The organism is Companilactobacillus jidongensis (assembly GCF_003946575.1).
In the GTDB taxonomy this organism is placed as follows: Bacteria; Bacillota; Bacilli; order Lactobacillales; family Lactobacillaceae; genus Companilactobacillus; species Companilactobacillus jidongensis.
Genome location: NZ_RHOP01000017.1, coordinates 1 through 57,671, shown reverse-complemented (window position 1 = coordinate 57,671; position 57,671 = coordinate 1). Strand labels below are relative to the sequence as shown.

The 57,671-nt window shown below is 35.9% G+C and carries 57 protein-coding genes and 1 riboswitch (1 of these 58 running past the window's edge); of the genes, 45 read left to right on the top strand and 12 right to left on the bottom strand.

The window, feature by feature from the left end; genetic code table 11:
• The 3 genes in view from EKM68_RS10540 to EKM68_RS10530 are tightly spaced (at most 15 nt apart) and all read right to left on the bottom strand, a layout consistent with a single transcriptional unit that may run on beyond the window.
• Positions 1-381 carry the 5' end (the start) of a PTS fructose transporter subunit IIABC gene (locus EKM68_RS10540; protein ID WP_125590529.1) on the bottom strand. The gene continues 1,581 nt to the left of window position 1, outside the view, so only the first 381 of its 1,962 coding nucleotides appear in the window; its start codon is at positions 379-381; its stop codon lies beyond the left edge, outside the window.
• Between the two features lie 15 nt (positions 382-396).
• Positions 397-1,320: a 1-phosphofructokinase gene (gene pfkB / locus EKM68_RS10535; protein WP_125590527.1), complete on the bottom strand. Its 924-nt coding sequence runs from the start codon at positions 1,318-1,320 to the stop codon at positions 397-399.
• Positions 1,321-2,073 (bottom strand): DeoR/GlpR family DNA-binding transcription regulator, encoded by a 753-nt coding sequence (locus tag EKM68_RS10530; protein ID WP_125590549.1) that lies wholly within the window; start codon positions 2,071-2,073, stop codon positions 1,321-1,323. It lies immediately after the preceding gene.
• Between the two features lie 212 nt (positions 2,074-2,285).
• On the opposite strand from EKM68_RS10530, the gene obgE reads away from it, so the two are divergent.
• The 7 genes from obgE to EKM68_RS10495 all read left to right on the top strand — a co-directional run bounded on the left by obgE (position 2,286) and on the right by EKM68_RS10495 (position 8,658).
• The gene (gene obgE, locus EKM68_RS10525) at positions 2,286-3,575 is read left to right on the top strand and encodes a GTPase ObgE (RefSeq protein ID WP_125590525.1); all 1,290 of its coding nucleotides are present in this window, start codon (positions 2,286-2,288) and stop codon (positions 3,573-3,575) included.
• Positions 3,576-3,590: 15 nt separating this feature from the next.
• Positions 3,591-5,513 (top strand): acyltransferase family protein, encoded by a 1,923-nt coding sequence (locus EKM68_RS10520; protein WP_125590523.1) that lies wholly within the window; start codon positions 3,591-3,593, stop codon positions 5,511-5,513.
• A gap of 14 nt (positions 5,514-5,527) precedes the next feature.
• Positions 5,528-6,457, top strand: a complete 930-nt coding sequence (gene rnz, locus EKM68_RS10515; RefSeq protein WP_125590520.1) for a ribonuclease Z — start codon at positions 5,528-5,530, stop codon at positions 6,455-6,457.
• 16 nt (positions 6,458-6,473) lie between these two features.
• Positions 6,474-7,271, top strand: coding sequence for an SDR family NAD(P)-dependent oxidoreductase (locus tag EKM68_RS10510; protein WP_125590518.1), 798 nt, complete (start codon positions 6,474-6,476; stop codon positions 7,269-7,271).
• Positions 7,272-7,283: 12 nt separating this feature from the next.
• Complete coding sequence (locus tag EKM68_RS10505) at positions 7,284-7,601, top strand: lipopolysaccharide assembly protein LapA domain-containing protein (RefSeq protein ID WP_025024356.1); 318 nt, start codon at positions 7,284-7,286, stop codon at positions 7,599-7,601.
• 87 nt (positions 7,602-7,688) lie between these two features.
• On the top strand, positions 7,689-7,871 hold the full coding sequence (rpmF, locus tag EKM68_RS10500; protein WP_125590516.1) for a 50S ribosomal protein L32: 183 nt from the start codon (positions 7,689-7,691) through the stop codon (positions 7,869-7,871).
• Positions 7,872-7,929: 58 nt separating this feature from the next.
• Positions 7,930-8,658, top strand: coding sequence for a hypothetical protein (locus EKM68_RS10495; RefSeq protein ID WP_125590514.1), 729 nt, complete (start codon positions 7,930-7,932; stop codon positions 8,656-8,658).
• A 42-nt stretch (positions 8,659-8,700) separates the two neighbouring features.
• Here EKM68_RS10495 and EKM68_RS10490 read toward each other — a convergent pair whose 3' ends face one another.
• Together EKM68_RS10490 and EKM68_RS10485 are read right to left on the bottom strand one after the other, a co-directional pair.
• Positions 8,701-9,087, bottom strand: coding sequence for a VOC family protein (locus tag EKM68_RS10490; RefSeq protein ID WP_125590512.1), 387 nt, complete (start codon positions 9,085-9,087; stop codon positions 8,701-8,703).
• A gap of 35 nt (positions 9,088-9,122) precedes the next feature.
• On the bottom strand, positions 9,123-9,314 hold the full coding sequence (locus EKM68_RS10485; RefSeq protein WP_225422997.1) for a YjzD family protein: 192 nt from the start codon (positions 9,312-9,314) through the stop codon (positions 9,123-9,125).
• 92 nt (positions 9,315-9,406) lie between these two features.
• On the opposite strand from EKM68_RS10485, the gene dnaE reads away from it, so the two are divergent.
• From dnaE to EKM68_RS10465, 4 genes are all read left to right on the top strand, one after another.
• The gene (gene dnaE, locus EKM68_RS10480; RefSeq protein WP_125590510.1) at positions 9,407-12,733 is read left to right on the top strand and encodes a DNA polymerase III subunit alpha; all 3,327 of its coding nucleotides are present in this window, start codon (positions 9,407-9,409) and stop codon (positions 12,731-12,733) included.
• 100 nt (positions 12,734-12,833) lie between these two features.
• A complete protein-coding gene (gene pfkA / locus EKM68_RS10475) occupies positions 12,834-13,793 on the top strand; it encodes a 6-phosphofructokinase (protein ID WP_025024352.1) in 960 nt (319 codons plus the stop codon).
• A gap of 46 nt (positions 13,794-13,839) precedes the next feature.
• Entirely contained in the window at positions 13,840-15,609 is a 1,770-nt protein-coding gene (gene pyk / locus EKM68_RS10470; RefSeq protein ID WP_125590508.1) for a pyruvate kinase, read from the top strand.
• A gap of 102 nt (positions 15,610-15,711) precedes the next feature.
• Entirely contained in the window at positions 15,712-16,509 is a 798-nt protein-coding gene (locus EKM68_RS10465) for a DUF4931 domain-containing protein (protein ID WP_125590506.1), read from the top strand.
• A 58-nt stretch (positions 16,510-16,567) separates the two neighbouring features.
• Here the strand turns inward: EKM68_RS10465 and EKM68_RS10460 are convergent, their stop codons facing one another.
• From EKM68_RS10460 to EKM68_RS10440, 5 genes are all read right to left on the bottom strand, one after another.
• Positions 16,568-17,173, bottom strand: coding sequence for a response regulator transcription factor (locus tag EKM68_RS10460; RefSeq protein WP_125590504.1), 606 nt, complete (start codon positions 17,171-17,173; stop codon positions 16,568-16,570).
• Between the two features lies 1 nt (position 17,174).
• Positions 17,175-18,275 (bottom strand): sensor histidine kinase, encoded by a 1,101-nt coding sequence (locus tag EKM68_RS10455; protein ID WP_125590502.1) that lies wholly within the window; start codon positions 18,273-18,275, stop codon positions 17,175-17,177.
• Positions 18,272-19,033 carry an ABC transporter permease gene (locus EKM68_RS10450; protein WP_125590500.1) on the bottom strand — a complete coding sequence of 254 codons (762 nt, stop codon included), beginning with the start codon at positions 19,031-19,033 and terminating at the stop codon, positions 18,272-18,274. The genes EKM68_RS10455 and EKM68_RS10450 overlap by 4 nt, the downstream gene beginning before the upstream one ends.
• Entirely contained in the window at positions 19,026-19,910 is an 885-nt protein-coding gene (locus tag EKM68_RS10445; RefSeq protein WP_125590498.1) for an ABC transporter ATP-binding protein, read from the bottom strand. The genes EKM68_RS10450 and EKM68_RS10445 overlap by 8 nt, the downstream gene beginning before the upstream one ends.
• A gap of 155 nt (positions 19,911-20,065) precedes the next feature.
• On the bottom strand, positions 20,066-21,187 hold the full coding sequence (locus tag EKM68_RS10440) for an NAD(P)-dependent alcohol dehydrogenase (RefSeq protein WP_125590496.1): 1,122 nt from the start codon (positions 21,185-21,187) through the stop codon (positions 20,066-20,068).
• Between the two features lie 362 nt (positions 21,188-21,549).
• Between EKM68_RS10440 and EKM68_RS10435 the strand changes: the two genes are divergently transcribed.
• From EKM68_RS10435 to EKM68_RS10355, 17 genes are all read left to right on the top strand, one after another.
• Positions 21,550-22,410 carry a CvfB family protein gene (locus EKM68_RS10435; RefSeq protein WP_125590495.1) on the top strand — a complete coding sequence of 287 codons (861 nt, stop codon included), beginning with the start codon at positions 21,550-21,552 and terminating at the stop codon, positions 22,408-22,410.
• 45 nt (positions 22,411-22,455) lie between these two features.
• On the top strand, positions 22,456-23,343 hold the full coding sequence (xerD, locus tag EKM68_RS10430) for a site-specific tyrosine recombinase XerD (RefSeq protein ID WP_125590547.1): 888 nt from the start codon (positions 22,456-22,458) through the stop codon (positions 23,341-23,343).
• A gap of 11 nt (positions 23,344-23,354) precedes the next feature.
• Complete coding sequence (locus EKM68_RS10425; RefSeq protein WP_125590493.1) at positions 23,355-23,741, top strand: RibT protein; 387 nt, start codon at positions 23,355-23,357, stop codon at positions 23,739-23,741.
• Positions 23,741-24,466, top strand: a complete 726-nt coding sequence (locus tag EKM68_RS10420; RefSeq protein ID WP_125590491.1) for a segregation and condensation protein A — start codon at positions 23,741-23,743, stop codon at positions 24,464-24,466. Before EKM68_RS10425 ends, EKM68_RS10420 begins: the two co-directional genes overlap by 1 nt.
• Positions 24,467-24,468: 2 nt before the next feature.
• Positions 24,469-25,020 carry an SMC-Scp complex subunit ScpB gene (scpB, locus tag EKM68_RS10415; protein ID WP_125590489.1) on the top strand — a complete coding sequence of 184 codons (552 nt, stop codon included), beginning with the start codon at positions 24,469-24,471 and terminating at the stop codon, positions 25,018-25,020.
• Positions 25,007-25,729, top strand: a complete 723-nt coding sequence (locus EKM68_RS10410) for a pseudouridine synthase (RefSeq protein ID WP_125590487.1) — start codon at positions 25,007-25,009, stop codon at positions 25,727-25,729. Before scpB ends, EKM68_RS10410 begins: the two co-directional genes overlap by 14 nt.
• Positions 25,730-25,760: 31 nt before the next feature.
• Positions 25,761-25,880, top strand: a riboswitch (FMN riboswitch).
• A gap of 82 nt (positions 25,881-25,962) precedes the next feature.
• Positions 25,963-26,514 carry an ECF transporter S component gene (locus EKM68_RS10405; protein ID WP_125590485.1) on the top strand — a complete coding sequence of 184 codons (552 nt, stop codon included), beginning with the start codon at positions 25,963-25,965 and terminating at the stop codon, positions 26,512-26,514.
• A gap of 110 nt (positions 26,515-26,624) precedes the next feature.
• Entirely contained in the window at positions 26,625-27,884 is a 1,260-nt protein-coding gene (locus tag EKM68_RS10400; protein ID WP_125590483.1) for a LysM peptidoglycan-binding domain-containing protein, read from the top strand.
• A gap of 69 nt (positions 27,885-27,953) precedes the next feature.
• The gene (gene cmk / locus EKM68_RS10395; RefSeq protein WP_125590481.1) at positions 27,954-28,613 is read left to right on the top strand and encodes a (d)CMP kinase; all 660 of its coding nucleotides are present in this window, start codon (positions 27,954-27,956) and stop codon (positions 28,611-28,613) included.
• A gap of 20 nt (positions 28,614-28,633) precedes the next feature.
• On the top strand, positions 28,634-29,947 hold the full coding sequence (gene der / locus EKM68_RS10390; protein ID WP_125590479.1) for a ribosome biogenesis GTPase Der: 1,314 nt from the start codon (positions 28,634-28,636) through the stop codon (positions 29,945-29,947).
• A 194-nt stretch (positions 29,948-30,141) separates the two neighbouring features.
• Positions 30,142-30,417, top strand: coding sequence for an HU family DNA-binding protein (locus EKM68_RS10385; protein ID WP_010623460.1), 276 nt, complete (start codon positions 30,142-30,144; stop codon positions 30,415-30,417).
• A 193-nt stretch (positions 30,418-30,610) separates the two neighbouring features.
• Positions 30,611-31,855, top strand: a complete 1,245-nt coding sequence (locus EKM68_RS10380; RefSeq protein WP_125590477.1) for a tetratricopeptide repeat protein — start codon at positions 30,611-30,613, stop codon at positions 31,853-31,855.
• Positions 31,856-31,872: 17 nt separating this feature from the next.
• Positions 31,873-33,072: a CCA tRNA nucleotidyltransferase gene (locus EKM68_RS10375; protein ID WP_125590475.1), complete on the top strand. Its 1,200-nt coding sequence runs from the start codon at positions 31,873-31,875 to the stop codon at positions 33,070-33,072.
• Positions 33,073-33,128: 56 nt separating this feature from the next.
• Positions 33,129-33,593, top strand: a complete 465-nt coding sequence (locus tag EKM68_RS10370; protein WP_125590473.1) for a hypothetical protein — start codon at positions 33,129-33,131, stop codon at positions 33,591-33,593.
• Between the two features lie 114 nt (positions 33,594-33,707).
• On the top strand, positions 33,708-35,609 hold the full coding sequence (locus EKM68_RS10365; protein WP_449720069.1) for an ABC-F family ATP-binding cassette domain-containing protein: 1,902 nt from the start codon (positions 33,708-33,710) through the stop codon (positions 35,607-35,609).
• Between the two features lie 17 nt (positions 35,610-35,626).
• Complete coding sequence (locus EKM68_RS10360) at positions 35,627-36,583, top strand: thymidylate synthase (protein WP_125590469.1); 957 nt, start codon at positions 35,627-35,629, stop codon at positions 36,581-36,583.
• Positions 36,584-36,594: 11 nt separating this feature from the next.
• A complete protein-coding gene (locus tag EKM68_RS10355; RefSeq protein ID WP_225422996.1) occupies positions 36,595-37,086 on the top strand; it encodes a dihydrofolate reductase in 492 nt (163 codons plus the stop codon).
• Here the strand turns inward: EKM68_RS10355 and trhA are convergent.
• Complete coding sequence (trhA, locus tag EKM68_RS10350; RefSeq protein WP_225422995.1) at positions 37,083-37,736, bottom strand: PAQR family membrane homeostasis protein TrhA; 654 nt, start codon at positions 37,734-37,736, stop codon at positions 37,083-37,085. The genes EKM68_RS10355 and trhA overlap by 4 nt on opposite strands.
• Before the next feature lie 303 nt (positions 37,737-38,039).
• Between trhA and EKM68_RS10345 the strand changes: the two genes are divergently transcribed.
• From EKM68_RS10345 to EKM68_RS10290, 12 genes are all read left to right on the top strand, one after another.
• On the top strand, positions 38,040-38,882 hold the full coding sequence (locus tag EKM68_RS10345) for a DegV family protein (RefSeq protein WP_125590465.1): 843 nt from the start codon (positions 38,040-38,042) through the stop codon (positions 38,880-38,882).
• A 44-nt stretch (positions 38,883-38,926) separates the two neighbouring features.
• Positions 38,927-39,784 carry a GDSL-type esterase/lipase family protein gene (locus EKM68_RS10340; protein WP_125590463.1) on the top strand — a complete coding sequence of 286 codons (858 nt, stop codon included), beginning with the start codon at positions 38,927-38,929 and terminating at the stop codon, positions 39,782-39,784.
• 2 nt (positions 39,785-39,786) lie between these two features.
• Positions 39,787-40,383 (top strand): YpmS family protein, encoded by a 597-nt coding sequence (locus tag EKM68_RS10335; protein ID WP_125590461.1) that lies wholly within the window; start codon positions 39,787-39,789, stop codon positions 40,381-40,383.
• Positions 40,384-40,404: 21 nt separating this feature from the next.
• Positions 40,405-40,629: a YozE family protein gene (locus EKM68_RS10330; protein ID WP_125590459.1), complete on the top strand. Its 225-nt coding sequence runs from the start codon at positions 40,405-40,407 to the stop codon at positions 40,627-40,629.
• A 9-nt stretch (positions 40,630-40,638) separates the two neighbouring features.
• On the top strand, positions 40,639-41,493 hold the full coding sequence (gene ylqF / locus EKM68_RS10325; RefSeq protein ID WP_125590457.1) for a ribosome biogenesis GTPase YlqF: 855 nt from the start codon (positions 40,639-40,641) through the stop codon (positions 41,491-41,493).
• A complete protein-coding gene (locus EKM68_RS10320) occupies positions 41,483-42,253 on the top strand; it encodes a ribonuclease HII (protein WP_125590455.1) in 771 nt (256 codons plus the stop codon). Before ylqF ends, EKM68_RS10320 begins: the two co-directional genes overlap by 11 nt.
• Before the next feature lie 40 nt (positions 42,254-42,293).
• The gene (gene dprA / locus EKM68_RS10315) at positions 42,294-43,118 is read left to right on the top strand and encodes a DNA-processing protein DprA (protein ID WP_125590453.1); all 825 of its coding nucleotides are present in this window, start codon (positions 42,294-42,296) and stop codon (positions 43,116-43,118) included.
• Between the two features lie 113 nt (positions 43,119-43,231).
• The gene (topA, locus tag EKM68_RS10310) at positions 43,232-45,316 is read left to right on the top strand and encodes a type I DNA topoisomerase (RefSeq protein ID WP_125590451.1); all 2,085 of its coding nucleotides are present in this window, start codon (positions 43,232-43,234) and stop codon (positions 45,314-45,316) included.
• Positions 45,316-46,215: a tyrosine recombinase XerC gene (gene xerC / locus EKM68_RS10305; protein WP_125590449.1), complete on the top strand. Its 900-nt coding sequence runs from the start codon at positions 45,316-45,318 to the stop codon at positions 46,213-46,215. Before topA ends, xerC begins: the two co-directional genes overlap by 1 nt.
• A 13-nt stretch (positions 46,216-46,228) precedes the next feature.
• Complete coding sequence (gene hslV, locus EKM68_RS10300) at positions 46,229-46,753, top strand: HslVU peptidase proteolytic subunit (RefSeq protein ID WP_125590447.1); 525 nt, start codon at positions 46,229-46,231, stop codon at positions 46,751-46,753.
• Positions 46,754-46,768: 15 nt separating this feature from the next.
• Positions 46,769-48,205, top strand: coding sequence for an ATP-dependent protease ATPase subunit HslU (hslU, locus tag EKM68_RS10295; RefSeq protein WP_125590445.1), 1,437 nt, complete (start codon positions 46,769-46,771; stop codon positions 48,203-48,205).
• Positions 48,206-48,216: 11 nt separating this feature from the next.
• A complete protein-coding gene (locus EKM68_RS10290) occupies positions 48,217-49,092 on the top strand; it encodes an aldose 1-epimerase family protein (protein ID WP_125590443.1) in 876 nt (291 codons plus the stop codon).
• A gap of 20 nt (positions 49,093-49,112) precedes the next feature.
• Here the strand turns inward: EKM68_RS10290 and plsY are convergent, their stop codons facing one another.
• Positions 49,113-49,733, bottom strand: a complete 621-nt coding sequence (plsY, locus tag EKM68_RS10285) for a glycerol-3-phosphate 1-O-acyltransferase PlsY (RefSeq protein WP_191987383.1) — start codon at positions 49,731-49,733, stop codon at positions 49,113-49,115.
• Between the two features lie 220 nt (positions 49,734-49,953).
• Between plsY and parE the strand changes: the two genes are divergently transcribed.
• The 5 genes from parE (at position 49,954) to rbsU (ending at position 57,494) form a co-directional block, all read left to right on the top strand.
• Positions 49,954-51,954, top strand: coding sequence for a DNA topoisomerase IV subunit B (gene parE, locus EKM68_RS10280; RefSeq protein ID WP_125590441.1), 2,001 nt, complete (start codon positions 49,954-49,956; stop codon positions 51,952-51,954).
• Positions 51,955-51,964: 10 nt separating this feature from the next.
• Complete coding sequence (parC, locus tag EKM68_RS10275; protein WP_125590439.1) at positions 51,965-54,406, top strand: DNA topoisomerase IV subunit A; 2,442 nt, start codon at positions 51,965-51,967, stop codon at positions 54,404-54,406.
• Positions 54,407-54,496: 90 nt separating this feature from the next.
• A complete protein-coding gene (locus EKM68_RS10270; protein WP_125590437.1) occupies positions 54,497-55,456 on the top strand; it encodes a LysR family transcriptional regulator in 960 nt (319 codons plus the stop codon).
• A gap of 22 nt (positions 55,457-55,478) precedes the next feature.
• The gene (locus EKM68_RS10265; protein WP_125590431.1) at positions 55,479-56,414 is read left to right on the top strand and encodes a manganese-dependent inorganic pyrophosphatase; all 936 of its coding nucleotides are present in this window, start codon (positions 55,479-55,481) and stop codon (positions 56,412-56,414) included.
• Positions 56,415-56,597: 183 nt separating this feature from the next.
• Positions 56,598-57,494 (top strand): ribose/proton symporter RbsU, encoded by an 897-nt coding sequence (rbsU, locus tag EKM68_RS10260; protein WP_125590429.1) that lies wholly within the window; start codon positions 56,598-56,600, stop codon positions 57,492-57,494.
• The last annotated feature ends 177 nt before the right edge of the window (positions 57,495-57,671 follow it).

Sequence of the window (57,671 nt, the reverse complement as noted above, 5' to 3'; positions counted from 1 at the left end):
TGGGTTGATCAATAGTGATGATAGAGCAGCAAGTGCTTGCAAATGAAGATTGTCAGCACCATCTGGAGCAGCAATCATGAAGAACAAGAATGCTGGTTGTCCGTCAAGTGAGTCAAAATTGATTCCCTTGGCACTCTTAGCGAATAATACTGTAGCACGTTGTACAGCCTTATCACGAGCATGTGGCATGGCAATCCCATCACCAATACCAGTACTTGTTTGCGCTTCACGTTTTAAAATATCTGATTTGTACAAGTCTTTGTCATTAATAACTCCAACTTGGTAATACTTGTCGACCATTTCCTCAATAGCTTCTTCTTTAGTAGTAGCTTTAAGATCCATGATCATGGCGTCTTTTAGTAATAATTGTTTTAGATCCATGAATAAGTCCCTCCCTTAACTTAATTCTGTAATATCAATTGCTTTATAAACTTTATCAATTTTTTCTTTAATAGCGATATCTTGACTGAAAGCAGTAGCAGAACCGCATGCTGCTCCAATGTGGAAGCTTTCAATTGGATCGTTAGTTTGCATGAATGTTCCTACAAAACCAGCAATCATTGAATCTCCAGCACCAACTGAATTGATAACAGTTCCCTTTGGTGCGTTAGCTTTGTACGTATGATTCTTTGTTACAAGTAGAGCACCATCGCCGGCCATTGATACCAGTACATGCTTTGCACCTTGATCCAATAATTTTTTAGCATGATCAATTATTTCTTGGTCAGAACTAAAAGTTGTTTGGAATAAATCGGCAAGTTCATGATTGTTTGGCTTAACAACTAGGGGATGCAATGACAATGTATCCAATAATGCTTGGCCAGTAGTATCAATAACGAAGTCAGCACCTTGAGCTTGAATCATTTTTGCGATGTCTAAGTAAAATGTTTCTGGTAACTTCTTTGGCAGGCTACCGGACATGATAACGACATCACCATTACCAACGGATTTTAGTTGATTGATGAAGGTGTTTTTTTCGTCAGATGAAATAGCAGGTCCCATTCCGTTGATCTCTGTTTCTTCATCTTGCTCGACAGCGTTAACTTTGACATTAATACGTGTGTCTTCTTTAACGGCTGTGAAATCTGTTTTAAGATCATGTTGTGCCAGTAAGCTTTTGAACATTTCGCCGGTAGCTCCACCTACAAAACCTAAAGCAGTTGAATCAATGTTCAATTCCTTGAGAATACGTGAGACATTGATCCCTTTGCCACCAGGAAGTTTAACATCATTAGTTGTTCTGTTAACTTCACCAGTAGTAAGAGTCTTCAATTGTAATACATAATCAATTGAAGGATTAGCTGTAATTGTATAAATCAATTAGTTTACCTCCATAACTTTTGTTTTCTTATTTAATAATCCCGATTCTTTTACTGGCAATTCGTTGGTAATTAATGTAGCATCTTTCAAGTCGGCGAATTTACTGAAGCTGACTTGGCAGTATTTTGAATTGTCAGAAAGAATAAATGTTTGATTGGATTGTTTGATTGCTAGTTTTTTGATAGCAGACTCTTCAGGATCAGGAGTTGTATATCCTGAATCAATGGAGAACCCATTTGTTCCTAAGAAGCACTTGTCAAAATGATAAGTTTCCAGTGTCTGCACCATTGTTGAACCAATCAGGGCCTTAGTGGAGGATTTTAATTTACCACCAGGTAGAAAAGTTTCAATATTGTAATCAGCTAACATTGAGGCATTATCAACGCTATTAGTTATAACCAATAGATTTTTGTTTTCAATAAGATATGGGATCATGAATTGAATAGTTGATCCAGAATCCAAGAATATCACTTCTTGATTTCGTACTTGACCAGCAGCAACTCGTCCAATAGCTTTTTTTTCGTCTAAGTGAACGGTGGCTTTTTGTGATATGGCAGGTTCCTCATGCAAAGAGATAACATTTTGAGCTCCACCGTGAATTCTTAATAACTTATGACAATTTTCTAAATCTTGTAGGTCACGTCTTAACGTTGATTCGGATGCCTCTGTTAAAGGAATCAAATCATGTAGTTTAACAATATTATGAAGTTTTAATTGTTCTAGTATAATTTGTTGTCTTTCTTCAGTAAGCACTTTCATTTCACCTCACGACAAATATAATACATCAAATTCATTCAAAATCAACCAATTTCGTTCAAATTCTTTCAAAAAACTTCAAAAACGTTTAAAATGTATTATCGTTGCGCGAATTTGAATAATTTAATTGTTTTTATTCAACGTATAATGATATCTATTTTTGTGCTAAAATTTAAAAATGATAACTATGTTTAGAAAGGGGGGTTTTAATGTTCGTAGATAACGTTAAAATCACCGTTAGATCTGGTAAAGGTGGGGACGGAGCCGTCGCCTTTCGCCATGAAAAATATGTTCCGCTAGGCGGTCCAGCCGGTGGAGATGGTGGCCGCGGTGGGGACATCATATTAAAAGCTCATGAAGGTATGAATACCTTGATGGATTTCAGATACAAACGTATCTTTAAAGCACAACCGGGCCAAAACGGTCAAATAAAGGGAATGTACGGTCACAAAGCTGATCCGGTCTACATTGCTGTGCCAGCAGGAACATCGGTATATGATGAAGATACTGGAAAATTAATCGGTGATCTTATAAAACATGACCAGGAACTAGTCGTTGCTAAAGGTGGAGACGGTGGTCGTGGAAATATTCATTTCGCTAACTCGAAGAATCGTGCACCAGAAGTTGCCGAAAATGGTGAACCAGGACAAGAAATTCACTTACGTCTTGAATTGAAATTGATTGCTGACGTTGGTCTGGTAGGATTCCCATCAGTTGGTAAGTCGACCTTATTATCTGTCGCTACATCAGCAAAGCCTAAGATTGCGGCATATCACTTTACGACACTTTCACCTAACTTAGGTATGGTTAAGCTGGATAATGGTCAAGATTTTGTTATTGCTGATCTTCCTGGTTTGATCGAAGGTGCATCAAATGGTGTCGGCCTAGGAATTCAATTCTTGCGTCACGTTGAACGTACACGTGTAATTCTTCACCTTGTGGATATGGATCCTGAAAATGGTCGTGATCCATATGAGGATTATTTATCAATCCGTGAAGAATTAGGTAATTATGATGAAAACATCTTAAAGCGTCCAGAAGTAATTGTTCCAACTAAGCTGGATATTGAAGGCTCAGAAGAAAGAATGGAAGAGTTCAAAAAACAGCTATTGGAACATTCTGATGATCACGATGTGGATGTCTTCCCAATTTCAAGTATCCAACATACTGGTGTCAAAGATTTGATGAACCATACAAGTGAGATTCTAGCAAATGTAGAACCTATTCACTTTGATGTTCAAACTGACGAAACTAAAGAATACAATTATGAGACAAAAGCTGAGAAATTTACGATTGAAAAAGATGAAGATCACAGCTTTATTGTTAAGGGACACGATGTTGAATTACTTCTTCAAAGGAGTAACTTGGATCACCAAGATGGAATTATGAGATTTGCACGTCAACTTAAGAGCATGGGAATTGAAGATGGTCTTATGAAAGCAGGAGCAGAATCTGGTGATTCTGTGACAATTCTTGATTTCACGTTTGAATTTATTTAGGGGTAAATAAGTATAATGAATAAATCACCGAAAAGAAGATATATAAGCGGATTTGACGGATTACGTACTTTAGGGGTTATAGGTGTCATAATGTATCACTTGAATCCTAACGTCTTTTCCGGTGGATATTTGGGAGTTCCAATTTTTTTCTTAATTTCTGGTTATCTAATAACTGATCACTTTTTCAATACGACCGATTACGGTCAGAAATTCGATTTAAAGGATTTTTATTGGAAACGTGTCAAACGTTTGTATCCAGGAATGTTGTTTGTGCTGCTGGCTTCAGGGGCATACATTTTCTTCTTTCTGAAGAATTTGCTGTATCATTTAGATCAAATCGTCTTAACTAATGTTCTGAATGTTTATAACTGGTGGCAAATATTCAATGGTCAATCATATTTTGAAAGATTTGCGAATAATGAATCACCATTCACCCATCTTTGGACTTTGTCAATTGAAGGCCAGTTCTATATTGTTTGGCCTTTATTATTGCTACTATTTATTAAGTTTGGTGTGAAGAAGAGTCGTATTTTTGGATTCACTATGGTTGTTTCTATTGCTTCCGCAATTTGGATGGCAATTTTATTTAAGCCGGGAGTTGATCCAAGTAGAATTTACTATGGTACTGATACGCGTTTATTCTCTATCCTTATGGGGTGTGGCTTGGCACTAGTATGGCCCGCTGAACGTCTCAAGGGTGGAATCGAAAAGAATGATAGGTTCAAACTGAATCTTATCGGTGGTATGGCCATCGCTTTGATTATCTTGATGATTTTTACTGTGAAAGATAATGATCCGTTCTTATACCGTGGTGGAATGTTTATTTTTACATTGGTTACATGTATTTTGATCGCAGTTGTTGCGCATCCGGATGCTTTTTGGAATAAGGTATTAAGTAACAAAGTATTCCATTATATTGGAAGCAGAAGTTACGGTTTATACTTATACCAATTTCCTGTAATGATTTTCTTTGAATCAAAATTCAAGAACATTGCAGATCATCCAATTCTTTATCCAGTGATTGAAGTGATTTTGATCGTCTTGGTTACTGAATTCTCGTTCAGATATGTTGAACAACCATTGGCACATGCCAATTGGGATTCAATCAAGTACTTCTTCAAACGTTCACTTGGTTATCAAAAGGTCTTGGCGGTGCTGATTGCCTTGATCACTATAACTGGTTGTTATAGTGTAGTTAAAGCGGTCAGTGCACCAAATCCTAATGTTAATCACAGTCAACTGGCTGATAAGATTACCAAGAATGAAAAAGCTAACAAGAAAAAGAAACAAGCAGCTATTGATAATTTGAAGAAAAACAAGGCTAAGAAAACAACTGGTAAGATTAGTGCAGCTGATATGGCTAGATATAAAAAGGCCGCAAAGGATAATCCTGTTAACCAAGATTTTGAAAAATATGGACTAACACAGATTCAATTACAACAATTGAAAGATATACCACTTACTGCTGTCGGCGATTCAGTTATGGCCGATGGTTCAGATAATTTCTTGAAGTTGTTTGACGATAAGAAGGTTATCGTTGATGCTGCTGTCAGTCGTCAAGTCGATGCTAGTGTTGATATTTTGCAGAATTACAAAGACCAAGGTGTATTAGCACCTAATGTCATGATTGGATTAGGTACTAATGGTCCGATCAGTGCTCAACAAGTTGATCAGATCATGAGATTAGTCGGTCCAAGCAGAAATGTCTTTTGGATCAACGTTCATGTACCAACTAGACCTTGGGAAAAAACAGTTAATGGTGTTCTAAGTCAAGCTACCAGCAAGTATAAGAACTTGCATGTTATTGACTGGAATGATTATTCTAATGGGCATACAGACTGGTTCTACGATGATAATGTTCATCCAAATCCAGATGGATCAATGTACTATGCTTCATTTGTAGTAAAAGATATTTTGAAAGTATTAGATAAAAAATAGAATAGGATTTTTATATGGAATTAGAATTTTTAGGAACAGGAGCCGGCGTCCCATCTAAGGGCAGAAACGTTTCAAGTACAGCATTAAAAATGTTGGATGAACGAAACGAAGTTTGGCTTTTTGATGTAGGCGAGGCGACACAGCATCAAATTTTAAGAACAACAATTCGACCAAGAAAAATTACTAAGATATTTATTACTCATTTGCATGGTGATCATATTTTTGGCTTACCTGGTTTATTAGCCAGTAGAGCCAATCAGGGTGGTACTTCTCCATTGGAGATCTATGGTCCAGTTGGAATCAAAGAATTCGTTGAGACTTCTTTGAGAGTCACTGGTAGCAAATTAAACTACAGGATCAAGTACATCGAGTTAAAGAATGGCGGAGAAGTATTCAATGATAAGACCTTCAGCGTTTACGCTGGAAAACTGAAACATCGAATTACTTGCTATGGTTATCGTGTGGTTGAAAAACCTCGTACTGGTGAACTGTTAGTTGATGAGTTGAAAAAATATAATATTCCTAATGGTCCAATTTTTGGACAATTAAAAGCTGGTAAGACGGTCACACTTGCGGATGGCACTGAATTGAATGGTCAAGATTTTATTGGACCTGATAAGCCAAGTAAAGTTGTGACAATTATTTCAGATACACGCTACACTCCTGAGATAGACAAGTTGTCACAGGATGCAGATGTTATTGTTCATGAATCGACATTTTCGAATGATGAAAAACAATTGGCTTATAATTATTTTCATTCAACCGCAACCAATGCAGCTGAGGTAGCCAAAAAGTGTAATGCCAAGGGATTGTTGTTGACTCATATTTCGGCTAGATATACCGGTAAAGGCTCATTGATTTTACAAAAAGAAGCTCAAAAAGTTTTTAAGAATACTAAAGTAGTTAATGATTTTGATATCTACGAGGTACCATTTAAAATATAGGAGAGCAGGTAGTAGAATGAATAATTTATTGAATCAAACAGTTTTAGTAACTGGTGCTTCATCTGGTATCGGTAAAGATGTAGCAGTTAATTCTGCCAAGCTCGGTGCTAATTTAATCTTGGTAGCTAGAAGTGAGGACAAACTGATCGAGGTTAAGAATGAATGTACTCGTGTTGGTGCTGAAACAGCCCATCATGAATATATTCTGATCGATATGAGTGATCCTAAACAAATAATTGCTGGTGTCGATAAGGCATTTGAATTTTCTGATAATATTGATATATTAGTAAATGCGGCAGGATTTGGTGACTTTTCAAATTATCTAGATACTGAATTCGAAACAGTTGAAAAAATGTTCCGTGTTAATGTATTAGGATTAATGCTGATGAGTCGCTTAATTGCACAAAAGATGATTGCTAATGGTCATGGCCATATTTTCAATGTTGGTTCAATGGCTGGTAAGATAACTACGCCTAAATCGGCCGCATATTCAGCAACCAAAGCTGCGGTTATTGGATTTTCCGATGGATTACGTTTGGAACTGAAACCATTCGATGTTAAAGTTACAACTATTAATCCGGGACCAGTTGCGACAAACTTCTTTGATACAGCTGATCATGGTGGAAATTATCTAGATTCAGTGAAGTATTTTGTTTTAGATCCAGACAAATTAGCGTGGGATATCGTTAATACGTTTAATAAAAGCAAGCGTGAGATTAATCGCCCACGTTATATGGAATTGGCAGCAGTTCTTTATAAAATTGCTCCAAGCGTAGGAGATTACCTAGCGGGTACATTAGGAAATCGTAAGTAGGGGATGACTTTTATGAATAATAAACAGTCAAGATTTGTAATTGGATTGATCATTGCATTAATAGTTGTTATTTTTGCAGTGTTAAATGTTAATCCGGTCACAGTCAGTTTTGGATTCACACATGTTAAATTACCATTGATAATTTTGATTATTGTTTCTTTATTACTTGGAGCAATTATTACAATGTTACTTGCAAGTTCAGGTAAAAAGAAGGATGATAATAAATTATCACGAAGTGCTAAGAAACAAATTTCTAACGTAAAAGTGTCAAATGATAGTCAAATAGCTGACGCTTTGAAGGAAAATCAGGTAAAAAAACAAACAAAATAGTAAATTTGCTTGCTCAAACGTTTTTATGATAGTATTATATTAAACGTTAGATTTGATTAAGTAATATAAATAAAGGAGTTTTTAAATATGGCTGTTCCAAAGAGAAAAACATCAAAACAAAGAAAACGTCAAAGACGTGGACACATTAAATTAGATACACCAAATATGCAATTTGACGTTGCTAACGGTGAATATCGTTTAAGTCACCATGTATCACCATCAGGTATGTACAAGGGTGAAAAAGTTATCGAAGACAAGAAAGAAGCTTAATTAAAAGCCAAGTCAATTATGCTTGGCTTTTTTTTAATACATGGGGAATCATATGATTATGAATAGAAAAATAAAATATTTATTTTTAGTATTAGTTCCTTTGTTCTTCATACTATTGACGGGATGTTCAAAGTTGGATCTATCAACTACGAAGAGTGAATATTCTGCCGACGGTTTGGTAGCTGTTGTTAAGGGTAAGGCCACGGATTATGATAAGTTGACTTACACAGTAAGTGGAGTTACCAAAAATGTAAAGGTTACTGATGATCACTTTGCTATTTCTGTTCCAGTTGCTACTAAATCAAAAAATGTAAAGATCAAAGCTAAAAAGGGCAATGATACTAAAACCAAAATCGTCAAGGTAACAAAAGCCAATGAATTGATCGACTATACGACGTTTGCACAACAATATAATTTTATGAATTTGAAGATGGGCAAACAAACAGATCAACTGCCATTAATTGCTAAGGACGGTATTTTTACGTACACCACAAGTAATGGAACTAAGCTAAGAATGAATGTTCAAGGTGGACAATTGATGGGTATTGCAATGAATATTACATACAAATCAATGAAGTCAAAATCTGGCATGAAAGATTTTGGAACTGATTTAGTTCTGATTTCTCAATACGTTGGTGCCGACGGTAAAAAGGTTGTTAAGAAGCTCGGCGATGAAGTTAAGGATGCTGACGGTGGTACGACTACCATGAAACAAATTACGTCTAAGGGCGTAAACTACAACGTTAGTTTAGCAACTAAGGATTTCTATCTATATATTACAAAATAAAAAAATGAGACTATAATGTCAGCGTTGCTGGCTAAGATAGTCTCATTTTTGTTTGTAATTAGATAATTCAATTAAATTCATATCTGGATCGCGAATATATACGGATTCGATTTTTCCTTCGGATCCATTTTTTTCTATTGGTCCTTGTTCAATGGGAACATTATTATTTTTTAATTCTTCAATAACCTCAGTGAGATCAGTATAAGTTATTAAGCACAGATCTGCCGATCCAGGTGTGGGTCTATCAGCTTTAGGTTCGAATTCATGTCCAATTTGATGAAGATTAATTTTTTCTGAACCAAATTTTAAGGCTTTACGATTTTGTCCGAAAGTAATCACTTCCATTCCTAATATTTTGGAATAAAAATCACAGCTTACAAATATATCGTGAACGGTCAAAACTAAATGATCAATATTTTTTATTTTCATTATTCTCCTCCAAAACACAAAAAAAGCGCTTATGACTAAGCGCGATTCTTTTTATCGTTATCTAGAAGCATTGGAATAATGCTGAAGATAATTGCAAATACTACAGTAACAATCATTGTTTGTTGGGAATTAAAAGTTTGTTGGTTCAATGCACCGCCGATAAAGCCAGCTACTTGACCTAGAACAACTGCCCAAAAAATTACAGCAACATATCTCATATCTTCCATCTCACTTTCTCCAGTAGTTTAGCACAAAAAAGAGTTTAGCCCAATAAAGTTTTACTCAATTTGATATAATTTTAACTAAGGGGGGCGACAAATTGCAAACGCAACTACAAGTAATGAGCAGCTACAGCCTACTGCATAGTCCCGTTAAACTTCCAGAACTTATCGATCAGGCAAAAGAACGTGGGTATTCTTCAATTGCCTTGACTGATATTAACAATTTGTATGGTTCAATTGATTTTTATAAATATGCTAAGAAAATAGGAATCAAACCGATTATTGGATTAACGATTGAAATTGCCGGAATTCAGGATTCAGACAATTCATATCCACTAATATTATTAGCAAAGAATGATCAAGGGTATCAGAATCTTATTAAAATATCCTCAATAGTTATGTCTTCAAAACAGTTTATTAGTATTGATGACATTAAACAATTTATGAATAATATTTTTGTCATCACTCCAGCGACGGATTGCGAAATTATTATTTCAGATGACGTGCAAGACTATTTTTCTAGGATAAACTCAGTGGTTGATCCAGATTCATTTTTCTTGGGAGTCGGTTTGTATTCGCAACAGATCAACAATGTTAAACGTGTCAAAGAGATTTCTAATACTATCGAAGTACCAATGGCAGCATTAGGTGATGTTAGATACGTTAATTCTGATGATCATTTGGCATATCAGGTATTAAACAATTTGAGAACTGGACAAAAGTTCGAGAGTATCAGCCAAGTTGTTGAGGAAGGCGATCATTATTTGAGAACAGCTGATGTCTTTGATAGCGACTTTAGTCGAGTAGATATGCAAAACACTGTTCAGATTTCGAATGAAATTGCTGAAAAATGTAATGTTGAAATTGAGTTTAAAGATACAGAATTACCTGAATTCAAAACTCAGGATAACTTGTCATCAGCTGAATTCCTGTCTAGCTTGGCTAGTCGTGGATTGAATAAACGTCTTAATGGCAATATTCCTGAAAACTATTCACAGCGATTGAAGTATGAATTAAGTGTTATCGATAAGATGGGATTTTCGGATTACTTTTTGATTGTTTGGGATGTTATCAAGCATGCTCATGAAATTGGAATCAAAACTGGTCCTGGTCGTGGGTCAGCAGCTGGCTCATTGGTTTCTTACACATTAGGCATAACGCAAGTGGATCCAATTAAGTATGATTTGCTGTTTGAACGATTTTTGAATCCCCAACGTGTCAACATGCCCGATATTGATTTGGACCTCCCTGATGACCGTAGAGACGAAATGGTAATGTACATGCATGACAAGTATGGCTCTGACCATATGGCTCAAATAATTACTTTTGGTACACTCGCTGCCAAGATGGCATTGAGAGATATTTCTAGGACTTTTAGTCAAACACAGTTTCAATTAACACAATGGTCCAACGCAATTCCACGTAAGCTCAATATCACGTTGAAAGAAGCAATTGAAGAGTCGAATACGCTTCAAGGATTGGTGGACGGTACCGAAGAGAACCGATTGATCTTCAAAGTAGCTCGTAGAATAGAAGGTATCCCTAGACATTATTCGACCCATGCGGCCGGGATAGTTCTTAGTAAGAAGCCGATGACTGATATTGTTGCCGTTCAATTAGAAGATGACGGTATTAACCTGACGCAACAGACTAAGAATAATGTTGAAAGCATTGGTTTGCTGAAGATGGACTTTTTGGGATTAAGAAATCTAACTATCTTGGATCAAGCGATTAATTTGATTTCTGAGAAGTATCAAAAAGAATTCGTCCCTGAAAGAATTCCGTTGGATGATGAACCAACCTTAGAATTGTTTCAGAGAGGCGACACAGACGGTATTTTTCAATTTGAGTCTGATGGTATTAGAAGTGTCCTAAGACGTCTTAAACCGACAAGCTTTAACGATGTCGTTGCAACTAACGCGTTGTATCGTCCGGGTCCGATGCAAAACATTGATACTTTCATTGCTAGAAAGCATGGACAAGAACCGGTAACTTATCCAGATGTATCTTTGGAAAAAATCCTTAAGCCAACATATGGAATTTTGGTCTATCAGGAGCAAGTTATGCAGGCTAGTTCAGAGATGGCTGGTTTCTCACTGGCAGATGCTGATATTTTACGTCGTGCTATCAGTAAGAAGAACGAAGCTTTGATGGATGAGAATCATAAAAAGTTTGTTGAGGGGGCTGTTGCCCAAGGGCATGACAGAGATTCAGCTGAGAAGGTTTATAAGTATATCGAAACCTTTGGTAATTATGGCTTCAATAAGTCACATTCAGTTGCTTATTCGATGATTGCCTTTTGGCTGGCATACATCAAAGTTCATTTCCCAGAAATATTTTTTAACTGCTTGATGAATGCTAATTTGAATAATGAAAGTAAGATTTCGTTATATGTTCAAGGAGCCAAAGATCGGAATTTGAAGATCAAAAGTGTTGATATCAATAAGAGTGAAAGTGATTTTACGGTCGATAGTAGTGGAATTCGTTTTGGATTCTTGAGTGTTAAAGGGATGCGCCGTGATTTGGCAAAGGATATTATTGAGGAACGACAAAATAAGGGCGAGTTCACTGATCCACAGAACTTTTTGAAGCGGATTGATATTAGATTCGTCAAAGATGACTATATTGATCCACTGATTTTGTCAGGTGCATTTGATTCATTCAATCGCAATCGACATGAATTGATGCTTGACTTCAAGGATTTGATTGAAAGTATTCAACTCGCTGGCAGTAACCTTTCGTTATTCGATGTACTTGATCCTAAAAAGCATGAAGTAGATGATTACTCATTAACTGAAAAACTGAATCAAGAAAAAGAATATCTTGGAATTTATGTTTCGGGACATCCAGTCGAGAAGTATCGAGAGAGGTTATTGAACACAAATACGATTAAAATTTCAAATTTGACAAATGTTAAGAATCAAGATGTCAATGTCTTGGGGTTGATCAAGCGTCCTCGTGTTATCCGAACCAAAAAGGGACAACGGATGTGTTTTGCGACGGTTGAGGATGAGACTGGTTCAATCTCAGTTACTATTTTTCCTAATCTTTTCCAAAAACTTGAGAATACTGAATTAGAAGGAAAAATATTCTTAATTGTTGGGCGTGCAAGTGATGGACGTCGTGGCGATATTGAATTCATTGCAGATAGATTTAATGATCCAAAGCAATATACGGTACAACTTCCTGATGAAAAGTTATATTTAAAAATTATGAAAACCTTTGATAATGAAGACAATTTGTCTAAGCTTTATGAAACTATCGAAAGCTCTCCTGGGAAGATCCCGGTTATCTTGTATCGTGAAAAAGATAAGCGGGCCGTGATTCTGAAGTCTAATCGTTGGATCAATTTTTCAGATGAAGTAAGAGTTAAATTGGAAAGCTTGTTGGGCAAAAAGAACGTTTTTCTGAAAAAACATAATTAATTTTGTCATAAAACGTTTTCAGCTCTACAAAGTATCCGATAAAAATGTTATATTTTATTAGGTTTTGTTTTTGAAACAAATAAATTTGGAGTGTGAACAAATGAAGCGGATTGGTATTTTAACCAGTGGTGGAGATGCCCCTGGAATGAACGCTGCTATTAGAGCAGTCACACGTAGGGCTTTAGATAAGGGCCTTGAAGTGTTTGGTATCAATTATGGATATGCCGGATTGGTTGCGGGTGATATTTTCCCACTTACAGCCTCTGACGTTTCTGACCGTATTCAACGTGGCGGAACATTCTTGTATTCAGCAAGATATCCTGAATTCGCCAAAGTAGAAGGTCAACTTAAGGGTATTGAACAACTTAAGAAATTCGGAATTGATGCATTAGTTGTTATCGGTGGAGATGGATCATATCACGGTGCTTTGCGTTTAACAGAGCATGGATATAATGCCGTTGGCCTACCAGGTACAATTGACAACGATATTCCTTACACTGATTTCACAATTGGTTTCGACACAGCTGTAAGTACAGTTATCGAATCAATCGATAAAATCAGAGATACTGCTACATCCCATGAAAGAACTTTTGTTATCGAAGTTATGGGTAGAGGAGCTGGAGATATCGCCTTATGGTCTGGTGTCGCCGGTGGTGCTGAAGAGATTGTTGTTCCTGAACGTGACTTTGATATTGCTGATATTGCTCAACGTATCAAAGAAGGACGTGAAAAGGGCAAGAAACACATGCTTGTTGTTCTTGCTGAGGGTGTTATGCACGCTCAAGAATTTGCAGATAAGCTTAATGAATATGGTGATTTCCAAGTTCGTAGTACTGTTTTAGGACACGTACAACGTGGTGGTTCACCAACAGCCAGAGATCGTGTTTTGGCAAGTAAGATGGGTGCTTATGCCGTTGACCTTCTTGAAGAAGGAAAAGGTGGCGTTGCTATTGGTATCGAAGACAATAAGTTGACATATCACAACATGCTTGACCTATTTGATAATAAGCACAAGCCAGATCTAGACTTATATGATTTAAATCAATCACTAAGCAGATAGTTTGTTACAATAAATAATGAACAACAAAAGAAAAGGGAGATTCTCGATGAAAAGAACAAAAATCGTAAGTACACTTGGACCTGCATCTAATGATGTTGAAACAATCACAAAGTTAATTGAAGCCGGAGCTAATGTTTTCCGTTTCAATTTCTCACATGGTGATCATGAAGAACATTTAGCACGTATGAACATGGTTCATGAAGCTGAAAAGATCACAGGCAAGACAGTTGGTATCGTTTTGGATACAAAGGGTGCTGAAATCCGTACAACTGTTCAAGACGGTGGTAAGTTTGAAGCTAAGATCGGTGATGTTATCCGTATTTCAATGGACGATAAATTAACAGGTAACCCTGAAAAGATTGCTGTTACATATCCTGGCCTATACGATGATACACACGTCGGTGGTCATGTATTAATCGATGATGGTCTTGTTGATCTTAAGATCACAGAAAAAGACGACAAGAATCGTGAATTAGTTACAGTTGTTCAAAACGATGGTAAGATCGGTTCACGTAAGGGTGTTAATGCACCTGGTGTTGAAATCCGCCTACCTGGTATCACAGAAAAAGATGCTGATGATATTCGTTTTGGTTGTGACAATGATATTAACTTCATCTCTGCTTCATTTGTTCGTAAAGCACAAGATGTTCTTGATATTCGTGAAATCCTTGAAGAAAAACACATGGAACAAGTTCAAATTTTCCCTAAGATCGAATCACAAGAAGGTATCGATAATATCGATTCTATTTTGAAAGTTTCTGATGGTCTAATGGTTGCTCGTGGTGACATGGGTGTTGAAATTCCATTTGAAAACGTACCATTCGTTCAAAAGAGCTTGATCCAAAAATGTAATGCATTAGGTATGCCAGTTATTACAGCTACACAAATGCTTGATTCAATGCAAGAAAACCCACGTCCTACACGTGCTGAAGTTACCGATGTTGCTAACTCTGTTCTTGATGGTACAGATGCAACTATGCTTTCTGGTGAAAGTGCTAATGGTGATTATCCTGTTGAATCAGTTTCAGCTATGGCCGTAATTGACGAACGTACAGAAAAACAATTGGATAGCAGCAATCAATTAGCTATTCAACGATTCGAAGAATACAAAGGCTCAAACGTTACAGAATCAATCGGTGAATCTGTTGTTAGAACTGCTGAAGAATTGAACATTAAGACAATTGTTGCAGCTACTAAGTCAGGTTACACAGCTCGTATGATTTCTAAGTATCGTCCAAGTGCTGATATTCTTGCAATCACATTTGATGAAACAACACAACGTGGACTAACAGTTAACTGGGGTGTTCAACCTATCGTTGCTGACAGACCTGCTAACACAGATGAAATGTTCGACCTTGCTGCTAAGAAAGCTCAAGAACTTGGCTTTGATAAAGAGGGAGACTTAATTCTTATCGTTGCTGGTGTTCCAGTTGGTGAAAGTGGTACAACAAACGTTATGAAGGTTCAACTAATTGGTTCAAAGCTAGTTAAAGGCCAAGGTGTTGGTGAAGAATCAGTTGTTGGTAATTCAGTAGTTGCTCACTCAGCTAAAGAAGCTAATGACAAAATTAAAGAAGGAGATATTCTTGTTACAGAAATGACAGACAAGGATTATCTTCCAGCTCTTGAAAAAGCTAGTGCCGTAGTTGTTGAAAACGGTGGTTTGACTTCACACGCAGCCGTAGTTGGTATTGCTATGGGTCTACCAGTTGTTGTTGGTGCTAAGGATGCTACAAGCTTGATCAACGATGGTGAAACAATCACAGTTGATTCAAGACGTGGTGTTGTTTACAAGGGTGCTTCACGTTCACTATAATTTGTAAATAAATATTAATTAACAAGTATTAAAAATACTGAAGGGGATTCTGATCAAATTCCCTTCAGTATTTTTGTATACTCGCAATGAAGGAGTACTATTTTGGATGAAGAAGATTTATTGATTTTTCAGCTGGATGTAGCTAAGGGAAAACCTAGAGATACCAAAAAGAAAGCGGCCGTTTGTCCATTTTGTGATACTGACAGTTTGACTAATATCATTAAGCAAAAAGATGATATGATCTGGCTGGAAAATAAATTCCGAACCTTGAAGGATACATATCAAACGGTCTTAATTGAATCTAATAAACATGACGACGATATTTCAAAATATTCAGTTAAGAAGAATTCCGAAGTATTTCAGTTTATTTTTGATTGTTGGCATTCATTATTACTGACTAAGAAGTATAAGAGTGTTTTGATGTACAAGAATTTTGGACCAATGTCCGGGGGAAGTCTCAGACATCCACACTTTCAAATTGTTGGATTAGATAATGTCGATGGATACCAGTACATAAGCAAGCATAACTTTAACGGTTACGAAATTTGGAAGTCAGATAATATCGAATTTAATATTTCCAAAGAACCGATTATGGGATTCGTTGAATTTAATATTAGAATTAATGATGCTAAGTATTTAAATGATTTGGCAGAGTTTGCTAGAATTACAGTTCGTTATTTATTAAATGATTTTCATAACGGAGCCTGCGATTCATACAATATTTTTTTCTACGATGAAGATGGAGATATTATTTGTAAGATAGTACCGAGATTCGTTGCGTCACCGTATTTTGTCGGATATAAGTTGCCACAACGTGACAATAAAGATACTTTGGAAAAATTTGCCGCTGATGTTTTAAATAAATTAAAAATTGAAGCAGATTGTGATGAAATGAGATAAATAAAGGGAGCTGTATTCCACTTGTTGTAATAAAAACAAGTGGGATACAGCTCCTTTTTTAGATCCATTTATTCTTTTCAGCGATATTCAGGGCTTCGATTCTAGAGGAAGCTCCGGTTTTGCTTAGTATGGATGAAATATAATTACGAACCGTTCCATCAGATAGAAAGACGGATTTAGCAATTTCTTTGCTGTTTTTACCAATTTTTATCTCTTTTAAAACCTCTAATTCTCTTTTGGTCAAAGGATTTTTTTCGGCGGATAAAATAGTGGTCACTAATTCTGGTGAGAAGATTGTTTGCCCATCTAAAACTTCGTGAATAATTTTGACCAGTTGATCAGTTGGATTGTCTTTTAGCAAGTAGCCATTAACGTTGGCTTTGACTGCTTGTTCAAAATAGCTTGCTCTGGCAAAAGTTGTTAAAATTATTACCTTAGTTGAAAGATTAAGTATTTTTATTTGTTCAGCCACATCGAGTCCGGATAACGTTGGCATTTCAATATCTAGGATGGCAATCTTCGGTTTTTTAGAAATGATTTCAGATAAGGCAGTTTGACCATCTGTCGCTGTTCCAATTACCTCAAGGTCATCCTCGAGTCCTAGTAAAGTTGCCAAAGCTGTATTTAACATTTCTTGATCTTCTGCCAAATAAATTGTCGTCATTCTAATCTACCTTTTTTACTTTTATTTTTAAAATGGTTCCGTGATCTGAACTAATATCTATAACTCCATTAATATCAGATAGACGCTGTGACATTCCCGTTAATCCGAACGAATCTTTTCGGACTTTTTTATACCCAACGCCATCATCGCTAATATCTAAAGTATAGTAATCATTGTCTTGATCAAAATCAAATGTGGCTGTATGCGCCTTGCTGTATTTGATGATATTTGTTGATGCTTCCTTAATAATTGCTGCCAAAACATTTTGAATTTTGATCGGCCAAATAACGGATACTTTTTCGTTGTTTGATTGTTGAATTATATTTACAACTCTTAAATTGTTTTCTTCTTCAATCATTGCTTCAGCAATTGATTTCTGATTCAGGTCACTAACTATTTGCCTAACTAAACTCAAATCATCTCTAGAGGTGGCAGCGATATCTCTGATTTCTTGACGCGCTTGTTCAGCATTCTTGTCTATTAGTTTATCAGCTAATTCGGCTTTTAAAGTTATTAAAGAAAATGATTGTCCAAGATTATCGTGTAGATCTTTGGAAATTCGTTCGCGTTCGTTTTGTTTAATTATTGTTTCCAATCGTTTGTTGTTTTGTTTCAAACGATACATTCTACGATAACTGTTTCCAAGTGATCTGGCAGCAAAAGGGGAGCCTATTGCAAACACTGAAGTAATAATTATTCCGTAAATACCGTATGACTTGAAGTTAACTAATATATTTCCAGCGATACAAAGAATACTGAAAATTAAGTAAATAGCCGTATATCTGTAGAATTGTTTATTTTTAAATGGTAGTGAACCAATTTCCCAGGCTGTAAAAATAAATAATGTTCCTAAACTATATTCATAGACTAAGTAAGTTGTGATAATTAATTGACCGATTATTTGTAATGGTAATAAGCGGTTGATCTCATATCCATCTCGATATAATTTGAGAAAGATTAATAATAACAAAAATAAAATCCAGTCAAAATTATTCTTTTCGAACAATGGTTGACTGGATAAGGCAATTAAGGAGAATGCCCAAAAGTACGGCATAATACCAAATCTTTTGGGAAATAAAACATGATTCTCTAGGAATGTCATTCGATGTTTAACTCCTTATGTTTTTGATACTTAGTTATGAGTAAAGTTGTCACAACAATAATCATTAGCCAAAGGATGATTCCAAAGATGTAATGACTATTTATAATTTTACCATGAAGGATAGCTTGATCGATGTTTGATATTTGAAAAGTTGGAGTTAATTTTCCGATTGATTGTAGCCATTTTGGCATCATAGTAATTGGCCACCAAAGTCCACTGATTATTGCTAATGGGAAGACGACAATATTATTTAAAAGGTTGACCGTAGCTGGATTATTTGCAAGTGAAATTAATATTCCCATAAAGATAAGCGGAGTAGTGCCTAGGACAGATATCAAGATTATTAATGACCAGTTTGCGATTGGTAAGGTTAAATGATTTACTAATATTCCAACTAGACAAATAACAATTGCTGAAATTAAATTGAGTAACATAAAAATCAAAATTCGGGATAGGTAGTATTGCCAGCGTGGTAGGGGAGTCAATCTTGATAGAATGTCAAAATGACTGGTCTTGTCCTCAAGTAGTGTATTGGCAACAGTGATGATTGAACCTAATAGACAGCTATAAATAATCATACTGATCAAATAATTCATTTGCCATGTTTTCAGATCCGCTTGTGGAATGCCATTAACTAATACTTTTGAATATAGCAGATAGAATATTATGGGAAGCATCATGTCGAAAAGAAAAAAACGCTTGTTGCGAAGAATGATTCGTTTGAAGTTGATATTGATCTGATAAATAAGGCTATTCATGAGTAGCACCCTCTTTATTGAAATTAACAAACAATGAGTCCAACGAATTTTGTTGAACTTTTAAGTTATTGATGGCGTTTAGATATGGTGTAAGTTGACCGATAATTAATTCGGCATTCTTAGTTGTAAATTTATAATGATCACCAACTTTTTTGAAATCGATAATTTCAGGTATATCTTTGAATAAATCAGGTAAGAGGATGCTATCGAATTCAATAATACTTTCACCTTCTAATTCACGCAGTTGAGCGATTGATCCGTCAAAACTAATTGATTTATTTTGTAAGATCATAATTCTATCAGCAATCGTTTCTAGTTCTTCTAGATAGTGACTAGTAACAAAGACAGTTTTGTGTTGCTTTTTCAAGTCAGTGATTGTTTGCCAAAATTTAGTACGACTTTGACTGTCCATGACGGCAGTGGGTTCATCTAAAAAAAGTAGGTCGGGATTACCAGCAATTGCTAAGGCAAAGGAGAGGCGCCTTTTTTGTCCACCTGATAATTTGTCCATTTTGGAATCTTCTAAATCATTTAAATCAGCCAATTCAATTATCTTTTCATATGTTAATGGGCTTTGATAATAACTTTGAGTAAGCTTCAATATTTCTTTGACCGTAATACGTGTGATGGAAATGTTTTGTTGCATCATTACACCAATACGTTCTTTGAAGTCTTTTTCATTATCTAAAATATTAACTGTTCCAGAATTAGACGAAATTAAATCCAATAGAATATTTATCAGAGTGGTTTTACCAGCACCGTTTTCTCCGATTAAGGCGATTATTTGGTTTTTATTGACATTAAAATTAATGTTATGCAGAATTTCTTTTTTACCATAATTTTTATTGAGGTGTTCGACTGTGACTATGGATGTCATGATTTGTTGCCTCCTTGATTTGATAAGATAAGTTTAATTTATTTATCTAATTCAAAATAGTAAGCAATGTCATGTATTGATATGACATTTGTCATATTGTTAAGCAAAAAAAGAGCCCAATCAATTGATTGAGCTCTTAAACACTATATATATAGTTAAGCTTCTGGTTTATAATCCTTATCGATGATCAAAATAGGTTTGATAGTCTTACCACTGACTGAGTCAGCATCGGCCTCGTTGATTTGGTCGAAGTCATAAAACTTTTCAGTAAGATCGAATGGGAAGACACCCATCTTATAAAATTCTAGTAGACGAGGAATGTCCACTTGAGGGATGGAGTCACCCATGTTTACACCGACAACTTTTTTGTCGTCAACACATAGATCGTTCCATGTACTGATATCAATATTGTGTGGTGTAACGGCGATAGTAGCAGTTGTACCACCTTGTGTTAGGGCGGCAATTGAATCCGTCATAACTTTGGCAACTCCAGTAGTATCAACGGCCCAGTCAACACCTAGACCATTAGTGATCTTCTTAATTGCTTTGACAGCATCTTCATTGGCACTGTTGACAATATCAGTGGCACCCAATTTTTTGGCAAGTTCTAGACGTGATGGCACGATATCAACAGCGATAACGTGTGTACAGCCTGAAATTTTACCGGCCATCATGGCAGCTAGACCAACAGCACCTGTACCGAAGACGGCAATTGTGTCGCCAGGTCTTGGTTTCAAAGTATTGAAGACTGTACCACTACCAGTAACGTAACCGCAGCCTAGAGGTCCAAGTTTTCTTAGGTCTAAATCTTTAGAAACTTTAACAGCATTTCTCTTATTAATTACAGTATGAGTTGTAAATGATGATTGGTTAAACATATCACTGATATGTTTGCCGTTTTCTGTGAAGTGATCACTACCATCTGGGCGTGTACCAGACAAGTTTGAGGCAGCATATTTACGACATTGAGTTGGGATTCCCTTGAGACAATTGTCACATTCTCCACATGAGTAGAATGACATGATAATATGGTCACCAACTTCAAAGTTGTGAACGTTCTTACCGACTTTTTCAACGATACCTGATCCCTCATGTCCCAAGATAGCAGGTAAGTTGAATCCGGCATCACCTTTACGTAATGCTTCATCAGAATGGCAGATACCTGATGCAACAACTTTTACTTGTAGTCCGTCGTCTTGCATATCAGCCAGTTCAATATCATCTTTGATAACGAATGGATCGTTTACTTTATCAACAACAGCAGCTTTGATTTTCATAAATTAAAATCTTCTTTCTGTATTAAATAGATTTTGGAAACGTTTACCACAAAGAAAATTATTTCACAATATTAATAGCATTTCAATCTTGTATTTGAAAAAACTTGTGACTTTACACAAAAACATAAATATTCAATAAATTTATGTAAGCGAAATCCAGCATGTATGTAGGCTGAAACTGGGTGTTTAAACTGATTTAAATATTTTTTATTTTGTTCTAATAATTTATGAAAGCATGGTACAATTATTCAGCTGAAATAATTATGTAACTCTGAGTATAACTGTTAAAATGGTACTTAGTTAAAGTAAATATTAAATGTGCTTATAGTTGTTAATTATTAATTGAGGAATATGGAGAAATTATGGAATTAAAAGATATGTACGGTAAAGTTATGACTGGTACAGTTACAGATTTGAACAAAGATGAAGCTTTTGTTCAAATTGAAGGAAATACCTTTTCACTAGAATTGACAGAGCTTGAGGGAACTCCAGAACTTGGCGATACGATTGCTGGATTCGTTTATGAAAATCAAGCACATAAGAACCGCATGACTGTTGATTTACCAACTGTTATGTCTGGTGTCTGGGATTACGCCGAAGTTACGAATGTGAGAACTGACTTAGGTGTCTTCGTTGATGTTGGTTTGGTTGACAAGGATATTGTTGTATCACTTGATGACTTGCCACTAGAGCATTCAGAATGGCCTAAGAAGGGCGATCGAGTAATGGTCAAACTGGAAGTCGATCATAAAGGACGCCTCTGGGGTAAATTGGCTGATTTGAACCTTTATATGCAATTAGTTCGTAGTGCCAATGATACTTTGAAGAACAAGGATGAAGAATCCACTGTTATTGCCATCAGAGATTCAGGAACTTTTGTTATCACTGAAGACTATTATTTGGGATTCATTCACATTAACGAACAAGATGGACCAATGCACATTGGACAACACATCAAGGCTCGTGCAATCGGTTCAAGTCACCGTCGTTTGAACTTGTCAATGAGACCACGTGCTTTTGAAGAGATTACACCTGATGCTCAAATGATCATGGCTGTTTTGGAACACGCTCGTGATGGTAAAATTCCTTATACTGATAAGAGTGATCCAGATGACATCAAAGAATACTTTGGTATCAGCAAAGGTAGTTTCAAACGTGCCTTAGGTAATTTGATGAAACAAAGAAAAATCGAACAAAAAGATGGTTATACCTATCTTAAATAGAGGTGAAACTATTTGACTGAAAAGCTGGCTATTCATAATCAAGCGATGATCGATACGATTTCTGATTATGGACGTTATTTGAGGCTTGATAGAGGACTTTCGAAGAATACAATCACCTCGTATCAACAAGACTTACTTGAATTTAGTTACTACTTAGAAACAAATAAAAAGTCACAATATCCAGAAGATCATTTTGTAATCACTAATTTTTTTGCGAATCAAGATAAGCTAGGTAAGTCAAAAACAACACAGATGCGAATGTTTTCTTCGCTACGACGTTTTTATCAGTGGCTAGAATTAATGAATAAGGTTAAAATCAATCCAATGAACGAGTTGGATGCACCAAAGAAAGGGCAACATTTGCCCGTAGTATTGTCGATGAAAGAAGTTGATTCATTGATTGAATCTCCGGACGTGTCAACGCCATTAGGTGTACGTGATCGGGCAATTTTTGAAGTTATGTATGCCACGGGATTGCGTGTCAGTGAGCTAGTTAATTTAGCAATGGGTGATTTACATTTGGACTTAGGATTGATCAAGACTCTGGGTAAGGGTAACAAAGAACGTTTATTGCCTATCGGAGATACTGCTATTAAGTGGCTTCAAAAATATTTTGCGGAAACACGTGAACAATTAGTCCAACGATATGGTGAACAAAAAGAAGTCTTTTTGAATTTTCGTGGCAACAAATTAACACGACAATCTATTTGGCGCATGATAAAAAAATATATTGCTCAAGTTGGAATAAAAAAAGATGTCACACCACATACATTGCGTCATTCGTTTGCGACCAACCTGTTAGAAAACGGTGCAGATTTACGTGTGGTTCAAGAATTACTTGGTCATTCAGATATTTCGACCACCCAAATTTATACGCATATTAATAAGACGAGAATGAAGCAGGTTTATGAGAACTCACATCCTCGTGCATAGAGGAGATAATTATGCTCAATAAATATAGTGATGAAAACAAAAAAATAGCGATGGGATTTTTGTCGTATATTTCAGATTTAAAAGATATGGCCAATTTGGATCAGGAACTCAAACTTTATAAAGAAGATGAGAATCGCCAATTGTATCTTTGGAAGAGTAACATTGAAGATTATTCCGGAATTGTGGCACTGTCATTTTCTGATCATACTGTTTTTATTGAGTATATTTCACTCAGTCCTTCTTATCGGTCACAGAGTAACATTTTTAAGATTTTTGACGATATTCAACAGAGATTTCCTGAGTTAACTATTTTAGGAAATTTCAACTTGGGTAAATTGTTAAAAGATTGGCGTGATAATAAGGCGGATCAAGAGAGTGAGTTGTCGAAAAAAGAATAATGGAAAAATTGAAACTAGTTTTAACGGATTTTGAAGGTCCGATTGATTTGTTATTACATCTAATCAAAGAATCAAAAATAGATATTTATGATATTCCAATTGCTCAGATCACGCAGCAATACATCGATTATTTGAATAGTATGAAAGTTTTAGAATTAGATATTGCTGGAGACTATTTGGTCATGGCATCAACCTTGATGTCAATTAAGAGTAAGATGCTTTTGCCACAAGCACCAGATGAAATTGATGATGAGCTTGAGATGGACGATCCACGAGAACAACTAGTCTCGCAATTATTGACGTATCAAACATTTAAGCAGGTGTCTGAATATTTTGAAGAAAAAGAACAGATGCGTAAACTTTCATTTGATAAAGATATGAGTGTTCCTCAAGTTCAGTTGGAACAGTTTTTGAAGCCTGATTCAGTGGTGTTGACTGACTTGGCATCGACTTATGCTGAATTATTGCGACAAGCAAAAAATCGTCAGCCGCAAACTGAAATAATTGAGAATGAAGTTTTGTCGATCGAAGATGCTGAAGAGAATATTTTGAATAAATTATCAACTTTGAAACGAACTACTTTTAAGTCACTATTAAAATTGCAAAATGATATCGAAGAGGTCGTTACAGATTTCATGGCAATTTTGGAAATGATCAGTAAGCAACAGATTACGGCGACACAGTATGATTTAGATAGTGAATTATTTATTGAATTGAGGAATTAACATTGTATCAAGCAAAAATTATGGCACTGCTTTTTGTAGCTGGAGATCAAGGTATTAAAGAAAAAGATCTTGCTGAATTGTTAGAAATCGATAATGCTGCATTAAGACAAACCATGGAGCAACTTGCAGTCAAACTTGCAAGTGATGAAGAATCAGGAATCAAACTCGCTAATTTTAATTCAAGATATAAGTTGATCACCAAAAGCGAATACAGCGAATTACTGACGAAGTATTTCAAATCAGGTTTAGGTACAAAACTAAGTCAGGCTGCATTGGAAGTCTTATCAATTGTGGCATATCGCCAACCGATCACGAGAATTGAAATCGATGAGATCCGTGGTGTACAAAGTTCAGGAAGTATCAATACCTTACTTGCTAGAAGTTTGATTATGGAAAACGGCAAGAAAAATGTTCCTGGACATCCTAATTTATACGTTGTCACAGATGATTTCTTTGATTATTTTGGAATCAAGAGTTTGAAAGATTTACCCCCAATTGAAAAATTTGAGAATATACAAGAAGAGAACATAGGAGATTTTAATGGAGAAAGTTAGATTACAAAAATTTATGGCTGATGCGGGTATTGCATCACGTCGTGCATCAGAAAAATTAATTGCTGAAGGTCACGTTGTAGTTAATGGTAAGACCGTTACTGAGATGGGAATTAAAGTTGATCATCATGATAAGGTCGAAGTTGACGGTATGCCTTTGCAAGATGAAAAGAAGCGTTACATCTTGTTATACAAGCCACGTGGCGTCATTTCTGCAGTTAAAGATGATAAGGGTAGAAAGACAGTTACAGATTTATTAGAAGATGACGTAAGGGAGCGTGTCTACCCAATCGGACGTTTGGATTATGATACTTCTGGGTTATTGTTATTAACTAATGATGGTGATTTTGCTAATCTATTGATGCATCCTCGTTATCATGTTGAAAAAACATATATTGCCAAGGTTCGTGGATTTATGGAAGTCGAAGCAATCAAGAAGTTAGAGGGCGGCATGAAGTTGAAGGAGTTCAGTACGTCTCCTGCCAAAGTTCATGTGATGTCTAAAGACACCAAGAAAAATACTTCACTCGTGAAAATTGTGATCCATGAAGGTCATAATCATCAAGTTAAGAGAATGTTTGATGCTGTAGGACACCCGGTAGAGAAGCTATCTCGTGAAAAATATGGTTTTCTCACATTAGATGGTTTGGTATCTGGTAAATACAGAAATTTAACAAGACTTGAAGTTGCACAGTTGAAAGAAAGACATTAGTCTGATATATTAATAGTGAAAAATTTAATAAGTTGGTTTTCAGGGCAGGGTGTAATTCCCGACCGGCGGTTATAGTCCGCGACCCAGCATTGCTGGTCGAATTGGTGAAACTCCAGTACCGATAGTAAAGTCTAGATGAAAGAAAACAGAGAGGTCTGTTTTGGTGTGCCCTATTTAGGTGTATCCAACACAGACCTCTTTTCTTTTGGAAATCGACGGGAAAGGTTGATTTTATGGGAAGAAGTACGTACAAATTTCATGCTTTAGTAGGAGTAGCAATTTTTTCGGCGTTAGCATCGATCGTGATGTTTTTTGAATTTCCAGTTTTATTCTGGCTACCATTTCTCAAGATTGATTTGAGTGACGTGGTGACGATTATTGGAACATTTGCTTATGGACCAGTAGGAGGAATTTTAATTGCCTTTATCAAGGGAATCGTTCATTGGTTGATCACAGGTTCAGGTGTTGCTGGAATCATTGGCGATGGTGCAAGTATCGTTGGAGCAATCGCCTTATTGTTGCCATTTAATTATTTCTGGCAGAAGAACAAAAAAATAATGGCTGTAGTTATGGGAACTGTCTCATTGACAGTTATTATGTCATTACTTAATTATTTCGTTGTTATGCCGCTATATATGGGCGTTGTAGGGATGAAGTTGAACATGAGTTTAGCTACTTATGTGGCAACAGGTGTTGTACCATTCAATGTTGTAAAGGCATTGATCATCTCTGCCGGAGTCATTGTTGTTTACCCAAGATTAAAGGGTCATTTCTTTATTAAGTAAAAAATTGTAACAAAAGTCGTATATTTAAGTGCTTTTTATGAATCTTTAAAGAAAAATTTTAAACTTTTATGATATGCTTTAAGGGATAGAAATTAGGAGGTTGGTTTTTAATGGCCGATAATAACAAAAACAATACTTCTGGTGGTGTTCGCATCCCTAAAAGCACTGACGGTCTAGAAGGTTCCGTTAGTCCTGAAGATTTAAGAAAGTACAATTTAGTGCCGTCTGACGGTCAAGATATTCCTGTTAATAATAGTACTAACAATGTTGAAGATACTCCTGGTGAAAATGGATATTCTGAACCACAACCAGCAGAACCTTTTACAGATAACAGTACAGATAATAACGAAAATCAAGATATGCAGTATGAAGCTCCGACTCAGTCTGAACAACCTGTTGAAGATGATAATTATGATCATCTTCAATCAAGCCAAAATGGTGGGGATCATTTGAGTCAGTCTGAAGATGTAGATGATGAAAAAACAGATGCATCGACTGCAGCAGGTGTTGGAGCAGCAGCTGGTTATGTTGCTGGAAAAGCAGCATCTTCAACACAATCTTCAGATTCACAAGATAATGTTCCTGATGAGACGAGTGAGTCAACTAGTGCTGATGATGATTCCAAGTCACAAGATACTTCTGATAAAGATGTATCCGATGATGAAGCAAAGCCTTGGGAAAAGACATTTGATTCAGATGAAGACGAAGATGGTCATGTTTCACGTGCTGTAAGTAAGAGTAAGCAACGTGGTAATCACACCTTAGTTGCCACATTAGTAATTGGTTTGATCGTTATTATGTTTGCGCCAGTTGTTATCAGTGCAGTCCATGGTAGTAGTAATGGCAATTTAGGTAGCACTCAATCTGAGAACTCTACTGAGAGCAAGGATAAGACTGCTGCCAAGAAGGCAGCTGCTAAAAAGGCCGCTGCAGCAAAGAAGAAAGCCGCCGCTAAAAAAGCCGCAGACAAAAAAGCTGCTGACAAGAAGAAGGCTGATGAAGCCGCTGCCGCAGAAAAGAAAGCCGCCGCTAAAAAGGCCGCTGAAGAAAAAGCTGCCGCAAACAGTAATTCTACAAATAATTCCAATGCTAGTGATAGTACTGACAACAGTCCACAAACTACTGACAGTTCGCAGACGCAACAATCAACAGATCAAAGTAACTCTAATTCTTCATCAACTGGCACAACAACTGATAATAATTCATCAAGCAGTGCTAGCGATAACACAGCATCATCATATTACACTGTAAAATCTGGTGATAATTGGTTTAGAATTGCTTACAATCACAATTTGACGACTGCACAATTGCAGAACTTGAATGGTGGAATTTCAACATTAACACCAGGTACACAATTAAGAGTTAAATAATAATTATATTATGAAGGGTCTTAGACAGTTATGTCCTAGACCCTTTTGTTAAGCAGAGGGTAAGGAAGCATGCAAATAGCTATTGATGGGCCAGCATCAGCTGGTAAGAGTACAATTGCCAAATTGATTGCAAAAAACTTGAATTTTGTCTATTGTGATACAGGTGCAATGTATCGTACAGTTACTTTACTTGCAAAAAATCACAATGTAGATTATGGTGATAGTTCCAATATTTTAAATTTAATGAATGAACATAAAATTCATTTTATTAACAAAACTGATGGTCAACATGTGATGCTTGATGATGAAGATGTTTCGGATGCCATCAGAACTGAAGAAATCACAAATAATGTCTCACAAGTTTCGGCCATCAAAGAAGTTCGAACTGAATTGGTTGAAATGCAACGCCAAATGGCGGGAGACATTGATATTGTCATGGATGGTCGAGATATAGGTACAACAGTCTTACCAGATGCTGATGTAAAAATATTTTTGATTGCAAGCGTTGCTGTTCGTGCTGAACGGCGCTACAAAGAGAATATTGAGCGTGGAATTAACACGTCGTTAGACGTCTTAAAGGATGAAATTGCTGCGCGCGACTACAAGGATTCACACCGCAAAATTTCACCATTGAAAAAAGCTGATGATGCCATTGAGGTTGATTCTTCAAATATGAATATTGAACAAGTTGTTGAACTAATTACAAAAATTATTAATGAAAAGAAATAGGAACGTAGGGAGGTAGCTTTATGGCAATTCCAGTAGTAGCTTTAGTTGGACGTCCAAATGTTGGTAAATCAACTATTTTTAACAGAATTATTAATGAACGATTGAGTATCGTTGAAGATACACCAGGTGTTACGCGTGATCGTATTTATGCGCGTGCTAGTTGGTTAGGTAAAGAATTCCGCTTGATTGATACCGGTGGTATTGATATGAGTGGAGAACCATTGACCGTTCAAATCAAGAACCAAGCTGAAATAGCAATTGATGAAGCTGATGTTATTGTCTTTATTGTTAATGGTCAAAGCAGCGTTACTAAGGAAGATGAAGATGTTGCTAAGATTCTTTACCGTACTAAGAAACCAGTTATCCTAGCAGTTAATAAGGCTGATAATCCAGAACAAAGAGAGAATATTTATGATTTCTATACGCTAGGTTTTGGTGATCCAAATCCGATCTCTGGTTCTCAGGGTACCGGTATTGGTGATTTGCTTGATGAGATAGTTCAAGCATTCCCAGTCGAAGATACAAGTGAGGAAGATGAAACTATTAAGTTTAGTTTTATCGGGCGTCCAAATGTGGGTAAATCTTCATTAGTTAATGCAATCCTTGGAGATGAACGTGTTATTGTTTCAAATATGGAAGGAACAACACGTGATGCCATTGATACCAAGTATCATGATGATAAACTCGACAAAGACTTCACGATGATCGATACTGCAGGTATTAGAAAACGTGGTAAGGTCTATGAAAATACTGAAAAATATTCTGTTTTGAGAGCTTTGAGTGCAATTGATAAGTCAGACGTTGTCTGCGTTGTGTTGAATGCTGAAGAGGGTATTCGTGAACAAGATAAACGTGTTGCCGGGTATGCTCACAATGCAGGTAAAGGTGTTATCATCGTCGTTAACAAGTGGGATACTTTGAAAAAAGATAATCACACAATGAAGGACTTTGAAAATCAAATTAGGGATGGTTTCCAATACTTAGCCTATGCACCGATTTTATTCACATCGGCTGTTAAGGGACAAAGACTGGATCAAATTCCAGAATTAGTATCAAGGGTTTATGATAACCGTGAACGTAGAATTCAATCAGCTGTCTTAAATGACTTGTTGTTACGTGCAACTTCGATTGCACCAACACCAGTTGTTAATGGTAAGAGATTGAGAATTTATTACATGACACAAGTTGCCGTTCAACCACCAACTTTTGTTGTGTTTGTTAATGACAACGAATTATTACATTTCTCTTATGAAAGATTCCTGAAAAATCAATTGAGGGATACTTTTGACTTTGAAGGTACTCCAATTAAAATTTTACCTAGAAAACGTAAATAAGCCCCAAACGGCGGTAAAACGAACGTTTTTATAATTATAATTATAATTTATGTAAAGATTTACATTTTTATCCTAAATTAGAGCGTAAAAGCTTGCCACAACCCTACTGCTATGGTACTTTTGTTAATGGAATGATGAACACAGGTCGTCGTTCATGTGTTCTAAAATTATACAAATCTCCGGAGGTATTATGTATGGCAAATAAAGCAGAACTTATTGATAGTGTTGCAAGTAAGACAGGACTAACAAAGAAAGACGCTACTTCAGCAGTTGATGCTGTTTTTGAAAGCATCCAAGAAAACTTATCAGAAGGTAACAAAGTTCAATTGATTGGCTTTGGTAACTTTGAAGTACGTCAACGTGCAGCTCGTAAAGGCCGTAACCCACAAACTGGTGAAGAAATTAAGATTCCAGCAAGCAAGGTTCCAGCATTCAAACCTGGTAAGGCTTTGAAAGACTCAGTTAAATAGTTTTAATCTTGGGGGCGGTCGGATGACCGTCTTTTTTTATGCAGAGAGTGGAGAAAGCATGGTAGATTCTTAGCACCACCTGAAGTAGATAACGTGGCGCGAAGTGACGCATTTTCTATCCGTAGTGGGCGAAGGAATCTGTGCTTTCGCAACTCGTTTAAAAAACGTATATTAGACAAACGGAGGAAATAATTTGACTAAAGCAGACGAAGTAATGGACACAATTGATGCAGGGGATTTTACTAATGTAGATAGTTTAATTAAGCAATCACTTGAACAAGACGACGATCAAACACAATTTTCTTTGGCTGAAACATTGATGAGCCGTGGACTGTCAGTTCAGGCTAAAACAATATATGAGCACTTATTAGTATTTTATCCAGATGAAGGACAAATACTGTCAAGATTGGCTGAAATTTCCGTATCTGATGGTGATTCAGACCAAGCGTTGGATTATATTTCACAAATAGGTCCTGATTCACCTGCATATGCTGAAAATCTATTGGTATCAGCCGATATTTATCAATCTCAAGGATTATATGAAGTTAGTGAACAAAAACTTTTGACTGGTATTAGAAGTTATCCAGACGAAGATGTCTTCAAGTTTGCGATAGCAGAGCTTTATTTTGATGAGAATCTCTTCAGCAAAGCCCTAACATACTATGACATGCTTCTAGACGAGGACATTACTAATTACTCAGGTATCTCGATAACTTTGCGTAAGGCTAGTTCATTGGCCGGAGATGGTCAATATGAGGAAGCTATCTCAGAGTTTGAAAAATTAAATGTAATTGAACTAAATGAAGATGCCCAGTATCAATTAGGATTTTTGTATAACCAAGTAAAGGATTATAATAAATCTATTAGCACTTTGGAAAAGCTGCTTGAGACTAATCATGATTATCCAACTGCTTATGCAATTTTGGCGGAAGATTATTTGAATATTAAAAAGAACCAAGAGGCATTTAAGTATGCTCAATTGGGAATTAATTTGAATGAATTGGATGAAAGATTATATCAAATTGCCTTTGATGCTGGCATCTCTGAGGAGCCAGATGAAGCAATGTCAATTATTCAAAAAGGTATTATGACTGTTGAAACACCACTTCCATTGATTATTCGTTTAAGTGATTTCTATGTCACACATGGACAATATAGTAATAACTTGGACCTATTGAATGGCGTTGACATAAATGGAAATCCCAAGCTGACTTGGAACTTAGCTAAGTCATACTTTGAAACTGATGATATCGTCAAAGCACAAGAGAATATTTTATTAGTGTTAGATGAATATAGAGATAACTTAGACTACTTAACAGATGTGATCGAAATTTTGCGCAGTAGTGGTGATAAGGACGCTCTAAAAGCAGCATTGGCATTATACTTGAAACAAGATCCTGATAACGATGAAATGAAAAATTTAATGGATCAAATTTAATTTAGTGAGGTAATTTTATGCGTATTGAACAACTTCCTTCAGACTTCAAACATGCACTGCCGGTCTTAGAAGAAATCGAAAAAGCAGGATATGAAGCTTACTTTGTTGGGGGAAGTGTGCGCGATCACATTTTAGGGTTACCGATTCATGATGTTGATATTGCGACAAGTGCTTATCCTGAAGAAATAAAAACTATTTTTAAACGTACGGTAGATACTGGTATTCAACACGGAACAGTGACAGTTCTAGTCGGTGAGGATTCATATGAAATCACGACTTTTAGAACTGAGTCTGGTTATCAAGATTTTCGTCGTCCAGATCAGGTCACTTTTGTTCGTTCACTTGAAGATGATCTCAAACGCCGTGACTTTACTATAAATGCCTTGGCAGTTGATCGTAATGGTAATGTCATTGACAAGTTTGATGGATTAGGTGATTTAGACAAGCGGATCATTCGAGCTGTTGGCAAGGCCGAAGAACGGTTCCATGAAGATGCATTGCGAATGATGCGTGCAGTCAGATTTCAATCGCAGTTGGATTTTACAGTCGAAGCTGAAACAGCGGTCGCAATAAGAGATAACGCATATCTACTGGAAAAAATTGCTATTGAACGAATTCGAGAAGAATTTATAAAATTAATGTTAGGTAAGGCTTGGCAAACAGGCTTTGCAGATTTTTTAAAACTAGATTTGTCAGAATATTGTCCGTCATTTAAGAATCAATCTAATGAATTAAATAAGTTATTAAAATTAGATAATGTACCATTTTTAGATGAAGAGGCTGCTTGGACGGCCATCGGTTATGCAATGGAACTTACACCGAAGCAGTTTAACAAAATGCTACGTGATTGGAAGGTATCTAATAAATCGCGCGAAACTAGTGTTTCCACTGATAAAATGCTGAAGAATTTCCGCGATGGTAATTTTGACTTGTGGGATATATATTCTTTAGGTGTGGATAATTTTGATCGTGTAGCTAGTTTATGCAAGTTGTTCAAAATTGATTTTGATGAAAAAGTATTGACTGAAAAAGTTCGTAATATTCCCATAAAATCTAGTCGAGATTTAGCCATTACGGGTAATGATATTATCAAAATATTGAACATAAAACCGGGTCCTGAAATCGGAAAATGCATGTCTCAGATAGAGCATAAGGTCGTGGAAGGAACCGTTTACAATAATTTTGATAAATTGAAACAATATTTGTTAAGTGAATGAGGTTGCTGTGGTATCATTGTTCTAGTAAGTAATTTAGTATTCGAAAGGGTGGTAATATGACTAAACATGTTTTCAAAGAATTAAAATTCTACTTCAGAAATGATGATACTTGGACAGTGAGTCACAGTGAAATGAGCGATGTATGGATTTCTCGTGTAACAACTAGTTATGGACGTATCTCTGGTGGACGTATGCAAGAGATTCACCCATGTAAGAGATTCAGAATCGAAATTTTGCCAGATGCCGACTATATTAAGGATGCTGATGTTTCAACAGCCGCAATGACTGATGGAATGTTTAACCGTGTAATCAAATATCAAGATATTGAAAAATGTGACCTTGTGTTTGAAGATGATGAAGATAAAGAACCAATGCAAATTTATTTCCCATTCAAACAAAAGGATGCAGAAGGTTTAGATAACGTTTATCAAACAGCTGCAATCTCAAGTAAGACTGGTAATTTATATATCTCAATTAACAGTGATCATACTGTCTTCGATATTTATAACAAGGATTTATAAAATAAAGACCTCACATTGATGTGGGGTTTTTGTTTTGCCTAATTTTATGTGATAATTAACAGGACATCCTCTGTGCGATAAAAGACAGAGAAGCAACTATACTAAATTAACGTGGTGAATTATTTGAAAACTTTAAATATCACAAATGCATATAAGTCGTTTGGAGAGAGAACACTTTTTAAAGATGTGACTTTCACTATTGGTGAAGGTGACAGAATCGGATTACTTGGACTGAATGGTGCTGGTAAAACAACATTATTAGATGGAATCGTTAATCCGGAGGATTTAAACTCAATTGGCATTGAGAAACCTAAGAACTATAAAATTACATATTTGACTCAGCAGCCAGAATTAGATGAACAACTATCAGTCATCGATTCTGTTTTTGCTGGAAGTGGTGAAAAGTTTCAGTTGATCAGAAAGTATGAACGTGCGTTAACAAAATTCAATGCCGATTCGACTGATACCAATGCTCAAAATAAGTTCTTCAAGTTACAGGAACAAATGAATGCAGCTGAGGCTTGGCAAATGGAGTCAGACGTTAAGTCGATTTTAAATAAGCTTGGTATTACGGAACTAGATAAAAAAGTAGAAGATTTATCTGGTGGCCAGCAAAGACGTGTTGCACTTGCACAGACGCTAATCTCTGATTCTGATTTACTGATTTTAGATGAGCCAACTAATCATTTGGATTATGAAGCAATCGATTGGTTGGAAGGTTATTTGAATAAGTATAAGGGCTCAGTATTATTTGTTACCCATGATCGTTATTTCTTGAATACTGTTGCTACACGTATCTTTGAATTAGAAAATCTTAATGTAACTGAATATGACGGTAACTATGAAAAGTATTTGCAACAAAAAGCCGACAAAGAAGAAATTTATGCATCAGAACAACATCATAAGACACAAATGTATAAGCAAGAGCTAAATTGGATGCGCGCGGGTGTCAAAGCACGTGGGACTAAACAACAAGCTCGTATTGATCGCTTTAAAGGTCTAAAAGAAGACCTACAAGACAAACCCGATGTACAACAAGATATGTCAATTGATATTGCTCAACAACGTCTTGGGAATGATGTTTTTGATATCAGGGATGCTAATTTAAAATTTGATAATCAAGTTATTATTGATGATTTTAATTATCTAATTACCAAAGGTGATCGAATAGGTGTGACTGGTTCAAACGGATCTGGTAAAACAACCTTTTTGAATACAATCGTCAATAAGATTCCACTGGATTCCGGTGAGATCAAAACCGGTCAAACTGTAAAAATTGGATATTATACCCAATATACAGAGGATATGGACCCAGATAAGCGTGTCATTCTTTATCTAGAAGGTATTGGTCAAAATGTGCGAAACACTAATGGCGATAGAATGTCCGCATCACAATTATTAGATACATTTAAGTTTGATCACAACATGCAAAGTGCCTTTATTCGTGAATTATCTGGTGGTGAAAAACGTCGTTTGTATCTATTATCTATTTTGATGAATCAGCCTAACGTTCTGTTACTCGATGAGCCAACTAATAATTTGGATATTGAAACATTAACTATTCTTGAAAACTATTTAGAAAGTTTCAAAGGGACTGTCCTAGCTGTATCCCACGATAGATATTTCTTGGATAAAATAGCTGATAAGTTATTGATTTTTGAAGGTAATGGGAAGATCAAAGAAAGCTATGATTCTTATTCTGAGTATCTCAAAAAAATGAGTGATTTAGAACAAGCTAAGCATCATGAAGCCAAAGAAAAAAAGCAAGAAGAAGCAGTTGCTGAAAAGAAACAAGAAGAAAAAACAAAATTAACATATGCTGAAAAAATTGAATTTGATAAGTTGGAACCTCAAATTGAAAAGTTAGACGACGAAATTTCAACCTTGAAAAATCAATTGAATGATGATTCTAACGATTATCAAAAGTTAATGGATTTTCAACGTCAATTGGATGAGAAAAATACCGAAGCTGATAAATTAATGGAACGCTGGGAATATCTAGGTCAATTTGAATAGGATTTGAAGGAGAACTTATGGCAAATACTAACGAACAACAATATTTGGATCTTTTAAATTATGTATTGGAAAATGGACATAAAAAAAGTGATCGTACTGGGACCGGCACAATCAGTACTTTTGGTTATCAGATGAGATTTGACTTGTCAAAGTCATTTCCACTTTTGACGACTAAAAAAGTACCCTTTGGACTCATCAAAAGTGAACTATTGTGGTTTTTACATGGTGATACTAATATCCGCTTTTTGTTAGAACATAAGAATCATATATGGGATGAATGGGCTTTTAAGAAGTATATTGAGAGCGATGAATACACTGGTCCTGATATGACTGATTTTGGTCGTCGAAGTTTAGTAGACGCTAACTTTGCAAAAGATTACAAAATTCAAAAGAAGCAATTTGATAAGGAAATTCTTGAAAATGATGACTTTGCTAACAAATATGGAGATCTCGGATTTGTCTATGGTGCGCAATGGCGTCACTGGCAAAAACGTGATGGGGGAATTATTGATCAAATCAAAAATGTTATTGAGCAGATCAAAACGACACCGGATTCAAGAAGAATGATTGTTAGTGCGTGGAATCCTGAAGATGTGCCATCAATGGCATTGCCTCCATGTCATACGTTGTTCCAATTTTATGTGAATGATGGTAAGTTATCATGTCAGTTGTATCAAAGAAGTGGTGATTTGTTTTTGGGTGTTCCATTCAATATTGCCAGCTATGCTTTATTAACACATTTAGTTGCACGCGAAACTGGTCTTGAAGTTGGAGAGTTTGTCCACACACTTGGTGATGCGCATATTTATTTGAACCATATTGATCAAGTTAAAACACAGTTGTCTCGTGAGCCACATGAAGGACCACAATTGGAAATAAATTCTGACAAGAGTATTTTTGACTTGGAAGTATCTGACATTAAGGTTAAGGACTATAACCCAGAACCAGCAATTAAGGCACCTATCGCCGTATAAGGAGAAAATAGATGATTATTAGTTTTGTATGGGCTGAGGATCAAAATCACGTTATTGGTAAAAACGGTACATTACCATGGTCAATGCCAAATGATTTGAAACACTTTAGAGATGTAACAGCACATCACACAATCGTCATGGGTCGGAAAACCTATGAAAGTTTTCCAAATGGTCCATTACCAAATCGTTTGAATATTGTGATATCACGCAATTCAGACTATCAAGTTCCTGAATCCGTTGTCGTTTTAACGGATAAGAATAGATTATCTGACTATGTCCAAGATGACGAAGAAGTTATGGTAATTGGTGGAGCTAGTATTTTTGAGATGTTCAAAGATGAAGTAGATCGATTATACTTAACTCGCATTGATCATGAATTTGACGGTGATGTTAAGATGATTGATTTGGATTATAACAAGTTCAAATTGACCGAAAAAAAAGAAGGTGCTGTGGATGATAAGAATATCTATCCGTACACCTTCGAAACTTACGATAAAATTTAAACGTAAAAATAAACTGAAAAGTACATTAATGCTGTGCCTATCATCACAAATATATGCCAAATGACGTGGATGTACTTGAGATTCTTCATCAGATACAAGCATGCACCTAATGTGAAGGCAATACCGCCAGCAACTAACAACCAGATTCCAGTTGCACCAATTGAATGGTAGAGTGGTTTCATTGCAATGACGATTGCCCAACCCATTAGGACATAGAGTAGTGTTTCTAGGTATTTGAATTTACCAATATTGAATATTTTATAAAGAATCCCAAGAATCGCTAATATCCAAATTGCTGACAAGATTATAATTCCAAATGCTGAGCCTCTGAGAGCGACTAAGCAAAAAGGCGTGTACGTGCCAGCAATCATCAGAAAAATCGAACTGTGGTCAAATATTTGAAATACAGCCTTTGCTTTGGTGAAATATAGACTATGAAAGAGTGTTGAACTCAAATATAGGAAGAACAAAGTGAAAGCGTAGATAAAATACGCGGTAATTGCTAATGGGTCACCTTGCTTAAAACCCTTGATCAGTAAAAATACAGAGCCGATTATTGCCAAAATTATTCCGATTCCATGGGTGATAGCACTGAAAATTTCGTTTGTAATAATGTATCTTCTAGTAAATGCTTTAACTTTTTTAGCCAATCTTAAGACCAACTTTCCTGCTTCTTTACTACATTCTAACTTAATTTTGGTCATAAGTAACTGATACAGCATAACAATCGATGGGCTTTCAATTAATAAGATGAAAGCTCATTTTTATTTTCAATAATTGAAGTAAGTATAATATAATAGAAAAAGATGTTAATATTTATGAATATGCTTTTGTATTATTGAATTTTTAATAAAATCTCAAAAACGTTGATATATCAATAACATTTAATATAACGGTTCAAATCTGTTATAATTTAAGCGATAATAATGAAAACCCTATGAAAGAGGGATAAAATGAGCAAAGTAAAAATCCTTACCGATTCGTCGGTACAAATCACCAAAGAAGAAATTGAAAAGTACAATATTAGTGTTGTTCCACTTACAATTAATATTGATGGCAATACTTACATTGATGGGGTCGATATAACTCGTGAGGAATTCGTTAAAGAAATGGATTCTTCAAATGAATTACCAAAAACATCTCAACCTTCAATCGGTACTTTTATGAATGTTATTGATGAAGTTCCTGCTGACTACACTGATATTCTTTCATTGAATATGACTGAAGCAATTAGTGGAACTGTTAATGCTGCTAGACAAGTGGCTGAAATGACTGATCGTCACATGGAAGTTGTTGATACAGAATTCACTGATCGTGCCTTGGCGTTTCAAGTTATCCGTGCTGCTCAACTTGCACAAGAGGGTAAATCAATTGAAGAAATCAAACAAGCTATTGAAGTACTTCGTGATCACACATATTTGTATATGGGTGTAACAAGTATTGAAAATATCTTACGTGGTGGGCGTTTGAGTCGCTTTGCGGGCACATTGTCAACCTTACTTAATATTCATCTTGTTTTGACGTTGAAAAATAATAGTCTGGACATTGCTAAGCGTGGACGTGGTCGTAAGACAATTGAAAAGTACATGAATAATGTCATGGAAGAAATCAAAAGCTTAGAAAATATCAAGGCAATTGGTATTTCATACGTTGACAAGTTAGATTATGTTAATGAGCTCAAAGATAAACTTAAAGAAATCGTACCTGATGTTCCTTTACTTATTAGAGTAACTAGTCCAGTTATTGCAACACATGCTGGTTCAGGAGCATTCGCAATTGAATTTTATACAGAGTAAAAGCTGATGATAACATCAGCTTTTTTTGAAAGATGGATTAATATATGAAGAAAAAGAGTATTTGGATCACAGCAATTGTGATTGTTTTAGTAGTAATTGGCGGTGGACTAGGTTATTATTTTACTCAATCCAAAACTAACAACCAGACTTCTAATACCAATGAGACTGAAAAAGTCGCTAAAAAAAAGAAAAAGGTTATTCCTAAAAAAACTAAGATCAATATTGTAGCTGTTGGTGATTCTTTGACCGAAGGCATTGGAGATTCTAAGTCAGTCGGTGGTGGATATGTCACACGGTTGAGGAAAGATGTTGCTGACAAGTACAAAGTAAAAACTAATGCCTATAATTATGGTGTTTCTGGTGATACTAGTAACCAAATTATGACGCGAATTCAAAATGATGATAAAATGCACAAAGATTTACCCAATGCTGATATTATTACGGTTACTGTGGGTGGTAATGACTTCATGCACTTACTTCAACGTAAGGGAATTGATTTAACTGCTAATGATATTAGTAATGAACAGACGCAGTTTGATGAACGTTTGAAGCAATTGTTGTCTGATATCAGAAGTTATAATAAGGATGCACCAATTTATTTGATTGGTATTTATAATCCTTTTAGTATTTATTTATCAAATATTAAAGACGCGAAAACAGCATTTATCAATTGGAATAAAGGTTCAGCAGAAGTGGCTGCGACTGTAAATGATACTTACTTTATTGATATTAATAATCTTTATATGTCTAATAAGGCAATGAAGGCAGTTAAAAAGAATGGTGTAAATCCATATCTGTTTAAAGAAGATCATTTCCATCCAAATGGAAAAGGTTATGATATGATGACTGCTAAAGTTTTTGAAGAAGTAAGTAAAACATCGAAGGAATGGCTGATTAAATAGTTATGAAGAATAAAAATTATTGGAAATATGCATTTATTGCACTAGTGGCTGTTTTGGTTGTTGGATTAGGAATTTTAGGAACTAAAGTTTTGAGTTCACCAAGTGAGACATACAAAGTTTCGTCGCAAATTGAGTCACAAAATGACAAAGTCTTTACTGTAAATATGAACAAAGATGAAGCCAACAAAATGGCTCAGTATTACTTGAAGAATACCTTAAACGATGGTAAGACCGAATATCAATTAAAATTGAAAAATGATGCTGAATTAAGTGGAGCGATTGCATTTTTAGGATCAAAAATTCATTTTACATTAGTTATGCAACCATATGCCAAAACAAATGGCGATGTTCTATTAAAGGCTAAGAATATAAAAATTGGTGAACTATCATTACCGATTGCATTTGTTATGAATTACATCAATAATAGTTTCAAAATTCCTGATTGGGTCAGTGTAAACAGCAAAGACAAAACAATTTTACTTAAGTTTACTAAATATACTACCAAAGAAGGTTACGGTATTCGTGCGAAAAAGATTGATTTGAAGAATAATAAACTTCAATTTGATATTATGAATGAAAAGATTACTAGTAAACAATAATCGTTTTTATGAGGAGGAGTAATGAAACGCAGCTTTTATGAGTTTTTAATGACGTTAAGAAACGCGGACAGTACTGAGCCAGAAGCAGAATTTGCTGCAAATGCTCACCGCGATCAATCTTTTCCTAAGCAAGAAACAAATTACGAAAAAATATCCAATTATCTTGAATTGAATGCTGGTTATTTGCCAAGCATGACGATTTTTGATGAAGCATATCAAAAGTATCAAGACACAGATAGAAAATAGGTGATAAATATGGTTTTACAATGGTATCCAGGACATATGAACAAAGCAAAAAACCAAGTACAAGATCGACTGAAAATGGTTGATATCGTGCTTGAAATTGTTGATGCACGTTTGCCCTTTAGCTCTAGAAATCCAGTATTGGAACAGATTATTGATCAAAAGAAGCATATCATTATTTTGAATAAGGCTGATTTAGCTGATCCTAAGTTGACTAATGACTGGAAGTTAAACTTTGAACAAGAAGGTACTCCAGCGATTGAACTAGATGCTAAGCATAACAAGGGATTAGGCAAAATCAATTCTGTTATACATCAAGAACTTGCCGATAAAATTGCTAAGTATGAAAACAGTGGCGTCAAGAATTACCGTATTAAAGCAATGTGTATCGGAATTCCTAACGTTGGTAAATCAACTATCCTAAATCGAATAGTTGGTAAAAATGTTGCAGTAACAGGTAACAAACCTGGTGTTACCAAAAACCAAAATTGGTTAAAAACAAAGTATGATATTGATTTGTTAGATACACCAGGAATCTTGTGGCCTAAAATTGATGATCCTAAAGTTGGGATGAAATTAGCACTATCGGGTGCTATTAAGGATCAAATTTATGCACCTGATGATGTAGCTATTTATGCGTTGAACTTTCTTGAAACACATTATTTAGATCGTTTGATCGATGGTTATAATTTAGATAAGTCTGATTTGTTTAACCACACAACACCTGAACTGCTGGTGCATTTGACTGAGAAATTTGGTTATAATGAGGATTATGATCGTGCTTCTAGACGTATCATTGACGATATTCGTAAACTAAAATTGGGACGCATTACGTTAGATGTTCCAGGTGAATTTTATGAAGAATAAATTGACCATTAAGGACGTTAAGAATCTATTGGCTGGTGCTGTTGATCAAAAAGATCTTGAGTTATTAGCGGATGATAAACGGACTGGTGTTCAAAAATTACTGACGCAATATTTTAAAAGAGAACAGCAAAAAGGCGAATTGATCGAAAGGTTTCATAAAAAAGAATTTTTAGAACGGGATTATTGGAATCATGGCTTAACGGTTGCTGGTGTAGATGAAGTCGGACGTGGTCCATTGGCCGGTCCAGTTGTCACTGCAGCGGTTATTTTGCCTGCCGACAATACTTTGTATGAGGTGGATGATTCCAAGAAGCTGACTGCTAAGAAGCGTGATATGATTTATCGTCAAATTTGTGAGCAAGCAATTGATATCAGTATTGGCATTGGAAGTCCGCAATTGATTGATCAGGAAAATATTTATCATGCGACAGAATTGGTAATGAAAGATGCAATTGATCATTTATATTTGAAACCAGATCATATTTTGGTCGATGCTATGACTATTCCGGTCAATATTGGTCAAACAAAGCTGATTAAGGGCGATTCCAAGTCTTTGAGTATTGGGGCCGCTAGTATCGTTGCAAAAGTGTCCAGAGATAGATTAATGGGTGCGTATGATAAGCTCTACCCTGAGTTTGGATTTTTGAAGAATGACGGATATGGGACTAAAGAACACTTACATGCTTTGGATGAATATGGTAGAACCCCAATTCATCGTTTAAGCTTTTCGCCGGTTCGTAAAACAAATAAGTTATATTAAACACCATTTTCGTAATTTAATTATGAAGGTGGTTTTTTATATGAAAACAATTAAACTGAATGATTTATTAATTAAATGTCGTCTAACGATGATGATATCAAATCAAGAAATGCTTAAAATTATCAAAATTTCCCAAAATAGTGATAATCTGGAACAAGATGCTTTTTTGTTCTTAAAAAATAAATGGGGATTGGAAAAATTTAACCAGTTTCTTCTATTATTTAGGCAACAAAGGGTATCTGATATTTTAGCGATAAATTACCTGAGTGACGAATATCCTGATATTTTAAGAGAGATTTATAATCCTCCTGCGTTATTATTTTATCGTGGAAATATTGACTTGTTGAAGACCGATTGTATTGCAATAGTTGGAGCAAGAGAGGCTTCAGAATACAGTTATCGTTGCATCAATGGGCTCATTCCCAGAATCAAAGGAAAGTATACTGTAGTCAGTGGACTGGCCAAAGGGGTCGATGGTTGGGCACATGAAACAGCGTTGAAAAATCATACTGATACAATTGCTATAGTAGGTAATTGCCTTGATGATTATTATCCAACCAATAATAAAAAATTACAGGATGCTATTTTTAAATTTGGCCTGGTAATTAGCGAATATCCACCAGGGTGTCATATAAGAAGGTGGCATTTTCCTCAGCGAAACCGTATAATCGCAGGTGTCAGTCAAAAGGTGATCGTAACTGAAGCCAAAGAGCGCAGTGGATCATTGATAACCGCAGAAATTGCGCTTCAGGAGAATCGTGATGTCTATACGATACCTGGAAGAATTGATGATACACTCTCTCGGGGATGCAATAAATTAATCGAAGAGGGCGCAATTCCGTTAATTAATTTCAACGAATTGTAGATAACGCTTTCGCAATTAAGTAATTAAATGTATCATTTGAATTGACAATTTTAAAAAATAATATAATATATTGAACAGTTTTTAATTGCTTCATTCAGAAAGGAGCACTTTACGTGCCAGCGAAACAAAAGAACTTGGTGATTGTTGAATCACCTTCAAAAGCAAAAACAATTGAAAAGTATTTGGGACGTAATTATCACGTTGTTGCTAGTTTAGGCCATGTTCGTGACTTACCTAAGAGTCAAATGGGTGTCGATATCGATCATGACTATGAACCAAAGTATATTTCTATTCGTGGTAAGGGCCCTGTTATTAAAGATTTGAAGAAAGAGGCAAAAAAGGCCAAACGAGTTTATCTGGCAGCCGATCCGGATCGTGAGGGAGAAGCCATTGCATGGCATGTTTCCCATTTATTAGGTTTGGATGTTGATGGTAAGAATCGTGTTGTATTTAACGAAATCACCAAGGATACAGTTAAACAAGCGTTCAAGTCACCTCGTAGTATTGATATGAATTTGGTTGATGCTCAACAGGCGCGCCGTGTGCTTGATAGATTGGTTGGTTATTCCATCTCACCAATCCTTTGGGCAAAGGTTAAAAAAGGCCTGAGTGCCGGACGTGTTCAATCCATCGCGTTAAAACTAGTTATTGAACGAGAAAAAGACATTAAGAAGTTTGTACCGGAAGAGTATTGGACGATTGAATCAATGTTCCAACACGGTAAGGACAAATTTAAAGCTAATTTTTATGGAATCGATCACAAAAAATTAGAATTAAAAGATAACGATCAAGTTCAAGATATTCTTGGACGTATCAATAAAAAAGACGATTTTGATATTGAAAAAGTTACAAAGAAAGAACGCAAGAGATTCCCTGCTGCACCATTTACAACTAGTTCACTTCAACAAGAAGCTAACCGTAAGTTGAATTTTAAGACTAGAAAGACAATGATGATTGCACAACAACTTTATGAGGGAATTAATCTTGGTCGTAAAGAAGGTACTGTAGGTTTAATTACTTATATGCGTACTGACTCCAAGCGTATTTCTAAAGTTGCTCAAACAGAAGCATCTGAATTCATTCACGCTGAATATGGTGAACCATTCGCAGCAGTTAAAATGCGTAAAGATAAGAATCAAGAAGGTGCCCAAGATGCCCATGAAGCTATCCGTCCATCTTCAGTTTTACGTACACCTAAGTCACTCAAAGAAATCCTTAGTCGTGATCAATATCGTTTGTACGAATTGATTTGGTCAAGATTCGTTGCCAGTCAAATGACACCAGCTGTTTATGACACAATGACAGTTGATTTAACTCAAAATGGTGTAATGTTCCGAGCTAATGGTTCAAAAATTAAGTTTGAAGGTTATCATAAGGTTTACCAAAGCACTTCCGAATCAAACAAGAGGGACAATATCCTTCCTGAATTGAACGAAGGCGATAAAGCAAAACTTCAATCAAATGATCCAGCACAACATTTCACACAGCCACCAGCAAGATTTACTGAAGCTTCACTTGTTAAGGCATTGGAAGAGAATGGTGTTGGTCGTCCTTCAACATATGCCCCAACAATTGATACCATTCAGAGACGTTATTACGTTAAATTAAACGGTAAGAGTTTTGAACCCACAGAACTTGGTGAGATCGTTGATAACTTGATTCAAGATTATTTCCCCGATGTTGTTAATATCGACTTTACAGCTCATCTAGAAGATGAACTTGATGAAATTGAAGAGGGTAAAGAAGATTGGGTTCAAGTTGTTGATCATTACTATAAGCCATTCGCCAAAGAACTTGAATCAGCCGAGAGTAAGATTGAAAAAGTTCAGATCAAAGATGAACCAGCAGGTATGGATTGTGATATCTGTGGTGCACCAATGGTTATCAAAATGGGACGTTATGGTAAATTCTATGCTTGTTCAAGATTTCCCGATTGTCGTAATACTAAGCCGATCGTTAAGGAGATTGGTGTAATTTGTCCTAAGTGTAAAGAGGGACAAGTTATTGAAAGAAAATCTAAGAAGAATCGTATTTTTTACGGTTGTTCAAGATATCCTGATTGTGACTTTGTCTCATGGGATAAACCAATTGGTCGTGATTGTCCTAAAGATGGTCACTATCTAGTTGAAAAGAAAGTTAAGGGTGGTCGTCAAGTTATCTGTCCAAACGGCGACTATGAAGAACAGGTTCAAAAATAGTGATAGAACAAGATTTAGTTGATAAATTTATTGATTATTTGATGATCAATCATCATTATTCTGAAGATACCAAAAATTCTTATTTAGAAGATATTAATAATTTTGTGAAATTTTTGAATCAAAATGGTGGTTTCAAAGGTTTTACGATAGTTAACCGGGTCGACGTTGAAACATACTTAACTTATCTGGATGAAAAAGATTATGCTGATGAAACTGTGGCTAGGAGAATTTCTGCGTTGCGTTCGTTTTATAACTTTATGCTTCGTAATAAGTTCATCAAAACTAACCCATTTGATTTGGTTCAACTTCGTCACAAAGGGAGAAAATTACCACGTTTCTTTTATGAAAAGGAAATGAATCAGCTGTTTGAAGCTGTAAAGGGTGATGACTCTCTTTCTGAAAGAAACTCAGCTTTATTAGAGCTACTATATGCTACAGGAATGCGTGTTAGTGAATGCGCCAATTTAAAATTAGACCAATTGGACTTCACTAATGGCATTGTTCTAGTACATGGTAAAGGTGATAAGGATCGCTATGTTCCTTTCGGGAGTTATTCAAATAATGCACTAAAATGTTATATCGATGACGGCAGAAAAAAATTGATGGCCGCTGGTAAACAGGACCATCAATTTGTGTTTGTTAATAATCGTGGCAAGGGTCTGACTAGTCGTGGAATTGAATATATTTTGAATCAAGTTATCAAAAAAACTAGTTTGACTTCAGATATTCATCCCCATATGATTCGTCATACTTTTGCCACCCACATGTTGGATCATGGAGCTGATTTGAGAACTGTTCAGGAATTACTTGGACACTCTAGTCTTTCAACGACACAGATTTATACACATGTGACGATGGAACATCTACAAAAAGACTATAAAAAATATTTTCCAAGGTAAGGCAGGTAAATAAATGACTACTATTGTTGCAGTTAAACATGATGGCCATACAGCTATTGCTGGTGATGGACAAGTTACATTAAGCGAGAAATTCATTATGAAGGGCTCAGCACACAAGATCAGACGTATCTTTGATGATCAAGTTATTATTGGTTTCGCCGGTGGCGTTGCTGATGCCATTACATTGCAAGATTGGTTAGAAAAGAAATTGAAATCATATTCAGGCAACCTTAAACGTGCTGCCGTTGAATTGGCCCAAGATTGGAGAAAAGATCCAACTCTTCAAAAACTTGAAGCTATGTTGATTGCAATGGATAAGGATAACTTATTGTTGATTTCTGGTAGTGGTGAGATCATCGAACCAGATGAAGATGTCGTGTCGATCGGTTCTGGTGGCAATTTTGCTCAAGCCGCAGCGATTGCAATGCAACGACATGCAAATGACATGGATGCAGAACAAATTGCTCGTGAATCGATCAAGATTGCTTCAGGAATCGATATTTTTACAAACGATAATATTATTTCAGACAAATTTTAAATTGGAGAGTAATAAATGGACAACATTTTAACACCTAAAGAAATAGTCGCTCAATTGGATAATTATATTATTGGACAGGACGATGCTAAAAAGGCTGTTGCGATTGCATTGTACAATCGTTATCGTCGTATGCAAGTCCCAAAGAAATTACAACAAGAAATTACTCCAAAGAACTTGATGATGATTGGACCAACTGGTGTTGGTAAAACCGAAATTGCTCGACGTCTGGCTAAAGTTGTTAAGGCTCCATTCGTAAAAGTTGAAGCTACTAAATTTACTGAAGTTGGCTACGTTGGACGTGATGTTGAATCAATGGTTCGTGATTTGGTCGACGTTGCGGTTACGATGGAAGAAAAAGAAAAATTCGATGAAATTCGTCCAGAAGTTCGTCGCGATGTTGATAAAAAGTTAGTTAAGCTACTAGTTCCTGGTATCAAGAAGGAACGTCGCCAAGAAAATAACAATATGGACTTTATGTCTATGTTGAACAACCTTCAAAACTCATCAAACTTGCAAGAAGCTATGGGTGGTCAAAATAATGATGAAGACCCAGATAGTAATGCAGATGTAACTGATGAAGTACGCGATCAACGACTATCAGTCAAGGAACAGTTGGACAAGGGCTTACTTGAGGATCACGAAGTTACAATTAAGGTTGAAGAATCACGTAAAGTTAATCCTATGAACGACCAAATGGCTCAAATGGGTCTTGATATGAGTGGCATGATGGATTCTTTGATGCCTAAGAAGATGATTACTAGAACACTTACAGTTAGTGAAGCACGTGAATTATTGATTCAGCAAGAATCACAAAAACGTGTTGATCATGATGAAATTTATCAATCAGCAATCGAACGTACTCAAAATAACGGAATTATCTTTATTGACGAGTTTGATAAGATTGCGGCTGGAAGCAAGAAGACTTCTGGTGAAGTTTCTCGTGAAGGTGTTCAACGTGATATTTTACCTATTGTTGAGGGTTCGCAGATCAATACTAAGTATGGTGCTGTCAATACAGATCATATTTTGTTCATTGCTTCTGGAGCTTTTGCTGAAAGCAAACCTAGTGATTTGATTGCTGAATTACAAGGACGTTTTCCAATTCGTGTTGAATTACAAGACTTGACTGAGGCAGATTTCATTCAAATCTTAACTAAGCCTGATAATGCTTTGACGAAGCAATATGTCGCATTGACTCGTGCAGATGGAATTCATTTAACTTTTACTAAAGAATCAGTTGAAGAGATTGCAAAAATCGCTTTCAACCTTAATAATACTAATCAGAACATTGGTGCCAGAAGATTGGCAACAGTGCTAGAAAAGATTTTGGCAGATATTCTATATGAAGGTCCAGACATGCAAATGGGTGATATTACAATTACTCGTGAGTATGTCAAAGAACAAATTGGCAAGATTGCCGATGATCAGGATCTATCGCGTTATATTCTCTAGGGGGAAAGACTATGGAAATGTATGAATTAAAAAATGACTTCTTAACCGTTAAAGTCAATTCAAAGGGTGCTGAATTAAGCAGCATCAAAGATGACAAGGATATTGAGTTCATTTGGCAAGCAGATTCAAACTTCTGGGGTAGACATGCACCAATTCTATTCCCAATTGTTGGACGTTTAAAGGATGACCATTATTTTGTTGATGGCAAAGAATACAAGATGACACAACATGGATTTGCCAGAGACCAAGAGTTTGCTCTTGAGTCACAAACAGATTCAAAACTTGTCTTAACACTTACAACAAGTGAGGCAAGTCTTGCTAAATACCCATACCACTTCAAGTTGAGTGTTATTTATCAACTTGTTAAGGATACAGTACAAATTAGCTATTTAGTTGACAGTCTCGAAAAATCAGAAGATATGTACTTCAATATTGGCGCACACCCTGGTTTCTCAGTACCATTTGACAAAGATCTTAAATTTGAAGATTTCAACGTTAAAGTTGATCCAGCGGAAACAAGAACAAGTATTCCTATCGTGGAACACCAAATCGATCTTGATGCTGAACACAAAGTCGAAAATCAAAACTTTGCTATGAATCGTGATGAATTCAAGGACGATGCTGTTGTATATCGCTTGAATGATCCAGCTGTAGTATCAATTTCAAGTGATAAATCAGAACACAAATTAACTCTTGATACAGGAAATTCCAAATACTTCGGTATGTGGTCAACTTATCCTGATGCAGGTAACTTCATGTGTATCGAACCATGGTGGGGACTTGCTGATAAAAAAGACAGCGACAACAATTTCAAGACTAAGTATGGCGTAAATAAATTGGCTCCTAGTGAACAATTTGAAGCATATTTTAGTATTTCAATTAAGTAGACCAAATAAAAAACGACCAATTATTTTTGGTCGTTTTTTTGTTGCCGCTTGTAAGCTAATCCGATGGGGACAAGATTTTCTTTACCCTTAATCAAACGTTTAATATTTGGTATGTGACGAACATACACAATAATGGTTACAATCACTGCCGCCGTTGTCAGGACCCAATCGTGCAAGAAAAATGATACGATAGCGAAGAATAGAACAGTTGTTAAACTGGCTACACTGACCATACTAGTAACATAGACGATTGTTGCTAGGAAAATAAAGCAAATTACAAACAGCAATGGATTATATGCTAGTAAGATACCAGCACTAGTTGCGACGGCTTTACCACCACGGAATTTGAGAAAAATCGAAAAGACATGTCCAATTACGGCAAAAATTCCGATGAATAAGATCAAATAATGATCAAGTCCAAAGAACACGGGCATCAATGCTCCTAAGGTTCCCTTCAAGATATCAACTATTAAGACTCCTGTACCTGCGTACGGACCGAATACTCGATATGCGTTCGTTGTTCCGACGTTTCCACTACCGTAGTTAAAAATATTTTTATGGAAAAATATTTTACCAACTATGTATGCGGTTGGAAATGAGCCGACTAGGTAGGCTAAAATTGCACAAATGAGAAGTTTCATATTAAAAATCACTCTCTAAGTTTTATTTTTTGGTATATTGTAACTCTAAGGTATTTTTATTTCGAATAACAAATACCAACTTAGACATTATCTACTAAAACGACTAAAAAGTAAAAGTCTAAAAATCGAACATATGTTCAAAAAGATTCTTAGGTGGTAAAATATAGTGATATAATAGTAAAATGTCGAGCTAGTAATTAATAAAAAAGGAATGATATAAATGCCAAAATCATCTTATGATGATTCGTCAATCCAGATTTTGGAAGGCTTGGAAGCTGTTCGTAAGCGACCAGGTATGTACATTGGTTCAACTGATACTCGTGGACTGCATCACTTGGTCTATGAAATCGTTGATAACGCGGTTGACGAAGCTCTATCAGGATTTGGAAAAGAAATAAACGTTACAATCAATCACGACGGTAGTATTACTGTGGTCGATCATGGACGTGGTATGCCTACAGGAATGCACGCTAGTGGTAAACCAACAATTGAAGTTATTTTAACTGTACTTCATGCCGGTGGTAAGTTCTCTGAGAATAGTTATAAGACTTCCGGTGGACTTCACGGTGTTGGTTCGTCTGTTGTTAATGCATTATCTGAATGGATGACTGTACGTGTTGTACGTGACCATAAGGTATACGAAGAACGTTTTGAAAATGGTGGTCATCCTGTTGGAACACTCAAGAAGACTGGAACAACTAAGGAAGATAGTGGTACGACAATCAGTTTTAAACCTGATGCTAGTATCTTTCAAACAACTAAATACAATTATGATACGTTAGCCGAAAGACTACGCGAATCAGCTTTCTTACTTAAGGGTGTTAAGTTCACTATCACAGACAAACGTGGTGAGGAAGAAAAGAACGACGTTTTCCATTATGAAGACGGTATTCAATCTTTCGTTAAGTATCTAAACGAAGATAAAGATACTATCGGCGGTATTTTCTATATTGAAGGTACTAACTCAGATATGGAGATTGAATTTTCTGGTCAATACAACGACGGATATTCAGAGAATATTATTTCATTCGTAAATAATGTTAGAACCGCTGATGGTGGTACTCATGAATCTGGTATGAAGTCAGGACTTACTAAGGCATTCAATGATTATGCTAGAAAAGTTGGCTTATTGAAGGAAAATAGTAAGAATCTTGAAGGTAGTGATGTCCGTGAAGGACTCTCAGCCATTATTTCAGTACGTATTCCTGAAGAAATTCTTCAATTTGAAGGTCAGACTAAAGGTAAACTGGGAACGCCACAGGCCAGATCTGCTGTAGATCAGCTAATATACGAGCAGATGAGCTTTTATTTGATGGAGAATGGGGAACAGGCCCAAACTCTGGTAAAGAAGTCTCTGAAGGCGCGTGAGGCACGTGAAGCAGCTAGAAAAGCACGTGAAACTACTAGAAATGGCAAGAAAAATAAAAAGACCGATGGTCTGTTGTCTGGAAAGCTTACTCCAGCGCAATCGAAGAATGCTGCTAAGAATGAACTATTCTTAGTTGAGGGTGATTCAGCTGGTGGTTCTGCTAAACAAGGTCGGGATCGTAAGTTCCAAGCTATCTTGCCATTACGTGGTAAAGTTTTGAATACTCAAAAGGCAAAGCTTGAAGAGATTTACAAAAACGAAGAAATCAATACAATGATTTATACTATCGGAGCTGGTGTTGGCGCTGACTTCAAACTAGAAGATCGTAATTACGATAAGGTAATTATTATGACTGATGCCGACGATGATGGTTCTCACATCCAGATTCTGTTGCTGACATTCTTCTATCGCTATATGAGACCGTTAGTTGATGCCGGACATGTCTATATTGCCTTACCACCTTTGTACAAGTTGCAAAAGGGCAAAGGTGAAAAGACAAAAATGAAGTACTGTTGGACTCCTGATGAGTTACAAAGTGCTATCAAGGAAATGGGTAAAGGATACGAATTACAACGATTCAAGGGCCTTGGCGAAATGAATGCTGATCAGTTGTGGAATACAACAATGGATCCAGAATCAAGAATTTTAATTCGTGTCAATATCGACGATGCTGCTTTAGCTGAACGCCGGGTTACAACATTGATGGGTGATAAAGTTAAGCCTAGACGTGATTGGATTGAAAAGAATGTTCGATTCAACGGTACTGAAGAGGGCGACAATATTTTGGAAAAGGTCGATGAGACTGATCCAATTGATAACAAAATCGTTGATGATTTATTGAATAAGGAATAGGTGATATATATTGGCTAAAAATTCTCCTAAAATTCAAGACTTACCATTAGAAAAAATAATGGGAGATCGTTTTGAGAGATATTCAAAATCAATTATTCAAGAAAGAGCGTTACCTGATATTAGGGATGGTTTGAAGCCAGTACAAAGAAGAATTTTGTACTCAATGTTCGTTGATGGAAATACTTTTGATAAAGGCTTCAGAAAGTCCGCCAAGGGTGTTGGTAATGTCATGGGTAATTTCCATCCCCATGGTGACTCTTCAATTTATGAAGCAATGGTTCGTTTATCTCAAGATTGGAAATTACGTAATCCGTTGATCGAAATGCACGGTAACAATGGGTCTATGGATGGTGATCCACCGGCTGCTATGCGTTATACCGAAGCTAGACTAAGTAAGATTTCTACTGAAATGTTACGAGATATCAACAAAGCTACAGTTGATATGGAGTGGAACTTTGATGATACCGAAAAAGAACCAAAGGTATTGCCTGCTAGATTTCCTAATCTGTTGGTCAATGGTGCAACTGGTATTTCGGCTGGTTATGCTACTGAGATTCCGCCGCACAACTTAGGTGAAGTTATTGACGCAACTATCAAGTTGATCGACAAGCCTAACGCTACACTGGATGATTTAATGGAAATCGTTAAAGGACCAGACTTTCCAACTGGTGGTATTTTGCAAGGTGCAGAAGGTATTCGTGAAGCTTATCAAACCGGACGAGGCAAAGTATTTCTTCGTTCTAAAACATCGATTCAAGAAATCAGAGGACACAAGTCACAGATCGTTATCACTGAGATCCCTTATGAAGTTAATAAGGCACTCTTAGTTAAGAAGATGGATGAGACACGTGTACTTAAAAAGGTTGACGGTATCGCTGAAGTTCGAGATGAAAGTGATCGTCAAGGATTATCGATTGTTGTTGAATTGAAGCGAGATGTTGATGCACAAGGTATTTTGAACTATTTATTCAAAAATACCGATTTGCAAATTTCTTATAACTTCAATATGGTTGCTATCGCTAATATGCGACCACAACAAGTTGGCTTGGTTCAAATACTAACTGAATATGTTAAGCATCAAGAAGATGTTGTTCTAAAACGTAGTAAGTTTGACATGGAAAAAGCTAAGAAACGTTTGCACATCGTTGAAGGTCTGATCAAGGCTCTTTCTATTTTGGACAAAGTTATCCAAACCATTCGTGGTAGTAAGAATAAGTCAGATGCTAAGAATAATCTGGTTAAAGAATATCAATTCAGTGAGGATCAAGCTGAAGCTATTGTATCGTTACAACTTTATCGTTTGACTAATACTGATGTAACTGAGCTTCAAAAAGAGAATAAAGAATTAACTGATCAAATTACTTCATTGGATAAGATCATCAATGATCACGGAACTTTGATGAAAGTTATTAAAAAGGAACTTCGCCAGGTTCGTGACACTTACGCTGATGATCGTCGTACTAAGATTGAGGCTAAAATTGCTGACATTGAGGTTGACACAAGTGTTCTAGTTGCCAGTGAAGATGTGCGTTTGTTAGTTAGTCATGATGGTTACGTAAAACGTAGTAGTTTGCGTTCTTATCAAGCTTCAGATGCTGGAGATAATGGATTAAAGGATGAAGATTACCCAATTCTTGATCAAGAAGTAAATACATTAGATCATTTATTCATTTTTACTGATAAGGGTAATATGATTTATCGACAAATTTTTGAAGTCGATGACAATCGTTGGAAGGATACGGGTTCCCATTTGTCACAGGAAATTGGTTTGGCAAATAATGAATCGATTCTCAAAGCTTTCGTCTTTAAGAGCTTGGAAGAGAAGGGTACTTTCTTGATTGGTACGAGTGAGAATTACATTAAACAAGTTGCTTTTAGCGATTTATTACCTGGTAGAACTTATAAGTCACGTGCCAGCCGATACAGCAAGTTGAAGGCTGATGATGCCAAAGTTATGGATGTATATTACATTCCTGAAGATGAGAATGGTCAGATTTTTGTCTTTACTGAGCATTCATATGCATCTGCTTTTCCAATCAGTGAAGTTCCAGTGGTTGGTAGTAAAGCAGTCGGGGTTAAGTTCGTGAGTCTCAAAGATGATGACGAACTTGCAGGTTACTTCTTAACAACTGATGATAATGACAAGATTGCGTTGTTGACACAACGTGGGTCATATAAACAGATGAAATTGTCAGAGATCCCGTCAACTAGTCGTGCTAGACGAGGGGTCTTAACCTTACGTGAGTTAAAACGTGCACCACATCGAGTGGCGTTAGTAACTAATATTTCGAGTGAAATGATGTTGTCTGTAGTTACTGATACTAACCAAGAAATCTCACTAGATGAGAGTTCACATCAGAATGCCGATAGATATTCGAATGGATCGTTTGTCATGGATCCAGAAACTGACGGAAATCCAATCAGATTTGTGAAAAATGTAATAGAAAAATAATAAATACAACAAGATTATTTCTAATTTGTATAGTATGATTGTTCCATAGAATTAGAAATATCTTTTCACAATGATTAGGAGGACGTCTTATTGTTAGACGAAAAATCAAGACGCGTATTTAGTTCTAAAGCATTAAATTATTTTGACGAATTAACAAAAAACATGAGCTATACAAAAACAGCTCAATCATTGGGCATTACACAGCCAGCGTTGACTCAGCAAATTAAAAAAATTGAACGAGTTGTGGGTGTTCCGTTGTTTTATAGCATGGGTAAAAAAATTTATTTAACAGATGCTGGAACATCACTTTTGAAAGCAACACATGAGATTTTTGATGTTATCAATTCAGTAACTGACAAAATCCAACAAGAATCATCTGATAAGACTGGTACCATCAGTATTGGGTTGTTATCCACTGCAGAATCAGTAGTCATTGAAGATTTCATTGTTGAATATAATCGAATCAACCCTAATGTTGAAATTGATCTTAATCTTCTTACTCGTAAGGAAATTTGGGATCATATTGAAAACAATCGAATTGATTTAGCAATTATGTATTTGCCTGATAAGAACATCAAAAACTGGAAAATCTATAAATCAAAGAAAATCATCAATGATGATATTGTTTTAGTACACAATGATGAAAGAATTTATAAAAAAGGTACTGCTAGTTATAGAGATGCTATTGAGAAGCCCTGGGCTGCATACTTAAAGGATTACTATTTATCTGACTTGCTAAAAGAAAAATTCAGAAATGCCTTGGTAGATCAACCAACTGTTGTTGCCAGATTTTCTTCTCCATATCAATTGCTTAAATTTGCACAAGGTTCAGAGGACATTTATACTGTTTTACCTTTGAGTTTTTGTATTGCACATGCGTCAATGTTTAAACTTTATCAAACACCACTTGAACCTTCGGTATCAAGTGAATTATCATTTGTATATCGGGAAGATAAAGAGAAAATTCCTAGGATCAAGGAATTTCTCGACGAGTGGGATAATTTCTTAAATAATAAGAATTATATCGATCGTTTAAAGTCTTCAAGATAAATTAAAAAAGGGGAAATTTAGAATGACTAAGGAAAAAGAATTAGTTTTCGGACACAAAAATCCAGATACAGATGCTGTTGTTGCTGCTATTGCATACTCACATCTGCAAAACGAAAGAGGCTTCAATACTGAAGCTGTTGCATTAGGTGAACCTAATGATGAAACAAAATTTGTTTTTGACAAGTTTAATTATAAGTTCCCAAGAGTTATCTCTGCTGCTAATGGTGAAGTTAAGTCTGTAATGCTTGTTGACCATAATGAGCAACAACAAAGTTTAGATGATATTGCTGATTTAAATGTTACTCATGTTGTTGATCACCACAGAATTGCTAATTTCGAAACTGCTAATCCGTTGTACTACCGTGCAGAACCACTTGGCTGTACAAGTACTATCCTTTGGAAGATGTATGCTGAACAAGAGATTGAGATTCCTGCTAATCTTGCAGGTATGATGGCATCAGCTATTATCTCAGATACACTTCTATTGAAGTCACCTACAACTACTGACCAAGATAAGGCTGCTGTTGAAAGCTTGGCTATGACCGCAGGAATTGATTATGAATCATACGGCTTGGATATGCTAAAAGCTGGTACAAACCTTGACAGTAAGTCAACTAAAGAATTAATTGATATGGATGCCAAGAGTTTTGATATGAATGGCAACAGTGTTCGTATTGCTCAAGTAAATACAGTTGATGTTCCTGAAACATTGAAGAGAGAAGCAGAATTTACTGCTGATATCAATGCTGAAAACAAAGCAGAAGGTTACAACTTGTTTGTACTATTAATTACAAATATTTTGACAAGTGACACTACTGGTTTGATTTTGGGTGATGAAAATGCTGTATCTGTTTTCGAAAATGCTCTTAATACAAAGGTAGAAGATAACAAAGCATCATTACCTGGTGTTGTTTCACGTAAGAAGCAAATCGTTCCACCACTAAACGAAAAATTCTAAAGATAAAATTATGAAAGCGTTTCATTTATGAAAACGCAAAAATAAATTGTGAAATATGAATCTGTTTTCTTGAAAACGTTACCGTCAACAGGTATAATATTTTACATCATCAAAACTGCTGGATTATTTTTTGATCTGGCAGTTTTTTATTGGTGTTTATATTACAAAAGGGAGTTTTTTTAAATGAGTGCAGTTAACTTATTGATCGGTCTTATGCCCATGATAGGTTGGGGAGTTATGCCAATCTTGACCGGCAAATTTGGCGGTAGACCGGTTAACCAAATTCTTGGAACTACATATGGTACGTTGATTGCGGCGATTGTAGTAGCATTGATCAACCAAACACCTATGATTGGTGGTAAGGAATTTCTATTCACTTTTTTATCGGGTGCCAGTTGGTCATTAGGACAAGTTTTAGTGTTCTATGCTTTCTCAGTAATGGGAGTTTCAAGAACAATGCCTATTTCTACTGGATTTCAGTTGGTAAGTACTTCATTATGGGGAGTATTTATCCTAGGTAACTGGAGTTCAAATGTTGCTAAAATTATTGGGTTCTTATCAATAGCAATGATCATCTTTGGTGTATATTTGACAACATATAGTGAGAAAAAAACAAGTTCAACTGATGTCGCTAATGGCGATGTCACACGTGGTGTTCTTTTAGTATTAGTTGCTGCTGTAGGTTACTTAGGATATTCAGCTTTTCCTCAAGCAGTTACGGTTAATGGATTTGAAGCATTCTTGCCACAAGCATTAGGTATGGCAGTTTTCTCAACATTATTCGCTTTGATCTCAAAATCAAATCGTAAAACAAAACCATTCGCAACTAAGAGCTCTTATACTAATCTTATTAGTGGATTTTCATTTGCACTTGCTGCATTGACATACTTAATTTCTTCAAGACCAGACGTCAATGGACTGGCTACTGGATTTACACTTTCACAGATGAATGTTGTAATTGCCACTCTCGGTGGAATTTATATTCTTCATGAAAGTAAAACTAAAAAAGAAATGATAGCTGTTTTATCAGGTTTGGCGTTAGTTGTTGTTGCTGGAATTGTCACGGCCTTCATTAAGTAAAGTTATAAAAATAATTGATCACGTATCCTATTGCAGGATACGTGATTTTTTTTGTTATTTGGGCAGGATAATATCATATAACGTCATTGATATTTATATAGTAAGCACCTAATAACTGACCGTATTGAAAAATAAAAAATCATCCGTACTCTCATTTGAGAATGCGGATGATTTTGT

What these genes read in the sequence shown, in the direction of transcription:
- obgE (WP_125590525.1), top strand. Translation starts at nt 2,286, where the DNA reads ATGTTCGTAGATAACGTTAAAATCACCGTTAGATCTGGTAAAGGTGGG.
- EKM68_RS10520 (WP_125590523.1), top strand. Translation starts at nt 3,591, where the DNA reads ATGAATAAATCACCGAAAAGAAGATATATAAGCGGATTTGACGGATTA.
- rnz (WP_125590520.1), top strand. Translation starts at nt 5,528, where the DNA reads ATGGAATTAGAATTTTTAGGAACAGGAGCCGGCGTCCCATCTAAGGGC.
- EKM68_RS10510 (WP_125590518.1), top strand. Translation starts at nt 6,474, where the DNA reads ATGAATAATTTATTGAATCAAACAGTTTTAGTAACTGGTGCTTCATCT.
- EKM68_RS10505 (WP_025024356.1), top strand. Translation starts at nt 7,284, where the DNA reads ATGAATAATAAACAGTCAAGATTTGTAATTGGATTGATCATTGCATTA.
- rpmF (WP_125590516.1), top strand. Translation starts at nt 7,689, where the DNA reads ATGGCTGTTCCAAAGAGAAAAACATCAAAACAAAGAAAACGTCAAAGA.
- EKM68_RS10495 (WP_125590514.1), top strand. Translation starts at nt 7,930, where the DNA reads ATGAATAGAAAAATAAAATATTTATTTTTAGTATTAGTTCCTTTGTTC.
- EKM68_RS10490 (WP_125590512.1), bottom strand. Translation starts at nt 9,087, where the DNA reads ATGAAAATAAAAAATATTGATCATTTAGTTTTGACCGTTCACGATATA.
- EKM68_RS10485 (WP_225422997.1), bottom strand. Translation starts at nt 9,314, where the DNA reads ATGGAAGATATGAGATATGTTGCTGTAATTTTTTGGGCAGTTGTTCTA.
- pfkA (WP_025024352.1), top strand. Translation starts at nt 12,834, where the DNA reads ATGAAGCGGATTGGTATTTTAACCAGTGGTGGAGATGCCCCTGGAATG.
- pyk (WP_125590508.1), top strand. Translation starts at nt 13,840, where the DNA reads ATGAAAAGAACAAAAATCGTAAGTACACTTGGACCTGCATCTAATGAT.
- EKM68_RS10460 (WP_125590504.1), bottom strand. Translation starts at nt 17,173, where the DNA reads ATGACGACAATTTATTTGGCAGAAGATCAAGAAATGTTAAATACAGCT.
- EKM68_RS10455 (WP_125590502.1), bottom strand. Translation starts at nt 18,275, where the DNA reads ATGACATTCCTAGAGAATCATGTTTTATTTCCCAAAAGATTTGGTATT.
- EKM68_RS10450 (WP_125590500.1), bottom strand. Translation starts at nt 19,033, where the DNA reads ATGAATAGCCTTATTTATCAGATCAATATCAACTTCAAACGAATCATT.
- EKM68_RS10445 (WP_125590498.1), bottom strand. Translation starts at nt 19,910, where the DNA reads ATGACATCCATAGTCACAGTCGAACACCTCAATAAAAATTATGGTAAA.
- EKM68_RS10440 (WP_125590496.1), bottom strand. Translation starts at nt 21,187, where the DNA reads ATGAAAATCAAAGCTGCTGTTGTTGATAAAGTAAACGATCCATTCGTT.
- EKM68_RS10435 (WP_125590495.1), top strand. Translation starts at nt 21,550, where the DNA reads ATGGAATTAAAAGATATGTACGGTAAAGTTATGACTGGTACAGTTACA.
- xerD (WP_125590547.1), top strand. Translation starts at nt 22,456, where the DNA reads ATGATCGATACGATTTCTGATTATGGACGTTATTTGAGGCTTGATAGA.
- EKM68_RS10425 (WP_125590493.1), top strand. Translation starts at nt 23,355, where the DNA reads ATGCTCAATAAATATAGTGATGAAAACAAAAAAATAGCGATGGGATTT.
- EKM68_RS10420 (WP_125590491.1), top strand. Translation starts at nt 23,741, where the DNA reads ATGGAAAAATTGAAACTAGTTTTAACGGATTTTGAAGGTCCGATTGAT.
- EKM68_RS10410 (WP_125590487.1), top strand. Translation starts at nt 25,007, where the DNA reads ATGGAGAAAGTTAGATTACAAAAATTTATGGCTGATGCGGGTATTGCA.
- EKM68_RS10405 (WP_125590485.1), top strand. Translation starts at nt 25,963, where the DNA reads ATGGGAAGAAGTACGTACAAATTTCATGCTTTAGTAGGAGTAGCAATT.
- EKM68_RS10400 (WP_125590483.1), top strand. Translation starts at nt 26,625, where the DNA reads ATGGCCGATAATAACAAAAACAATACTTCTGGTGGTGTTCGCATCCCT.
- cmk (WP_125590481.1), top strand. Translation starts at nt 27,954, where the DNA reads ATGCAAATAGCTATTGATGGGCCAGCATCAGCTGGTAAGAGTACAATT.
- der (WP_125590479.1), top strand. Translation starts at nt 28,634, where the DNA reads ATGGCAATTCCAGTAGTAGCTTTAGTTGGACGTCCAAATGTTGGTAAA.
- EKM68_RS10385 (WP_010623460.1), top strand. Translation starts at nt 30,142, where the DNA reads ATGGCAAATAAAGCAGAACTTATTGATAGTGTTGCAAGTAAGACAGGA.
- EKM68_RS10375 (WP_125590475.1), top strand. Translation starts at nt 31,873, where the DNA reads ATGCGTATTGAACAACTTCCTTCAGACTTCAAACATGCACTGCCGGTC.
- EKM68_RS10370 (WP_125590473.1), top strand. Translation starts at nt 33,129, where the DNA reads ATGACTAAACATGTTTTCAAAGAATTAAAATTCTACTTCAGAAATGAT.
- EKM68_RS10360 (WP_125590469.1), top strand. Translation starts at nt 35,627, where the DNA reads ATGGCAAATACTAACGAACAACAATATTTGGATCTTTTAAATTATGTA.
- EKM68_RS10355 (WP_225422996.1), top strand. Translation starts at nt 36,595, where the DNA reads ATGATTATTAGTTTTGTATGGGCTGAGGATCAAAATCACGTTATTGGT.
- EKM68_RS10345 (WP_125590465.1), top strand. Translation starts at nt 38,040, where the DNA reads ATGAGCAAAGTAAAAATCCTTACCGATTCGTCGGTACAAATCACCAAA.
- EKM68_RS10340 (WP_125590463.1), top strand. Translation starts at nt 38,927, where the DNA reads ATGAAGAAAAAGAGTATTTGGATCACAGCAATTGTGATTGTTTTAGTA.
- EKM68_RS10335 (WP_125590461.1), top strand. Translation starts at nt 39,787, where the DNA reads ATGAAGAATAAAAATTATTGGAAATATGCATTTATTGCACTAGTGGCT.
- EKM68_RS10330 (WP_125590459.1), top strand. Translation starts at nt 40,405, where the DNA reads ATGAAACGCAGCTTTTATGAGTTTTTAATGACGTTAAGAAACGCGGAC.
- ylqF (WP_125590457.1), top strand. Translation starts at nt 40,639, where the DNA reads ATGGTTTTACAATGGTATCCAGGACATATGAACAAAGCAAAAAACCAA.
- EKM68_RS10320 (WP_125590455.1), top strand. Translation starts at nt 41,483, where the DNA reads ATGAAGAATAAATTGACCATTAAGGACGTTAAGAATCTATTGGCTGGT.
- dprA (WP_125590453.1), top strand. Translation starts at nt 42,294, where the DNA reads ATGAAAACAATTAAACTGAATGATTTATTAATTAAATGTCGTCTAACG.
- hslV (WP_125590447.1), top strand. Translation starts at nt 46,229, where the DNA reads ATGACTACTATTGTTGCAGTTAAACATGATGGCCATACAGCTATTGCT.
- hslU (WP_125590445.1), top strand. Translation starts at nt 46,769, where the DNA reads ATGGACAACATTTTAACACCTAAAGAAATAGTCGCTCAATTGGATAAT.
- EKM68_RS10290 (WP_125590443.1), top strand. Translation starts at nt 48,217, where the DNA reads ATGGAAATGTATGAATTAAAAAATGACTTCTTAACCGTTAAAGTCAAT.
- plsY (WP_191987383.1), bottom strand. Translation starts at nt 49,733, where the DNA reads ATGAAACTTCTCATTTGTGCAATTTTAGCCTACCTAGTCGGCTCATTT.
- parE (WP_125590441.1), top strand. Translation starts at nt 49,954, where the DNA reads ATGCCAAAATCATCTTATGATGATTCGTCAATCCAGATTTTGGAAGGC.
- EKM68_RS10265 (WP_125590431.1), top strand. Translation starts at nt 55,479, where the DNA reads ATGACTAAGGAAAAAGAATTAGTTTTCGGACACAAAAATCCAGATACA.
- rbsU (WP_125590429.1), top strand. Translation starts at nt 56,598, where the DNA reads ATGAGTGCAGTTAACTTATTGATCGGTCTTATGCCCATGATAGGTTGG.